Below are 57,671 nucleotides of genomic sequence, written 5' to 3'. Positions count from 1 at the left end.
GACCCGGTTGCCGCAACGCTCGGGTGAGCACCAGCGACGGCGTGGGTGGGCGGGCAGGAACAGCAGAACGCAGTCGTCGGCCTCGCAGCGCTTCAGCTTGCCGATCGCTGGATCGGCGAGCAGTTCGGCGGCGGCTTCGGCCAAGACCGCGGCCAGCTTCTCGGCCACCGTGCCAGTGCGGCGCGCGGTCGCGATCACCGCGTCGCCGCCCCACTCGAGCTGTCGGATCGCGGGCGCGGCGGCCTGCGCGGCATTGAGTCCGCGCAATGCATCGGTGGGCGGGCGACGATCGTGGAGCAGTGCGTCGAGGACGGCGCTGATGTGGTCGCGCACCGCATGAACGGCGGCGAGGTCGGCGGAAGTGGGGTGTGCAACCGCCCACTCCGGGAACCGTTCGACCTGCAGCGCAAGCCAATTCGCGAGGTCATCCGGCGTCGCCAGCAGATCGACACCGGTCGGCCGGGTATTGACCAGGTCCAATGCCAACGGCTCGCCGACCAGCGGAGCTTCACTCATGGATCTAATGCTACATCGAGCAGTTGACACATTAGAAGTGGATCCGCTAGAACTAATGCAACATCACGGATAGAAAGCATGTGGAGCCATGATCGAGCTGCCTGTCGTCCACAACCGCCACATCGATGTCGACGGCGTCGAGGTCCACTACCGCGAATCGGTCCCGAACCGCGCGGACGCGCCGGTGCTGTTGCTGCTGCACGGCTTTCCATCGGCCTCGCACCAGTTCCGCAGGCTCTTCGATGTGCTCGGCGCGCGGTACCGGCTGCTCGCCCCGGACTACCCGGGCTTCGGAAACACCACCGCACCAGCCGATTTCAACTACTCGTTCGACCGATTGGCCGATGTCGTCGAGTGTTTCGTCGAACGGCTCGAACTGCGCGAGTTCGCCATGTACGTCTTCGATTTCGGCGCTCCGGTCGGCTTCCGCATCGCGCTGCGCCACCCCGAATGGGTCAACGGCCTCATCGTCCAGAACGGCAATGCCTACGAGGCGGGACTATCGGATCTCGCTCGCGACTTCACCGCATTGCGGCCCGAGGACGAAGGAGCCGAAGACACGATTCGCGGTCTGCTCACACTGGAAGGAACCCGCGGCCAGTACGAGCAGGGCGTCCCCGACCCGACCGTGCTCAGCCCCGAATCGTGGATCCTCGATCAGTATTTCCTCGACCTGCCCGGCCGCAAGCAGGCCCAGGTAGCCCTCGCCTTCGACTACAAGTCGAATGTCGCTGCCTACCCCGAATGGCAGCAGTGGCTGCGCAAGTACACCCCGCCGACCCTCGTCGTCTGGGGTTCGAACGACCCCTTCTTCCCCGAGCCCGGCGCGCACGCCTACCTCGCCGATCTCCCGGACGCCGAGCTGCACGTCTTCGATACGGGCCACTTCGCGTTGGAGACGCACCTGGCCGAGATCGCGCCGCGCATCGCCGACTTCCTGGACCGCCTCCCCAGCTGAACGAAAAGCAAAGGCGCCGCCCGCAACTCGCGGACGGCGCCTCGCAAAATCAGCGTCAGCTGTAGATCTTCTCCACCTCGGACGCGTACTGCTTCATCACCACGGCCCGCTTCAGCGACATCTTCGGCGTCAGCTCACCGGTCTCCTGGGTCCAGTCGACAGGCAGGATGCGGATCTTCTTGACCGCCTCGGCATGCGAGACCTTCTTATTGGTCTCCGCGACCGCCGCATTGATCTCCGCGACCAGCGCCGGATTCTCGATGATCTGCTCGATCGGGGTCTCGACGGGCAGGTTGTTGCGTTCCTTCCAGCCCGGCAGCGCCTCCGGATCGAGGGTGATCAGCGCGCCGACGAAGGGCTGTCCGTCGCCGACCACCATGACCTGGCTGATCAGCGGGTGGGCCCGCAGCGAATCCTCCATCAGACCGGGGGAGACGTTCTTACCGCCCGCGGTGACGATGATTTCCTTCTTGCGGCCGGTAATGGTGACGTATCCGTCGCCATCGACCGCGCCCAGGTCGCCGGTCTTGAACCAGCCGTCCGTGAACGCCTCCTCGGTGGCCTCGGCATTGCCCCAATAACCGTTGAAGACAACCGATCCGCGCAGCAGCAGTTCGCCGTCTTCGGCGATCTTCACCGCATGGCCCTCGATCGGCTTGCCGACGGTGCCGACGCGAATATTGCCGGGGGTGTTCACGGTGATGGCCGCGGTGGTCTCGGTGAGGCCGTAGCCCTCGTAGATGGTGACGCCGACGCCGCGGAAGAAGTGGCCCAGGCGCGCACCGAGCGGTCCGCCGCCGGAGACCGCGGCCTCGCACTGACCGCCGAGCGCGACCCGCAGCTTGCTGTAGACGAGCTTGTCGAAAACCGTGTGCTTGAGCTTGAGCACCAGGCCGGGCCCACCGTTGTCGAGGGACTGGCTGTAGGCGATGGCGGTCTCGGCGGCCGCGTCGAAGATCTTGCCCTTACCGCCGTCGTGCGCCTTCTGCTTGGCGCTGTTGAACACCTTCTCGAAGACGCGCGGCACCGCGAGGATGAAGTGCGGGCGGTAGCTGCCGAACTGTTCGACCAGGGTGGACCAGTCGGCAGTGAACGCCACGATCACCTTGGCGTCGAATGCGGCCAGCGTGACGGCACGCGCGAACACGTGCGCCAGCGGCAGGAACATCAGCGTCTTCTTGCCCTCGGTGACGTATCTTTTCAGCGCGATCCGGTCGGACTTCGACTCCGCGTACAGATTCGAATGCGAGAGCATGACGCCCTTGGGGCGACCGGTGGTGCCCGAGGTGTAGATCAGGGTCGCCGGGGACTTGGCATTGACCTCGGCGCGGCGCGCGTGCACGGTCGCGTCGTCGAGGTCGGCGCCGCGCGCGATCAGATCGTCGACGGCGCCCTTGTCGATCTGCAGGGTCTCCTTCAGATCCGGCAGCGCGCCCGCTTCGATCTCATCGATGACCTTGCGGTGCTTATCGCTGTCGATCACCAGCAGCTTGGTGGCGGAGTCCTGCAGGATCCACTTGGCCTGTTCGGCGGCCGAGCTGTCGTAGATGGCGACGGTGCATCCACCGGCGGCCCAGATGGCGAAGTCGAGCAGCACCCACTCGTAGCGGGTCGGGGCCATGATGGCGACGCGATCGCCGAGCTCGAGACCGGAGGCGATGAGGCCCTTGGCGACATCGGTGACCGTCTTGGCGAATTCCGCGGCCTTGATTTCCCGCCAGCCGCCACCGTCGGTGACGTTGAACAGCACCGCGCCGGGCGACTGTTCGGCATGCCGGAAGACGTTATCGGAATTGTTCGCATCTTCCGGGACGGTGTAGGAAGCCGGGACTTCGAACTCTCGCATCAGTGCCCTTCCACGTGGGTTTACTCGCCAGTAATCTACGACACCTGTGACCGGGACGTCATTCCGGCCACCGGAAAACTGGTCCGGGTCAGTTTCGGCGGCCCGTCTGCACTCTCGTCGGGCCCCGATGTGTGGTCGTCGGACGGAGTCGGTCTCGAGTTTCGTGCGTTCGAACTAGCGCAGGTGAGCCACTATCTATCCTAGGTCGCGCAGCGAGATCGGTTGGACCGCTTCCCGCAGGAAATCGGCAAGTTCGGTCAGTGCCGCCGCGGCGGCCCCGACGAGCGCGGCCTGCAGTTGTGCGACGTGCCATAGCCCCTCGCTCTCGGTGAACCTGGTATGGACGCCCGCAACCCGCAGTGCCGTCACGAATTCGACACATTGCGAATGCAGCAGCTCGCTGACATCGACCTGTACATACGTCGGCGGCAAACCCCGCAGTTCACCGTGCAGCGGTGCGTAGCCGGTGTCCTTGCCGTCCCCGTCGCCGAGATAGGCCGCGGCGCATGCGCGCGACCACGGCCGGTTGATCACCAGATCGCGGAACTTGTCCGGGACCTGATTCGGATCCACCCACGGTGCGATCAGGCCGAGCGCCGCCGGGGTGTAGCCGTGTTCGGCGATGAGCCGCTGTGCGGTGGCCAGTGACAGCCCGCCGCCCGCCGAATCGCCCGACAGCGCAATCTGTTCGGGGCGGTAGCCGATATTGCCGACCAGCTCCAGGAAGGCCGATTCGGCGTCCTCGAGCCCGGCGGGGAACGGGTGCTCCGGCGCCAATCGGTAGTCGAGGACATAAACGGTGCAACCAGTTTCGTGCGCCAGCCGGGCTGCCAGTGAACGGTGCGTCGTCGGCGATCCAATCGCATAGCCGCCGCCGTGCAGGTAGAGCACCGCGCCTGCGTTCAGGTTCGGCCTGGCCGAACCCGCGGTGATTCGTTCCGCGGGTCGTCCGCCGAGGCGGAGCCGGTGCACGGTCGTGTCCGGTGGCAAAAACTGTGCGTGCGAACCGATATCGAGCAGCAGCCGCTGCAGCTGCCAGGGCAGTCGCGCGTTCAGCGAGACCCGGAAAATCGGACTCAGCAGCGCTCGCGCGACGGGTAGCGGAATGTTGATGTCACGCATGGGTTTTCCTCGATTCCCCGGGCTGGTTCAGGGTAGGAAGGGACGGTTCACAGCGGCGGCGATGCGCTGGTAGCCGGAGGCGGTGACCCGGACGAACAGGTCGAGCACCTTGGCCTCCCAGCCGATCAGCACGCGGCCGTGTCCCTTGCGGACGCCCTCGGTAATGGTCTGCGCGGCCATTTCCGGTGTGTGAATGGCCAGCTTCTTGTCGAACAGCGATGCGGCACTCTGGCTGTCGATGCCCTCGGCATAGGTGGCATTGCGGGCGACGGCGGTCTTGATGCCGCCGGGATGCACACAGGTCACCTTGACCGGATGCTTGCCGGCAAGCATCTCCTGGCGCAGCGACTCGGTGAACCCGCGCACCGCGAATTTGGCTGCGTTATAAGCGCTCTGGCCCGGGACGGCGATGAGGCCGAACAGGCTGGAGACATTGACGACGTGGCCATCGCCGGATTCGATCAGCAGCGGCAGGAAGGCCTTGGTGCCGTTGACGACGCCCCAGAAGTCGACGTCCATGATGCGCTCGATGTCCTTGAACTCCGAGCGGATCACCTCGCCGTGGTAGGCGATGCCCGCGTTGTTGTAGATCTGGTGCACCTTGCCGAAATGCGCCTGCACAGCGTCGGCATACAGCAGTACCGCTTCGCGCTCGGTCACATTCAGCCGATCGGATTTGATTTCGGCTCCGTACGCCTCGCAGCGGCGCACCGTCTCGGCCAGGCCGTCGGTATCGATATCGGAGAGCGCGAGTTTGGCGCCGCGCCTGGCCAGGTTCTCCGCGAGGGCGCGGCCGATGCCGGAACCCGCCCCGGTGATCACACAGACCTTGCCCTTGAAGTAAGCATCATTGCTCACTGTGCTGCCACCACTTTCAGATCGTCTCGGGAGCTTTCGACGCTAGTCGTCTCATAGGCGGAGACGTCGAAATTCTTTGTAATCCTGCGGAATTCGAAGGTGAAATCCGGCCAGAGCGTGGTGTTGTTGCCGTGCTTGTCCAGGTACCAGCTGGCGCAGCCACCGGTACTCCACACGCTTTTCACCAGTTTGCCCTGCAGGTTCTTGTTGTAGGTGTCCTGCACCGCGCGCTTCACCTCGACCGTGCGCAGGCCGAGGCGATCGACGGTGGCGAGAGCATCGGCGATGTAGTTGATCTGGGATTCGATCATGTACACCATCGAGGTGTGGCCGAGGCCGACGTTCGGGCCGAGCAGGAAGAACATATTCGGGAAGTTGGCGACGGCCGAACCCTTGTAACCCTGCTGGCCGATCTCGTCGAATACCTCCGCCAGCGTGCGACCGTCCTTGCCCGAGATGGCGTTGTAGGTCGGCGAATCCGTGACGTGGAAGCCGGTCGCGACGATGAGTGCGTCGATTTCGCGCTCGGTGCCGTCCTTGGTGACGATGGAATTCGCGCGCACCTCGGCGATGCCGTCGGTGACCACGTCCACATTCGGGCGGCTCAGCGCCGGGTAGTAGTCGTTGGAGATCAGCATGCGCTTGCAGCCGATCCGGAAGTTCGGGGTGACCTTCTTGCGCAGCTCCGGATCGCGGATCTCCAGCTGCAGCTTGGCCTTGGCGATCAGCTCGAAGGCCTGCATCAGTGCCGGAACCTTGGCCAGGCCGACGACCTGGGTTTCGCGCGCGGCGTAGATGGCGGCGCGGGATAGTCGCTGGAAACCCGGGATGCGCCGGAAGGCGAGACGTTCCGGCAGGGTGTACGGGCGGTCCATGCGGGGAAGCAGCCACGGCGCGGTGCGCTGGTAGACGTCCAGGTGCGCGACCTTCGGGGCGATGGACGGCACGATCTGGATGGCCGAGGCGCCGGTGCCGATGATGGCGACGCGCTTGCCGGTCAGATCGGCGTCGTGGTTCCAGCGCGCGGAGTGGAAGATCTCGCCCTCGAAACCGTTGATGCCCTTGATATCCGGGAGCGCGGGCTCGCACAGTGCGCCGACGGCGGATACGACGGTGTCGGCGGTGAAGCTGCCCCGGGTCGATTCGATATGCCACAGGTTGGTGGCGTTGTTCCAGCGGGCCGCGGTCACGTCGCAGTTGAACAGGTGCTTGTCGAGCACGTTGTACTCACGCGCGACGCCCTGGATGTACTGCTGGATCTCGCCCTGCTTGGAGAACGAGCGCGACCAGTTCGGGTTCAGCGCGAACGAGTACGAGTACAGGTGCGACGGCACATCGCAGGCCGCGCCCGGGTAGGTGTTGTCGCGCCAGGTGCCGCCGACATCGCTGCCGCGTTCCAGCACGAGGTAATCGTTGCGGCCCTGCTTGCTCAACCGGATTGCCAGGCCCAGACCAGCGAAACCGCTGCCGATGATGATGGTCTTGACGTGGCGGTTGCTGACAGCTTTGTCTGTAACCTTGCGACTCATATAATGCAGACTACGGCTCTATTGAGCACGAGTCAACAGTATTGAGCAGCGTTCAGTAAGATGGGCCCGTGAGTAGTCGAGGCACCGGAGAAACTGTCAAGCGCACCCGGCTCAGCCCGGACGAGCGCCGTCTGCAACTGATCACCCTGGGCGCCAAGATGCTCGGGGACCGCGCCATCGAAGACATCTCGATCACCGAAATCGCCGGGGAAGCCGGGATCTCGCGTGGCCTGCTCTTCCACTACTTCCCGACCAAACAGGACTTCCAGCTGGCGGTAGTCCGCCATGCCAATGCCGAGTTGCTGGAGCGCGTCGCGCCAGACCGCACCCTCGGGGTCTTCGAGATGCTGCGCGATTCGATCGAGCGCTACATCGAGTACGTCGGCGAGAATCGCAATTCGTACGTATCGCTGCTGCGCGGCCCGGCGAGTGTGAGCGCCGAGGTGCTCCCACTCGTCGACCAGACCCGCAACGCCATCATCGACATCATCCTGACCGAAGTGCCCGTCGACATTCCGGACACCGACCGCCCCCGCCTCACCCTCGCCATGCGTGGCTGGATCGCCTTCGTAGAGGAAACCACCCTCACCTGGCTCCGCCACGAAACCATCACCCGCGAACAACTGGTCGACCTCTTGGTCGAATCCCTACTGGCCCTGGCCCTTTCGCTGAACCCCGCACTGGCCGCCGCGCTTCGTGGGTGACGAGCACTTCGAGTGGCGGATATCCTGACGTATGGGTCTGTCTCGTCGGCAGCTGTTGAGGGTGGGTACGGCTGGATCGGTTGCGGTGTTGGTGGGGGTATCGGCGGCGAGCAGTGGGCGGTTTCGGGCGCCGCGGTGGTTGGGAGATCCGTTCACGTTGGGGGTGGCCTCGGGGGATCCGCTGCCGGATGGGGTGGTGTTGTGGACGCGGTTGGCGCCGGATCCGTTGGCGCCGGACGGGCTCGGGGGCATGGCGCAGCATCCGGTAACCGTTGATTACGAGGTTGCGCGCGACGAGCTGTTCCGGGAGGTGGTGGCGCGGGGGAGTGCGGTCGCCACGCGCGAACTCGCACATACTGTGCATCCGGAGGTCGGGGGACTGGAGCCGAATCGCTGGTACTTCTATCGATTCCGCGCGGGCTCGGCGATTTCGCCGATCGGTCGCACCCGAACGGCTCCATCGACCGGACAGCTCACTGCGCGAATGCGATTCGCGTTCGCGTCCTGTCAATCGTGGACTTCCGGCTACTACACCGCCTATGAGCATATGAGCGCCGAAGACCTCGATCTCGTTGTGCACCTCGGGGATTACATCTACGAACGCGGCTGGAACCGCGGCCGTGCGGGGATGTCGGTGGAGCCCTATCTGGCCGCCGAAGCCGTCGATCTACCCGGCTACCGGCTGCGCTACGCCCAGGCCAAGGCCGAGCAACCGCTGCGTGCCGCGCACGCGGCCTTCCCGTGGCTGGTCACCATGGACGACCACGAGATCGACAACAACTGGTTCGCCGACCACCCCGGCCTCGGCCTCGACATCTACCGCATCCCCGCCCTGTTCCGCCGCCGCAAAGCCGCCGCCTTCCAAGCGATGTACGAACACCAGCCACTGCGCATCGCCGCCCTGCCGTCCGGCCCGGCCATGCGCATCCACCGCCGCTACACCTTCGGCGACCTCGCCGACATCACCATGCTCGACACCCGCCAATACCGCACCGGCGGAGCATGCGGCAACGGCAATATCGGCGACGACTGCCCGGGCCGACTTTCGCCCGATCGCTCGATTCTGGGTGTGCCACAACGCGATTGGCTGCTCGACGGCCTCACCCGCTCCACCGCCCGCTGGCAGATCCTCGGCAACCAGGTGGCGATGGCCAAATCCGACTACGACCCCGGCCCCGGGACCAATTTCGGCACCGATGCCTGGGACGCCTACGTATCCGACCGCAACACCGTCCTCGCCACCGCCGCCGCCCGCGATATCCACAACCTCGTCGTCATCACCGGCGACCGCCACCACAACTACGCCGCCGACCTCCGCCCCGACTACACCACCGCCGAATCTCCGGTCGTAGCAGCCGAATTCACCGGCACCTCGATTACAACCGGCGGCGACGGCACCGACATGAACCCCACTGGCCGCAACCTCCTGGCCGCCAACCCCGACATGAAATTCTTCAACTCCCAACGCGGATACGTCCGAGTCCACCTCGACCACACCCTGTGGCACGCCGATTTCCGCATCGTCCCCTACATCCGCCGCCCCGGCGCCCCCATCCGAACTCGCGCGAGTTTCGTGGTACAAGACCGAGTCCCAGGCGTCACCCCAGCTTCGCGCCCCGACCCTGCCCCCGCCGCCGGCAGCGCTGGGGCGCCACCGCCCCCACGGTAATAACTGGCTACCACGAGCAACGCCGGGCCGAATCACTCTGGGGGAGAGTGGATTCGGCCCGGCGTCGGGTCAGCGGGAAACTACGCGGTCGGCTCGAAGGCCTCGGCGACGATTTCGGCTTGCTCCACGGCGTGCACCTTCGACGAACCCGAGGAGGGGGCCGACATGGCGCGGCGGGAGATGCGGCGGAGTTTGGTGAAGCGCTCCGGGAGGAGTTCCGGGAGGTTCAGGCCGAAGAAGGGCCAAGCGCCCTGGTTGGCCGGTTCCTCTTGGACCCAGGCGATATCCGTCGCGTTCGGGTAACCAGCAAGCGCCTCGTTGAGGCGGAACTTGGGCAGCGGGTAGAGCTGCTCGATGCGCACGATCGCGACGTCTTCGCGCTTCTGCTTGGCCTTTTCGGCGACCAGCTCGTAGTAGAGCTTGCCGCTGGTGAGCAGGACGCGCTTGACCTTGCTGCGGTCGCCGACGCCCTGTTCGTAGGTGGGCTCATCGAAGACCGAGCGGAACTTCGATTCGGTGAAGTCCTTCAGGTCCGAGACGACAGCCTTGTTGCGCAGCATCGACTTCGGGGTGAAGACGATCAGCGGGCGGCGGATGCCGTCCAGTGCGTGGCGGCGCAGCAGGTGGAAGTAGTTCGCCGGGGTGGACGGCACGGCGACCGTCATCGAGCCCTCGGCGCACAACTGCAGGAAGCGCTCGATGCGACCGGAGGTGTGGTCCGGGCCCTGACCCTCGTGACCGTGCGGCAGCAGCAGCACGACCTCCGACAGCTGACCCCACTTGGCCTCACCGGAGGAGATGAACTCGTCGATGATGGACTGCGCGCCGTTGACGAAGTCACCGAACTGCGCTTCCCACAACACGAGTGCGTCCGGGTTGCCCAGCGAGTAGCCGTATTCGAAGCCGACGGCGGCGTATTCGCTCAGCGCCGAGTCGTGCACCGCGAACCACCCCGGGTTGGAGCTGCCGATGTTGTGCAGCGGGGTGTATTCCTCGGCCGTCTTGCGGTCGATGATCACCGAGTGGCGCTGGGTGAAGGTGCCGCGACGCGAGTCCTGACCGGTCAGGCGCACCGCACGACCCTCGTCGATCAGCGTGCCGAAGGCGAGCAACTCGGCGAAGGCCCAGTCGACCTTGCCCTCGTACGCCATTTCGCGCCGCTTCTCCAGCACCGGTTTGACGCGCGGGTGCACATTGAAGCCCTCGGGGACACCGACGAAGGCGTCGCCGATGCGCTGCAGCACGGTCTTGTCCACGGCAGTCACGACGGTCGCAGGCACCTGCTGGTCGTCCTCGACCGATTCGCTCGGCTCCGGGACGTACTTCTCCAGCTCGCGAACCTCGTTGAAGACCCGCTCCAGCTGACCCTGGTAGTCACGCAGCGCGTCCTCGGCCTCTTTGAGCGAGATGTCGCCACGGCCGATCAGGCTCTCGGTGTAGGCCTTGCGCACCGAGCGCTTGGTGTCGATGACGTCGTACATGTACGGCTGGGTCATCGACGGGTCGTCGCCCTCGTTGTGACCGCGACGCCGGTAGCAGATCATGTCGATCACGACGTCCTTGCGGAACTTCTGGCGGAAGTCGACCGCCAGACGCGCCACCCAGTCGCAGGCCTCCGGGTCGTCACCGTTCACATGGAAGATCGGCGCGCCGATGAACTTCGCGATGTCGGTGGAGTATTCGGTGGAGCGGCTGTTGTCCGGTGCGGTGGTGAAGCCGATCTGGTTGTTCACCACGATGTGGATGGTGCCGCCGACGCGGTAACCGCGCAGCCCCGACAGGTTCAGCGTTTCCGCGACCACACCCTGACCCGCGAACGCGGCGTCACCGTGCAGCATCAGCGGCATGACGGAGAAGCCTTCCGGCCCATCGCCCTTGTTGAACAGGTCCTGCTTGGCGCGGACCAGACCCTCGAGCACCGGGTCGACCGCCTCGAGGTGCGAGGGGTTGGCGGTCAGCGAGACCTCGATCTCGTTGTCGCCGAACATCTGCAGGTAGGTGCCGCGCGCGCCGAGGTGGTACTTCACGTCGCCGGAGCCGTGGGTGGCGGCCGGGTTCATGTTGCCCTCGAACTCGGTGAAGATCTTCGAGTACGGCTTGCCGACGATATTGGCGAGCACATTCAGGCGGCCGCGGTGCGGCATACCGATGACGACCTCATCGAGCGAATGCTCGGCGCACTGGTCGATGGTGGCGTCCATCATCGGGATGACGGCTTCGGCGCCCTCGAGTGAGAAGCGCTTCTGGCCGACGTATTTGGTCTGCAGGAAGGTTTCGAAGGCCTCGGCCGCGTTCAACCGGTTCAGGATGTACTTCTGCTGTGCGACAGTCGGCTTGACGTGCTTCTGCTCGACCCGCTCCTGAATCCACTGCAGCTGCTCGGTTTCCAGGATGTGGGTGTACTCCACACCGACGTGGCGGCAGTACGCATCGCGCAGCACCGAGAGCACATCGCGCAGCTTCATCCGCTCCTGGCCGTGGAAGCCCGCGACATCGAAGGTGCGGTCCAGGTCCCACAGGGTGAGGCCGTGCTGGGTGACATCGAGGTCCGGGTGGCTGCGGAACTTGTCCTTGACCAGCCGCAGCGGATCGGTGTCTGCCATCAGGTGGCCGCGGTTGCGGTAGGCCGCGATCATCTCGAGTACGCGGGTGCTCTTGTCGACGCCGCGTTCCTTGACGTCCTTGCGCCAGCGCACCGGCTCGTAGGGCACGCCGAGGCCGTGGAAGATCTCGTCGTAGAACTCGTCGCTGATAAGCAGGTTGTGGATGGTGCGCAGGAAGTCGCCGGACTCCGCGCCCTGAATGATGCGGTGGTCGTAGGTCGAGGTCAGGGTCATCAGCTTGCCGATGCCGAGCTCGTTGATGCGCTCGTCGCTCATGCCCTGGAATTCGGCGGGGTACTCCATTGCGCCTGCGCCGATGATCGCGCCCTGGCCCGGCATCAGCCGCGGCACCGAGTGCACGGTGCCGATGGTGCCCGGGTTGGTCAGCGAGATGGTGACGCCGGTGAAGTCGTCGATGCCGAGTTTGCCGTCGCGGGCGCGGCGCACGATGTCCTCATAGGCGGTGTGGAACTGCCCGAAGGTCATGGCCTCGCAGCCCTTGATGGCCGCGACGACCAGCGAGCGGCTGCCGTCCTTGCCCGCCAGGTCGATGGCGAGACCGAGGTTGGTGTGTGCCGGAGTGACCGAGTTCGGCTTGCCGTCGATTTCGGCGAAGTGCCGGTTCAGGTTCGGGAACGACTTGACCGCCTGCACGATCGCGTAGCCGAGCAGGTGGGTGAAGGAGATCTTGCCGCCGCGGGTGCGGGCCAGGTGGTTGTTGATGACCAAGCGGTTGTCGATCATCAGTTTCGCTGGAATGGCGCGCACGCTGGTCGCGGTCGGGATGGCCAGCGACGCGGACATGTTCTTGACCACGGCGGCGGCCGGGCCGCGCAGGACCTTCGCCTCGTCGGTCGCGGTGTCGGCGGCCTTCGGCGCGCCGGAAGTGGGCGCGGCGTTCGAGGTCGGTGCGGGAGTCGTCTGCGGTGCGCGGGTGGTGGGCTTCGCGGGCGCGGGAGGCTTCGGCGCGGCGGGCGCGGGCGCTGCCGGAGCGGGGGCCGCAGCGGCGGGGGCGGCAGCGGCAGGGGCCGCAGCGGCGGGGGCCGCGTTCACCGGCGCGGGGGCCGGTGCCGGGGTGGCCACCTGCGCGGGCGCGGCCGCGGGCGCGGCGCTGTTGTTACCGGAATCACCCGGGACTTCGGGCGTGTAATCGGCGAGGAACTCGTGCCAACTTTCATCGACGGAAGATGGATCCTGTTTGTACTTTTGATACATCTCATCGACTAGCCACTGGTTCTGTCCGAACTGGGAAGTTGAGCTGCTCACAGCAGGTGTTCGCCTCATTTCGTTCTTCGCGCTGCGACGTTTGTGACGTGCCCGGCACGGGGATCAGCGGATGCGCGCCGATGCGCCCTCTCTGAGGATAGGCCCAGCAGCAAATCAGTGGATCGACTGACCACCGGACAACTCCGATCCCAAAGATGACGACCCGTCCTCACCCGAGAATATTCCCCCCGTTTCGGTGGCCGCCGCCCAGAGCTGGGCATAGCGGCCGCCAGCCGCAACCAATGTGTCGTGCGGCCCGATTTCGGCGATTCGTCCGCGTTCCACGACGGCGATCCGATCGGCTCGCGCGGCGGTGCCCAGCCGGTGCGCCACGACGACGGTGGTCCGGCCGCGCGTCAGCGATCGGCTCGCTACCAGCACCGATGCCTCGGTCTCCGGATCGAGGGTGGCGGTGGCCTCGTCGAGCAGCAGCAGATCCGGACGGACCAGTTCGGCCCTGGCGAGTGCGATCAGCTGGCGTTGGCCCGCCGAGAGGCCGCGGCCGCGCTCGCCGATCGGATGACGCATGCCCTGCGGTAGCGCGGCGATCATGTCGGCCGCACCGACCGCGGTGGCGGCCGCCGCGATTTCCGCTTCGGTCGCGGAAGGTTTCCCGAATGCAATGTTGCTGGCGACGTCGCCGGTGAAGAGGTGAGCTTCCTGGGGGACGATGCCGAGCCGGGCGCGGTAGTCGGAGAGGCGGTAGTCGCGGATGTCGATGTCGTCGACCGCGATCGCACCCGGGTTGTCGCTGGGCAGATCGTAGAGGCGGGCCAGCAACTTGACGATGGTCGATTTGCCCGCGCCGGTCGGTCCGACCAAAGCCAGCGTCGATCCGGCCGGAATCCGCAGTGACACTCCGTCGAGGGCGGGCTTCTCGGTGCTCGGATAGTGGAATCGGATTTCGTCGAGGAAGACCTCGCCGCGCAATCCGTGGTCGATCGCGATCGCGTCCGGTGGATCGGCGGCGATCGAGGACGGGGTGCGCAGCAGGTCGCCGATGCGGCGCAGGCCGACGCGCGCCTGCTGGTAGCCGTCGAAAACCTGGGACAACTGCAGGATCGGGCCGAAGAGCAGCTGCAGGTAGAGCACGAAGGCGATGAGTGTGCCCGCGGTCGTGGTGTTCTCGGCGACTTCGCGCGCGCCGAAGTACACGACCGCGGCCAGCGCCAGATCCGCCCAGGCGATGACGAAGGCGAAGTACATGGCGATCGCGCGCTGGGCGCGCATCCGGCTGGCGCGATAGCGATCGGAGTATTCGGCGAAGCGGCGGGCGGCGACCGGCTCGTGCCGGTTGGCCTGGATGGCGCGCAGCCCGGCGACATTTTCCTGGAAATCGGCATTGACGGTCGAGACGTGTTCGCGCGAGACGGTGTAGGCGGTGGAGGAGACGCGGCGGAACAGTGCCGTCGCCACCAGCAGCGGCGGCAGTGCGATCAGCACCACCGCGGCCAGCGAGGCATCGATGACCAATAGCGCCACTGCGATACCGACCAGGGTGAGCGCGCCGATCAGCGTGGTCGCGACGCCGGTTTGCAGGAAGGTCGAGAGTGCGTCCACATCGGTGGTCATCCGGGTCATGATGCGACCGGACAGCTCGCGCTCGTAGTAGTCCAATCCCAGCCGTTGCAGATGGGCGTAGCTGCGCACACGGAGCCCGTAGAGGACGCGTTCGCCGCTGCGGGCGGTGAGGACGGTGGTCGCCGCGCCGACCGCGAGACCGAGCACCACCAACACCGCGCCGAGCACTCCGGCTCGGGCGAGTGCACCTGAATCATGGCCGCTCACACCGGAATCGATGGCATAGCGGACGATCGGCGGGAAGGCGACGCCGATGAGGGTGTCCAGTGCGAGCAGGGTGATTACGGTTAGAACCAGCCAGCGCACCGGACGCAACAGGCGAGCGAGTCGGAATCCGGGATCGGGTTGGCGCAACTGCTCGTCGTCGAGGTCGGGTTGTTCGGTGGCCGGTGGCAGACGTTCGATGGTGCGGCGTAATTCGGGGGTTTCGCTGAGATCGGCTGCTGCGCCGGAGAATCCGCCTGGGCCGCTGGTCGGTGTGGTGGTGCGGGCGAAACTGGTAGTAGTGCGTCCGGGGCCGCTAGCGGTGGTCCGTCCGGGATTGGTAGCTGTGGTGCCCCTGGAATCGGTGGCCGTGGTGCCCCTGGAATCGGTGGCCGTGGTGCGCCTGGAATCGGTGGCTGGGGCGTGTCCGGCATCGGTGGTGGCGCTTCCGGAATCGCTGGTGCGCCCGGAACCGGCTGCCGCTGGAATGTCGGCGATTGTGGCTTCCTCGGTGGCGTACGAGATCGGACCGGGGAGCCGGATCACCCGATCCGCATGAGCCAGTGTGGATTCCCTATGCGCCAGGATCAATGTGGTGCGTCCGCCCGCATCGGGCAGTTTCTCGAAGATGGCGGCCTCGGTCACCGCGTCGACCGCGGAGGTCGCGTCGTCGAGCACCAGAATCCGTGGCCGCGCCAGTAGTGCTCTGGCCAACGCGATTCGCTGCCGCTGTCCGCCGGAGAGCGTCAATCCGCGTTCGCCGACCACGGTGTCGTAGCCGTCGGTGAGTTCGGTGATGAACTCGTCGGCCGCGGCAAGCTTTGCGGCATAGCGGATTTCGGCGTCGGTGGCCTCCGGTCGGCCGAGGGCGATATTCGCGGCGATGGTGTCGCTGAACAGGAACGGGTCGTCGAACACCACCCCGACCGCGCCGCGCAAATCGGACGCGCGCAGGTCGGCGATATCCACCTGCTCAGTGGTTTCCGCGGATCCGAATAGGCGGATGGTGCCGGACTCCGGGGCGTAGAAGCGGGGGAGAAGCAGTGAGAGCGTTGACTTTCCGGAGCCTGCGGGCCCGATGATGGCAACCGTTTCGCCGGGCTGCACGGTCAGATCGAGGTCACGCAGGATGGGCTGCGAGGTCTCGAACCCGAACGTCAGCGCATCGATTTCGATACCCAAGGGCCCATCGGGGAGTTCGGCGGGTGCGGGCGGGTCGGCGATTTCGGGCGCGGCGTCGATGACCTGGTAGACCCGCTCGGCGGCGGCCCTGGTCAGCTGGGCCATGATCACCACCGACGACATGGTGCGGGTGGTGACGGTCATGGTGGTGACGTATGCGGAGAAGGCGAGAAAGGTGCCGATGCCGATGACGCCGTGCAGGGCGAGCAGCCCACCGACGACGATCACCGCGACCAGTCCGGCTTGCGGAATCGTGGTCACCACGGGGGCGAAGCGCGCATTGATCTTGGCGGCGCGCATGCGCTCGGCGTAGAGAACGCGCCCGTGCTCCTCCAGCACCCGCACCATCCGGGCTTCCTGCCCGAAGCCCTTGACCACCCGGACGCCGGTGACGGTCTCTTCGACATGTTGCGCGACCTCGGCTGCTCGCTGCTGCGCCGACCACGTTGCCGCGTACAGGCGGGGCCGCATCCGATACACCAGCACCGCGATTGCCGGAACCACCAGCAATGCGACGGCGGCCAGCGGCGGCGACAGCCACACCATCACTGCGGCGGCCAGCAGGAACTCCAGCAATGCCAACCCGGACAGCGGCGTCATCGCCAAAAGGCCCTGTACCAACTGCAGATCCGTAATCGAACGCGACACCACCTGTCCGGTGCGCAGCGCGTCCTGCCCGACGCCGTCCAGTCGCTGTAGCGAGGCGAGCAGGCTGACACGCAGCGAGTGCTGCACATCGAGGGAAAGCCGTCCGGCCAGCATGCGGCGTCCGAAGGCCGCCGTGAAGCGGCCGAATGCGACCAGGGCGAGCAGGGCCGCGATGGTCCCGATGACGGAGGTGTCACCCACTCCGGCCGCATCGACCGCGCGCTTGGTCAGCAGTGGCGCGGAGATCTCGACCAGTGCTCCGGCCGCCAATGCGATCGCGATGCCCGTGACCGTTCCCCGGTGGCTCCGGCACTCGGTCCACAATCTGCGCATCCAACCCATATCGCGCTCGGTCACTCCGCTGCTCATCCCGTCTTGTCGTGCTGGTACCGACGGTAATGACACGTCTCGCCCTTGTGTTGTTCCCTGCCGGTGGGGCATGTTGTCCCGCACCGACTTCTCGGGGTCTGCTGGTCCGGGGATGGTTTGGCGGAGAGTTCGCCGAGCGTAGTCAAATGGTGGTTGGTGGTGGGGTTTTGGGCCGCCATTCGACTGCGCTCGGCGGTCGAGTAATCAGATGTCGCGGGTGCGGAGTAGCCACCAGGCACCGCCCGCGGTGGCGATGGTCCAGAGGATAAGGACCACCAGGGCGGCGGGGGTGGGGGCCAGGAAGTCGCTGTCTTTGAAGGAACCGACGGCGACGGTGCTGACGGTGGCGGAGCCGGGCAGGACGGTGACCACTCCGGCGAAACCGATCGCCTTGGCGACGACCCAGATCAACGGTTCGATGATCACCAGCCAGCCGAGCATCGCCAGGACCGCGGTGGTGGAGGTGCGCAGCAGCAGGCCAAGGCCGGCGCCGATCAGTGACCAGCAGACCGCGGCGAGTAGCCCGCCGCCGAGGACGGCGAGTAAGCGCACCCCGAAGTCGAATTTGCCGCGGCCGAAACCGAGCAGGCAGGCGAAGGCGATGAGTTCGACGACGAAGGTCGCTGCCAGGGCGAAGCCCGCGGTGACGAGGAACTTCGCGGCGACGAGCCGGTCCCGGTCGGAGGTGAACAGGGCGGTGGTCGGCATTGTCGCGTAACGGTATTCGGCTCCCGCACCGGCCGCGCCGAAGGCACCGGCCAGCACGATCGCGACCGCGAGACCGATATAGAGCCCGATGGTCGCCGCGCCTGTGGCCGGATTGGATTTCGGATCGGCGGGGCCGGCGAGCAATACGGTCACCGTGCTCGCGACGAGGGCGACCGCGGGAATCAGCGCGGCCAGGATTCGGCCGGCGCGCAGTGTGCTGACCTTGCGGACCTCGGAGTTGACGGCCGGAACGAGGTCCGGTGGCAGAACGGCGATCATCGTGTAATCCCGTAGGGGGTCGGTTGCTGCGGTGCGATCCCGGCATAGGGGGCGGGCTGGGGTGGGCGGGCCGGTTTGACCAATGAGGCGAGCACTCGGTCGGGATGGATCTGGTCGGCGGCGATATTGTCCACGCGCACACCGGCTGCCGCCGCCGCCGCGCGGATCTGCGCTTCGGTCGCTTCGGCGACGGCGAGGCGTCCGTCGGGGCGGATCACCGCATCGGTGAAGCCCTGTGCGGCCAACATGGTCGCGAGTGCGATCGGGGTCGATGCGGCGACGACCAGCCGATCGGGGTGGCCGCGCCGAATCCGGGCCGGAGTGCCCTGATAGACCACCGAGCCCTCGCTCACGACAATGATGTTGTCCGCCATCGGAATCACGTTCGCGAGGCTCTCGCTGGACAACAGGGCCGAGCCACCGCGACGGGTGTGCCGCCGCAGGAATTCCGCCAGCCAGGCGCGTTCCGCCGCGTCGAGACCGGCCAAGGGCTCGTCGAGAATCAGCAGCTGCGGATCACCGAGCAGCGCGGTCGCCAAGGCCAGCCGGGTCTGCGATCCGTCCGACAGCTCGCCCGCCCGTGTCCTCGCCAACTCGCCGAGGCCGACCAGCTGGATCACCTCGTCGACCCGCGCGTCCTCTACTCCCGCGGCTGCCGCATACACCAGCAGATGATCACGTGCGCTTCGAGCCGGATGCAGCCCACGTGGCTGCAACATGCCGCCGACGACAACCGCGGATCCGTCTCGCCGCCGCGAGCCCGGCCCGCCGACCGCGGCGGTTCCGGAGGTCGGCTGGTGCAGGCCGAGCAGGATCCGCAGAATCGTCGACTTACCCGCGCCCGCCGGACCCACCAGGGCGGCGGTGGTACCGGACGGCACGGTGAAGCTCACGTTTTCGACCGCGGTGACCAGGTCGTAGCGCTTGGTCAGGCCGCGAACGGAGAAGGCGAGCGGTCGGCCCGCGCTCATCGTGGCGTGGTCGGGGGTTGCGGCTTGGCCGGATCCAGGGCGGGCAGCGGATCGGCGTCGATGACGAGCTGCCGATCGGCGGGCCAGGTCACCGGCGCGGGCCCGAATGCCTTGCGCGCGTTGCCGATCGTGGTCTTACCGAGCGCCCGATTGCCGACGCTGCCGATCACCGCTCCGATACCGGCTGGCACCACCTTGCCCGCCATCAATGCGGCCCGCTTGGTGATGAAGCGGATGATGAATCGCTTGAGCAGCGAATCGTTCATGCTCGACAGGCCGGGAATCCTATTGGCGAACAGCGTGCCCCAGTTCTTCGCCGAATGACCGACCGTCTTCTCGACGATCTCCATCCCGCTCTCACCGAGCACGACCGCGAGCACCAGCGCCCGCCGCGTCTCTTGGTCTTCGGGGGAGATGCCGTGCACGGCCGCGACGGCCAGCGTGAACACCGCGGACGCCTCCATGAAGAAGGTCGTCTCGGCACTGACCGCCGCGAGTGCCGCGATGGTGCCGACTCCCGGCACGGCGGCCGTCGCACCGACCGCACCGCCACTGCCGGTGACCGCGAGCAGGTACTGGTGCTCCAGTCGCTCGATGATCTGCGCGGGGTTCTCCGACGGATGCGAACGCCGCAGCCGGTCCACGTACTTGGCGACCGCGGGCGCCTGCAGGCGGGACCCGGTATCGAGTAGCTGGACCACCGTCTTCTCGAACGTGCCTTTGAACACGGCGATATCCTCCTCTTCCGCCCGTACGGAACGACCTTATTGCACCGGCCGCCATCAACTCGTCATGACAACGATGTACCCGGTCGGCCGGGTTCCCAGCGTGTCGGTTCGATCACGCCGGTTCGCGCAGGGCTGGGACCCTTTCCGTGAGCGGTGGCGGTGGCGGCGGGTTGCCGTCGCCGAATGGCCTGCCGCCCAGCGCTTCTCGGCCGTGCGGGGTCAGCCAGTTGGTCAGCTCCGGACCCTTGGGCACGATCTGGGTCGGGTTCACATCGGTGTGCACCACGTAGTAGTGCGCCTTGATCTGCCCGAAATCGATGGTGTCGCCGAATCCGGGCGTCTGGTAGAGATCGCGCACATAGGCCCAGAGCACCGGCATTTCGCTCAGTTTGGAGCGGTTGGTCTTGAAATGGCCGTGATAGACCGGATCGAAGCGGACCAGCGTGGTGAACAACCGGATATCGGCCTCGGTGATGGTGTCGCCCACCAGGTAACGCTGGGTGGCGAGCCGTTCGGACAGCCAGTCCAACCGAGCGAAGAGCCGATCGTAGGCCACCTCGTACGCCTCCTGCGTACCAGCGAATCCGCACCGATAGACCCCGTTGTTGACATCACGGAAGACGGCCAGGTTCACCTCGTCGATCTCGGCCCGTAGCTCCTGCGGATACAGCTGCGGCGCGCCGGGGCGATGGAGTTCGGTCCATTCGGTGGAGAAGTCGAGGGTGATCTGCGCGTAGTCATTGGTCACCACCTGCCCGGTGGGGACGTCCACGATCGCGGGCACCGTGATGCCGCGCGGATACTCCGGGAACCGCGCGAGGTACGCGTCCCGCAACTTGGGGATGCCGAGTACCGGATCCACCCCACCGGGATCCAGATCGAAGGTCCAGCTGAGCTTGTCGTGCGTCGGCCCGCACAGCCCGAGCGATATGACGTCTTCCAACCCCAGCAACCTGCGCACGATCAGCGTGCGGTTGGCCCATGGACAGGCCCGCGCCGCGATCAGCCGATAGCGGCCCGACTCGACCGGATACCCGTCGCGTCCGTCGGCAGTAATGCGTGTGGTGATGTAGTTCGTGTCCCGGTTGAACTCACCGGGCTCGACGTAGGAGCCGTTTTCCGATACCGACTTGGTCACTCGCCTAGTCTGGCAGATGGACGCCTTACTCTTGCCGGATGAGTGATACGAAGGCCACCAGGCTGACCCGGGAAACCACCGACGCCGGCGCCGAGGTCGCGACCCTCACCCTGGCCAATCCGCCGCTGAACCTATTCGACCAGTCGATGCTCGACGCGCTCGTCGAGGATCTCGCCGAGCTGTCGGCCAACCCGCCGCGCGCGGTGCTGCTGCGGGCCGAGGGCAAGCTGGTCTCCGGTGGCGTCGACGTGCACGTCTTCGACGGGCTGACAGTTGACCAGGGCGCCGCGCTGTGGCGCACCCTGTTCGCGCAGATCATCCATCCGCTGGAGGCGCTGCCGTGTCCGGTGGTCTTCGCCGCGCACGGCCTGACCCTGACCGCCGCCTTCGAAATGGCCCTGGCTTGCGACATCATCCTGGCCGCGCCGAAGGCGAAATTCGGGCTGGTGGAGACGGTCGTCGGTCTTACGCCGTCGATGGGCGGGCCACAGCGACTGGCCGAGCGCGCCGGTTCGGGCCGCGCCCGCGAATTCGTGATGACCGGTGATCTCTACGACGCCGCGACCATGGCCGAATGGGGCGTGGTCAACGCCATCCACGACGATGTCGATGCCGCCGCGAAGGAGTTGACGAATCGCCTGGCCCAGGGCCCGACCCGGGCGCATGCCGCGACCAAGCAGATCATCGAGGCGTGGCGATCCGGCGGTGTGGCGCACGCGGATTCGGTGACGCCGGAGGTGTCCGGTGCGCTGTTCGACACCGCGGATCTGCGCGGTGCGGTGCGCAGCTTCCTGGAGGTCGGACCGGGAAAGGCGATCTACACCGGTCGGTGACAGCCGGGACACGTTCGTCGCATAATCGGGCGCTGCCGGACGAAGTCCGCCATTAGCCCCGCGCTTGAACGAGCGTCGGCGAGTTCACCGCCTATGCCAGCGAAAATGTGACTCGCGTCATATAGTCGCAAGAGCCTGCAGGCTCCAGGCGTGTGCGGAGGACCCATGTCGCAGTTTCTGGTCGAATATCCACTCAACCGTCCGCATTCTTGCGACGCCCCGCTGGCCCGCGGCGCCGATGGGGTGCTGCGCTACGGCAATCTCACCCCTGCGCTGACCGAACTATTGGATCTGCAGGTACACGCCTTCTCGACCAGGGAGGCGGTCGTGGAGATCGGCGGCCCCCGGCTGAGTTATCGGGAACTGTGGCACTGCGCCTCCCGCATCGCTGGCGGTCTGCAGGAACACGGCATCGGTTACGGCGACCGGGTCGCCATCCACATGCCGACGGGCGCGCGCTGGGTACAGGCCTTCCTCGGGGCGCTGCTCAGCGGCGCGGTCCCGGTGCTGGTGCACGACGGACTGCCCGATGCGGTGGCCGAGCGGGTGATGGCCGACAGCAGTACCGATTTCGTACTCGGCGGCGGCAGCGACGAACTGCCCGACGGCGCCGCCTTCATCGATGACGGTGCGGCCCTGAACGATCTGGCACTGCTCTGCTACACCAGCGGCACCGGGCTGTGTCCGGTCAATGCCACCGTCGCGCCCAAGGGCGTCGAGCTGACCAACGAAAATCTGCTCTCGGCGATCCGCTCCGTCGTCGCGGCGCTGGATCTGCCGACCGACGGACTGCGCAATCTGGTGCTGTTGCCGCTGGCGCATGCGAGCGGCTGTGTGGACCAGCTGCTGCCGACTTTCGCGGTCGGCGGCACCGTCGTCCTCGCGCCGGATAGTCGCAGTCTCGCGGAAACCATTGTCTCCGAACGGATCGATATGGTTTCCGCGACACCGCGCATCTTCGCCCGCCTGCTGCCCGAACTCGCGGCGTTGCGCACCGATGGACTGTGTACCGAGGGCATCGTCCGGGTCAGCAATGCGGGCCATCGTGGCGAACGCGCCGCCGCTCCCACCGATCCCGCGGATCTGGCCGCCCCCCTGCGGGATATGTTCCCGGCCGCGCGGCGGTGGTCGGTCTGGGGCGCGACCGAAACCAGCGGCATCGGCCTGGTCGTCGACGACGACACCGATACCGCGCCCGGCGCCGATCCGGTGCTCGGATTCGCCTTCGGCGGTACCGAATTGGCGCTGTGGGGACCGCAGGCGCAGACCGGACGCGGCGAATTGCTGTGTCGCGGACCGAATGTCACCCACCGCTACTGGAACGATCCGGAGACCACCGCGGACCGCTTCACCGGAAGCTGGTTCCACACCGGCGATCAGGTCAGCATCGACGCCGACGGTCTGGTCCGACGCGAGCGGGCGCAGACGGGGTGACTCACTCGAGCATGCGGTCGCGCAATCGCGCGCGCAGGTCGGCGGTGAATCCGATGGCGGCCAGGTAGGTGTCGAAATCGCCGTGGCTTTCGTGCACCGTATCCGTCGCGATGCGCAGGTAGTCCTCGCGCACGCCGAGGATATCTATGGAAAGTTCCACGCCCGCAGTGAGTTTCGGCGCCATCATGGCGCGCAGGGCGGGGACGGCGTCATTGCTGGCCATGAAGTCGGCGAGCACATCGGCTTCGCCGACGGCGACCGCGCGCAGCAGGGTCGCGATCGCCCACCCGGTGCGGTCCTTACCCGCCGCGCAATGCACCAGCACCGCGCCGTCGCCGTGGGCGATCGTCTCGGCGATGGCGATGATCGCGGCGTTGGCCTCGGGCCGGGACGGGAAGTCGCGGTAGACCTCGAGCATATGCGGGAAGGCGGCGTCGGTCTGCGCATCGTGCGGCGGCGCCTCGGCCATCCGGGAGTCGAACGGTGTGACATTCAGTCGCACGCCCTCGGGCAGATTGTCGTGGCCGATGTGCTCGATCTCGCGCGGCCCGCGCAGGTCGAAGACATCGGTGACGCCGAGTTCGCGCAGGATCCCGTGTCCGGGCAGGTCGAGGCCGCTCAGCTGGGCCGAGCGCAACAGCACGCCGGGGCGGAGCCGCGCGCCGTCGACGGTGCGCAGACCGCCGAGATCGCGGAAGTTGAAGGTGCCGGTCAGATAGAACTGGTCGGCCGAGGGCGAGAGAGTCACCGGTCCAGGCTAGCTACCTCGCGGTGTCGGCACGGTGTCGATCGCGGAACCGTCGGCCGTCCAGTTTGCGAGGTATTGGTGTGGGATCCGCCACAGGATGCCGGAGCGGTACCTTTATGTACCGTAGTCTGGTCGATGGTCTATCTTGCGTGGGGCAGACGCGAGAGTGACGCCCTGGGAGGCGATTCCGGTGAGCACCGCTCGATCGCAGTGCGATTCCGGTTGGGTAACAAAACATTCTTCCAGTCTGGAAATACCCAACGAACCCGTTCTTAAACCTTGGAAAGCCTCTACCATTGATGAATGTTGGACTGGGCATCCAGGAAATTCCCTGACGGGGGATTCGTGAGAGCTGCCTGTCATGTTCAGCGAGTCGCGCCGACGAGGGTGCGCGAGTTCTTTCCTCGAGGGAGTCGTCGTTGAGCGTACGTGGAGAAATAGCGGCGGTCAGGCTGCGGCCGACCATCTGCGAGGCCGTCGAGAAGGCGGCCGCCTCGCTCGATTTCACCGGAGTGCGAGCACTTCGGGTGCTGCTGCATGCCGGCGTGAGCGCGTACTGGCCGTTGGTCAAGGCGGCTCCGGCCAAGCAGGCCCGCAGGTACGAGGCGACCGCGCATCAGTTGGCCGAACGGTGGGAGGCGCAGACCGATTGTGTCGCCGACCCGCAGGCCACGGCTCTGTTCCAAGAAATGGACTCCGAGGTCGCGAGCTTCCTGGATCTCTGCGCCGACCGTTCGGGCGCGCAGTGGTTGGAGCCGACGGATGCCATCGCGGCCTACGTGGTCTCGATGCTGCAGGGCACGGTGCTGCGCTGGCTCGCGGATTGCAATGACGAAACGATGCTGGTCGTGCTCGACGACCTGGTCAGCAGCCTGGCCACCCGGGCAACCGAAGTCTGATTCTCGCAATACTGGACGTTTGACCAGTTTGGTGGTTGAGTGGGCCTGGTGACAGACACGTCGCCGATTGTCGCACTGCATGCGGCCACGGCCGAGCTGGACCCGCCGCTGGCTGCCCTCGACCTGACCGCGCTGCGCGCCAACGCCGCTGACCTGGTCCGTCGCGCGGGTGGAGTGCCTATCCGAGTCGCGAGTAAATCGGTGCGCTGCCGCGCGGTGCTCGAAGAGGTGCTCGGCGCCGAGCTCACCTCGTCCGGCGGCTTCGCGGGAATCATGTCCTACTCATTGGCGGAGGCCATCTGGCTGGTCCGCCTCGGCGCGCGCGATGTGCTGCTCGGCTATCCGACCGTCGACCGCGCGGCGCTCGCCGAACTCGGCACCGATGACATGCTGCGCCAATCCATTACGTTGATGGTCGATGATGTCGCGCAGTTGGACCTGATCCGCGCCGCGGTCGGCACCGATCTGTCGCGGCCCCGTATCTGCCTCGATGTGGACGCCTCACTGCGAATCGGCCCGCTGCACTTGGGTGTTCGGCGCTCGCCGGTGCGTACTCCCGAACAGGCCGCCGCGCTCGCGCGCGAGGCCGTGAACCGTGGATTCGACGTGGTCGGCGTAATGACATACGAGGCGCAGATCGCCGGGCTGCCCGACTCCAATATCGCTGTGCGCCTGGTGAAGCGGGCCTCGGCGGCCGAAATCGGCAAGCGGCGCAGACAAGTTCTGGACGCGGTGCGCTCGGTGGTCGGCAAGCTGGAGATCGTCAATAGCGGTGGCTCCGGATCCATCGAGGTCAGCGTCACCGATCCGGATGTCACCGAGGTGACCGCGGGCTCCGGGCTGTATGTGCCGACGCTGTTCGATCACTACCGCGCCTTCACCCCGCGCCCAGCGCTGTTCTTCGCCACATCGGTGCTGCGCAAGCCGACCCCGTCCATCGCAACGGTTTTCGCGGGCGGGTACATCGCCTCCGGTCCGACCGGGGCGTCGCGGGTGCCTAAGCCGGCGTGGCCCACCGGCTTGAAGCTGCTCAGCACCGAGGGTGCGGGCGAGGTGCAGACGCCGCTCTCGGGAGCCGCCGAACTGCGGATCGGCGATCGAGTGTGGTTCCGGCATGCCAAGGCCGGGGAGTTGTGCGAGCGGTTCAACCACGTCCACTTGGTCCATGCGGATGGCACGCGGACAACGGTGCCCACTTATCGCGGTGAGGGCAACTGCTTCGGCTGAGCCGGCTGCTAATTGCGAATTGCGCGCGACCGCAATTTCAAGATCGAATTCCACTAAAAGAACCAACCGGTTCGAACTGAATATTTCGGTCACAAACCGAGCAAATGCTGAAAGAAATATTCAGCTGAGTCGTAGGAATGTCGCCAGATCCGATAGATCATCCGGCGTGCTCGGCAGATATTCGGTGAGCAATGGTGACCGGATGATGACGGCCTTCCACATGGCCCGACACAGCGTCGCCTGAACCAGACTGCGCGACAGCAGGAAGCGCATACCGTAGGGCGCGTCGGCGGGGCTGGAGGTGGTCATCGACATGAGCACCACCGCCGCCTCCCGACCGCGGAATCGCTCGGCGGTGCCGACCAGCACATCCTCGATCTTGGCCCGGGCCAGCAGCGTTCGGATCAGTCCGACCTGGGCGCTGTAGGGCGCGACCACGAGGATGTCGTGCGGATGCAGCCGTCGCGTCATCGCACCGGTCATCCAGGAGACCCCGAGCAGGGCGCGCACCCGGCGGACCACCTCGCGGGCCTCGGCCACCGATTCGGTCGAATCGCCGCTGTGTGCCACCAGCACCGTCTCGATGCCGGGTTCGATGCCCTCCAATTGCCGCGCGAGCGTGACGGTTTCGTTGGAGCGCAGCCGGTTGTCGTAGTACAGCCGGGAGATCGGATCGCAGACGCGCGGGTGCATCCGCCAGGTGCGGTCCAGGAAGTAGCCGCGGTCGGCGGGCAGGGTGTCGCGACCCTCGGTGAGCCAGCCGAGCACCGATTCGTCGACCGGTTCCGGATGCGCGCTGCGCGCCGCGGACGGCGCCGGATCGCCGACCAGCAGCAGCTTGCGCGCACTCACCGCGACGGCGACGGTATCGGCGAGTGGGAAGCGGCCCGCATCGGCGATCACCAGCAGGTCGAGACTGTCGCCGGGCACCACCTCGTCATCGGCGAAATCGGCCGGTACGCCACCGACTACGCAGCCGTTGACCGCATTGTCCAGGAACCGCGGATAGCGCGTGCCGTCGATCACCGACCACTCCGGCGCCACCGCCTCGACATCCTTCTTGGCCAGCAGTTCCGGTAGCACGCCCATCGCGACGATCATGTCGAGCAGGCTCTCCACCGTCGAATGCGTCTGCGCGACAATGCCGACGCGCCACTTGTGCCGCGTGACCAGACGTTCGATCGCCCTGGCGACGGTGGATGTCTTGCCGGTGCCCGACGGTCCCTGCACCGCGAGGTAGGAATCGTCGAGATCGCGCAGCGCGGCCGTGATGGCCGCCGCGTGGTCACCGTGCACATCCGGTAGCCGCTCGGCACGCCGCAGGCGCGGGGGTCGGCGGGCGAGGATGTCGAAGACCGCGCCCGCCGGGATCTCCGGTAGCGCCATCAGCAGTTGCTGGGCGGCGAATTCGACCGCGGTCTCGATATTCTCGTCCCAGGCGGGCAGGCCGGGGGAGATCGCGATCGGCAGCTCGTCGTAGGGTTCGCAGCCGTGCGGCAGCAGTTCCTCCAGCCGCACGGTGTCGTCGAAGTTCGCGTCCACCGAGCAGCCGAGCACGGTCGCGGTGGCGGTCGCGCGCCGGCCGACGGCGGTGATCATCCCGGCGGCGACCGGCTGATCGTAGAAGGTGTAAACGGTGGCGCCCGGTGTCAGCACGGTGCCGGTCGCGGCGCCGCCCGCGGTATCGCTGCCGCCCCAGCCGATGCCGATCCGTCCGGTCAGCGTGAGGTATCTGCGCATGGTCGGCTGGTGTGGGCTGCGATGCCATTTGGTGTCGACCGTCCCCCAATCGGCCACCAATACCCCTGGCGCATCGGCCCATTCGTCGACCGGATGACTGAGCCGGTCGGCATGTGCCCACCACAGCGGCTGCCGCTCGCGCCGGTGATAGCCGAGCGCCGCCGCCATCAATGCCGCGGGATGGCGTGGCTCGCGCTGTGCCGCCGCGAATTCCGCGAGTGCGGCCTCGATCGATGACGGCCGCGACGGCGGCAGCGGATCGGGCTCCTCCGGGCTCGGCACCAGGCACCACGAACTCGCCTGATCCAGGAGCACCGCATCCGAGTCCACGCGCCGTTCGGTCACCCGATCCAGCAGCCAGTCACGTAGCCGCAGCACGGTGACGCAATCGCGTTCCTGGCCCGCGGCATTCGGCAGCAGCCGCCGCAGTCGACTCAGCCGATAGGAGCGTTCCCCGATCAGCAGGGCATTGCGCACGATCGGATACAGATCGACGAGCACACCGGCATGCAGCAGATCCTCGACGGTCTCCTCGCCGACCCCGTACCGACCGGTCCACCGCAGCAGCGCCGAGCGCACGCCGGAGGTGTAGTGGTACACACGCATATCCGGATACATCCGCAGCCTCTGCGCGACGTAGTCGAGCACCTCGTCCAAAGCGCGCCGCTGCCCGGCCTCCTCGTCGGCGATATCGGTCATCGCCCGATACGGTGCGCGCGCCGCGCCGAAAGGGGCGCGGAAGGCCAGATGGACCGTGCCGTTGCGGCCCACCTCGATACCGAGCAGCCGACCCGATGAGTCCTCCTCGATGGTCAGTGCGAGATCCTCCGGCGAGGGTGGCGGCAACGCGCCCAGCGCGATCGCGTCGACCAGCGTGTGGGTCGGCCGACCGGAATCTTCTCGGGCCAGCTGGATTTCGGCTTGTCGATGCAATGCGCTGAAGGTGCGCGGAGGGAGGCCGGGCACGGTCGCGGTGCTGGCCGCCAGCCGATCGATGGTGCTCACCCCGGCCTCGCGCAATCTGGCCCGCGCGGTGCGCGGCATACCGGCGACCAGCAGCAGGTCGCGTGCCGCCGAGATCGCGCTGGTGCAGGTCGGGCAGTGGCCGCAGGCGAGATAGCGCGGATCGCCCCACTGCACCGGGAGCAACTCGCTCAGTTTGTCTTCCAGGATCCGTTCCACCCGACCACGCCGAGCCAGATACACCGGCAGCAGATCGGTGAGCGCGAGGGTCTCGCTATTCTCGTCCAGGTACAACCGGACCAGGGGAGCGGTGAGCGCGCCGCTGCGGTCCAAAGCGTCGGCGCAGGCGGCGAGTTCGAGTGCCGCGTCGATCCGATCCGGTGGTCCCGCCGCGGTGCCGTGCACGGTATAGCGCACCCGATGACCGGCCCGAATCAGAAAATCGCTGGTACAGACGAATTTTCCGTCGAAAAAGGTGGCGCCGTGGATCACGTGTGCACCGGCCCGCAGTGCCGCGACCGTCTCGGCATTGGCGGCCCGCAGCGCGGCGATATAACTTTCGGGATCGCCCGCCGGATCGTGCGCGGCGCAACGGATCTCCACCATCCGACCGCCGAACCGATCACGGAAGTCCGCGAGCCTGCGTGCGCGCGCATCGTCGAATGCGCTGCGCTGGGTATGATCCGGCGCCACATCCGCCGTGTCCGCGATGGTGCCCAGTTCGGTATCGAGGGCACGCAGCAACTCGAATTCACACTGCGCCGCGCGCACCAAGTCGACGGCGGAGCAGACGACACGATCACCGAACACGATCAAACGCGGCCTCCTGTGTCTTCGCCGGACACGGACGGCAACACTGTAGCTAGCCGCGTTGACCTTGGTTTACCCCTCCCCGGTTCAGGAGCGTGGCTTGCGCCGTTCCGGTCGCTTGCCGCCGTCGCGATCGCGACGCGGTCCGGCGCGGAACGGACGTGCGCCGGGCGGACCGGAATCCAGCTGCAACTGGATCAGCTGGCCGCTGATCCTGGTGCGCCGCAACGCATCCAGCGTCTCCGAGGATAGGTCCGCGGGCAATTCGACCAGGCTGTGGTCCGGACGGATGCTGATATGGCCGAAATCGCTGCGGCGCAGTCCGCCCTCATTGGCGATGGCGCCGACGATCGCGCCGGGCACCACCCGGTGCCGCTTGCCGACGCTGATCCGGTAGGTCGCCAATTCGGCTCCCGTCCCGCGGTGATGCGAAGGGCCGCGATCCTCACCCTCGAACCGGCGGGCGGGCCGATCCCCGCGCGGCATGCGTTCGCGCTGCGGGCGTTCGACCGGCTCCGGCTCGGGCTCCATGAAGAAGTTGTCGCCGTCGTAGCCGCTGACCGCCAGCGCCGCCGCGATATCCACCAGCGGAATGTTGTGCTCGCGTTCGTAGTCCTCGACGAGCTTGCGGAACAGCGCCAGGTTCGTCGAGCTGAGGTTCTCGGTGATCGAATCGCCGAATTTGGCGACGCGCTGGGTGTTCACATCATCGACGCTGGGCAGCTGCATTTCGGTCAGCGGATGCCGGGTGGCGCGCTCGATCGACTTGAGCAGATGACGTTCCCGCGGCGCGACGAACAGCAGTGCCTGACCGCTGCGCCCGGCCCGGCCCGTGCGGCCGATGCGGTGCACATAGGACTCGGTGTCGTGCGGAATGTCGTAGTTGACCACATGCGAGATGCGGTCCACATCGAGTCCGCGAGCGGCGACATCGGTGGCGACCAGGATGTCGAGTGCACCGGACTTCAGCTGGCCGATGGTGCGTTCACGCTGGTTCTGCGCGATATCGCCATTGATCGCCGCGGCGGAGAAACCACGCGAGCGCAGCTTTTCGGCCAGTTCTTCGGTGGCCTGCTTGGTGCGCACGAAGAGGATCATCGCCTCGAACGACTCGACCTCGAGAATCCGGGTGAGTGCGTCGAGCTTGCGCTGATGGGAAACCTGCACCCAGCGCTGGGTGATGTTGGTAGCGGTCGAGGTCTTCGACTTGACGGTGATTTCGACCGGTTCGCGCAGATACTTCTTGGAGATACTGCGGATCGCCGAGGGCATGGTCGCGGAGAACAGCGCGACCTGCTTCTCGCGCGGGGTGTCGGCGAGGATGCGCTCGACATCCTCCTGGAACCCCATCTTCAGCATCTCGTCGGCCTCGTCGAGCACCAGATACTGCAGCTGCGACAGGTCGAGCGTGCCCTTCTCCAGATGATCGATCACCCGGCCCGGCGTGCCGACCACGACGTGCGCGCCGCGGCGCAGGCCGGAGAGCTGGACGCCGTAGGCCTGGCCGCCGTAGATCGGCAGCACATGCAGTCCGGGGATGTGGGTGGCGTAGCGGCCGAATGCCTCGGCGACCTGGATCGCGAGTTCGCGCGTCGGGGCCAGCACGAGGGCGCGCGGAAGTTTGCCGGTCGCCTCGATACCCATGAGGATCGGGATGGCGAATGCCGCGGTTTTGCCGGTGCCGGTCTGGGCCAGCCCGACCACATCGGCGCCGTCGAGCAGCGGTGGGATGGTTGCCGCCTGGATGGGAGACGGCGACTCATAGCCCACATCGGCGATGGCCGCGAGGACGCGGTCATCGATGCCGAGATCGGCGAAGGTCGGGCCGTCGTTGTCCCTGTCGTTGTCGCCAGGAACGCTGTCGACCTGATTGGTACTCATTGACCAGCAGTTTACTGCCTCGCGGTGGTCGTCCCGGCCACCGGGCCAATACGGTGAGACGTATGCAACCCGAAAACGCGTCCGTGCATCACGATCCGGAGTCTTCGGCGGTCGCTGTGGCGGTGGTCCAATTCGCAGCGGGAACCGATCCGTCTGCCAATCTCGAAGCCCTGCGCGAGCACGTTCGCGCCGCCTCCGAACGGGGTGCGAAGGTGGTGGTCGCGCCCGAATACTCGATGTTTGCCGTGACCCGGCTCGACGAGCGGGTCGTGGCCGTCGCCGAGCCGCTGACCGGGCCGTTCGTCACCGGTCTCGGTGAAATCGCGCGCGAATTCGGGGTGTATCTGGTCGCCGGAACGGTCGAGCAGGTGGCGGCGGCCGGGCGGATCCGCAATACCCTCGTCGTGCTCGGACCCGACGCGAACCTGGTGACGAAGTACCGCAAGGTGCATCTCTACGACGCGTTCGGATATGTCGAATCCGATGTCGTCGAGGCGGGTGCGATCGAGGCCCCGGCGACCTTCACGGTCGGTGCTGTGACATTCGGCATGCAGACCTGTTTCGATCTTCGCTTCCCGGAAGGCTGCCGTCGCGTCGCGGCCGCCGGAGCCCAGGTGCTGGTACTGCCCGCGCAGTGGATTCCCGGTCCGGCGAAGGTGGATCAGTGGACGACGCTGCTGCGCGCGCGTGCCATCGAGAACACCGTCTATGTGGCCGCCGCCGATCAATGCGCACCACGGGGTGCGGGCGCCTCGATGATCATCGATCCGACCGGTGTCGTCCTCGCCGAACTGGGCGACGAACCCGGTGTGCTCACCGCGGATATCGACCTCGAACAGCTGGCTACGGTCCGCCGGACCAACCCCAGCCTGGCATTGCGGCGATTCGCGATTACCGAGCGCGCACCGGAGTAGCGTTAATTCGGATGATCTACTCCGATCGGACAGCGGCCGGTCGCGCGCTGGGTTTGGAACTCGGCCACCTGCGTGCGATGCAACCGCTGGTGCTCGGACTGCCCCGCGGTGGGGTTCCGGTGGCGGCCGCGGTGTGCGGAGTCATCGGCGGCGATCTCGACATCATGCTGGTCCGCAAGCTCGGTGTGCCATGGCAGCCGGAGCTGGCGATGGGCGCGATCGGTGAGGAAGGGATCCGGGTGCTCAATCAGGATGTGTTGTCGCACACCGGGATAACGACGCGGCAGCTCGCCGAGATCGAGGATGTGGAACGCGCCGAACTCGAGCGCCGACGCGAGATGTGGCGCGGTGATGCCAAGCCGATCCCGATCTCCGGCCGCACGACGGTGATCGTGGACGACGGCATGGCGACCGGGGCGACGGTGGCCGTCGCCTGCCGGGTCGCCCAACTGCACCAGCCGACGCGGATCGTGGTCGCGGTGCCGGTGTCGTCCACCGAGGCGTTGCGCCGGGCGGCCACCGAGGCGGATGAGGTGGTCTGCCCTTGGGTGCCGCGCTCGCTCGGCGGTGTGGGGATGGCGTACCGCGACTTCCATCAACTGGACGATGACGAGGTCACTGCGCTCCTCGTATGAGATGCCTCGTCGTCTGGGTCAGGACTGGACTTCGGTGATGCCCTTGCGGTGGCGCTGGCCGAGTTCGGTGTAGAAGCCCGGATCGAGTTTGACCCAGCCTTCGGCCTGGGTGCCTTCGATGGACTTCTTGACCTCGGCGGGGGAACCCGCGGCGAGTACGCCCGCGGGGATCTTGGCGTGTGGCGGGACCAGGGAGTGCGCGGCGATCATTGTGCCCGCGCCGATTTCGGCCAGGTCAAGGACAGTGCTGCCATTGCCGACAATGGCCTCCGCGCCGACCGACGCGCCGTGGAAGACCACGCTGTGTGCGATGGTCGCGCCGGGGCCGATTTCCATCGGCACATCCGGCGGCACGTGCAGAACCGCATTGTCCTGGACATTGGCACGCTCCCGAATGGTGATCGGCGCCAGGTCCGCGCGCAGCACCGCGCCGTACCAGATGGACGCACCCGCCTCGACGCGCACATCGCCGATCAGGATCGCGGTCGGCGCGATGAACGCGGTCGGATCGACCGTGGGCTCCCCCGCCTCCCCGGGCCTTTTGCCGGTCGTCGTGTGGGTAGACGGTTTCGTCGCGGGCTGGCGGTCTAATTGTCGCAGGGTTTTGGGCGTACCCGACGAGTTACCCATGTGCTTGCGAAATCAGTTGTCACGTAGGCGAACTTCACCAGCGTTCGGCCAAGGCGAGGGTGCGTTCGGCCGCGTTGACCATCGGCCGCAACTGTGCGGTGAACCGCTGCGCGGTGACCGGCATGATATCGACATCGACCCCGGTGCGCACCGAGTATCTGCCGTCGTCGATCACGTCGATCCAGCACAGCACGCCGAATGGACGCAGCTCGCCGTCGGCTCGGCGCACCGACACCACGATCTGGCCGATGCCGTCGCGAGATTGCCTGAGCAGCTTGCGAATCCGGGTCGGCGCGGTGGGTCCGGCCACCGGCACGGTCACCAGATCCCGGCTGTCCTCGGTGACTCGGGCCAGCGGTGCGGTCAGTTGCGTTGCGGTGCCGGGCGAATTCTCCGGTAGCACCGAAATAATCCGTGCGGAAAGGTTTTTCACGCGATCGACGAACAGCCGGATATCGCCGCCGCGATCGGTGGTCGCACCCGCACGTTGCGCCGCGACCACCGCGATATCCCCGGCGATCGCACCGAGTACGCGCACCGGACGCGATTCGGCCGCGATGCCCGGCTGCGCGACTACGGGACCGGTCTGTTCGACCAAACCCGCCGTCGCCTCGACCGTTCCGTTCGGCCCGCCATCGACCGCCGACGGCTCTGCCGAACCGCGCTCCCCGAAGACCTCGATGCGCACGGTGGGGCGTGCGAGCACCCGCAGTGCCCCCTCCAGATCGGCGTCGAGAGTCTCGTCGCACCAACGGTTCAGGGCGGGGAGTTGCGCGGCGCGCTCGGCGGTATCGCGAGCCGAGAGGCGCACGGCGAGCGGGTAGGGGATGCGGTCGCCATCGGTGCGGGCCCAGGCCATGGCGAACTGGTCCGGGGTCAGCGTCCAGTTCACTCCAGTTCGGTCCATTCGCCGACGACCGGTGGCGTCGTCGGATCCATATCGCCGATCAGCTCACCGCCGTCATCGGCCGGTTCCAGGAAGGTCAGATCGTCGTCGAAGAAGTGGTAATCGTCGTCGTACTCGTCCTCTTCCCTGGCCTGCGCGCGGGCGGCGGCCGCGCTGGTGCTCATGCCGGAGCGCGGGCTGTCACCCGCGACCATGGCGCCGCCCATGAGTCCGCCGACCGCGCCCGCGCCGACGCCGTTGATGGCATCGCCACTCGCATCGCGTTTGCGCTCATCGCGTTTGCGTTCGTCGTCGGTGTTCGAGGTGCCGGGAACGGTCGGGGCGACCACCGAGGTGGACGCGGCGGTGGTCACCGGTGCGGCGGTACCCGGTCGCACCGGGCGATCCGGTGTGGTCGTCGGTGTGGTGGCTGCGGCGGATGTGGTCGATGCGGGGGAATCTGCCGTCGGCACAGCGGGTTTGGCGGCGGCGGGAGTGGTGTCGGTGGCGGTGCTCACCGGAGTGACGGTGGTCGGCGTACTAGCCGGTTGAGTCGCCGCGGCCGGCTCGACGGTGGTGTGCGGTGTGGTCGGCACCGGCGCGGTCGTCGGAATCGTTGGGGTGGTGAGGGTTTGCGTACCGGTGTCGAGCACGGGCATCGTGGCCACCTGCGCGGCCGGTGTGGTGTCGGACGGCTGCGGCACATCGGCGGTCACCGCATCCGGGAAGGCGGGCACGCCGGAGCCGGTCGAGATGAACACATTCGTGTAGATGCTGTCCATCGCCTGCACCACATCCTGGCGGGTGCCGTCCGCGGATTTCTGGGTGGCGGTGTTCTCGGTCGCTTTGGCCGGATCCAGCAGTGCGCCGGCCAGATCCGTTGTCTGGCTGGATGGTTCGACAACGGCCGCGCGCAGTGCCTCGGCGGCATCGCCCGCTTGGCCGAGCCGCTGGCCGACCGCGGCCATGACATCCGCGAGTTGCTGTCCCTGCCGCTCGAATTCGCGCACCGCGTCGGCCGCGGAATCCGCCGCGGCACCGCGCCAACCCTCGGCCATCGCGGCCCGAATCTCACTGTGCGCCTGCTCGACTGCGGTGGCGAGCCCGGTCGAACTGCCCTGCCACGCCTGCTGCCCGGCCGCGAGGACAACTGGATTCATCAGCTGGACACCGTCGTGGATTTCCCGATGCGGCAGGTTGTCGAAGATTTCGACGGTCTGCGCGTAGTTGGGGTCCGTATAGCTGGGGTCGGCATACCGAATGGGCGTTTTCTCACCGGAGTGCGGCATCTTACGCATGCGCGGCTCCCGCCACCTCGACCCGACCGACCGCGGCTGCCAGCTCCGTATCGGCCCGGGTGTACGCCGCTCCGGCCGCGCGGAAGGTCTGCGCGAGCGCCCGCGCGGCGTCGGCGTATGCGCGCAATCGGGTGATCGCGCCGTCGGCCTTGTCCTCGAAGCCGCGCCGCAGCGCCGCACCCGAATCGAAGCCGCCGAAGCCGGGAAGTGAAGTGGCCCCGCTCAATACGGCGATCTGCGCATCGACCTCATCGGCGAGTTGTTCATAGCGCTTGGCGCACCGTTCGTGCGCACCCTCGGCGACCAGTACCCCATCGATCCAGAGCTGGCCATCGTCGATCGCTTGATTCAGAGTTGTCACGTCCGACATCTCGCCGCCCCCTTCCTCGTCGTGCTGCCCGCGCAGCCGTGATCAACTCACCGGTGCGCCAACCCCACGACGACACCCTGCATCCAGTCCGCGATGTCGGCAGCGACCCGCGCGTGCACCGGCTCGTGCAACAGGTCGTGCCCGGCGTCGGTGTACTCACGCAAACTTACCCAATCGTGGCGGCGAGTCCAGACCCTCATCGCATCGATCGGCGCCCGTCGGTCCTCGATGCCGTGCACCGCGAGGATGGGCAGGGTGCTCGGCAACGGCGTGCCGGGTGCACCGGGTGCGCCGCCACCGAGTGCTCGCTTCGGCACTCCGGACAGCACCAACCCGATCAGCTCGCTCGGCGGCAGGCTCGGCTGCAGCGGGTACTTGGCCTCGAGTCCGTGCAAGTCGTCGGCCGCACTCGTCTGATCCGGCACCGCCGCGCCGAGGATGCCCAGGGCGGTGACGGCCCCGAGTGAGTGGCCCATCAGGATCAGCGGCGTACCCGGTAGTTCCGCGCGGACCAGCTCGATCAGCTGCATCGCATCGACCACCAGTTCCACCAGCGTGCCGGGATTATTCGGATCGCCCTCGCTCAACCCGTGCCCCGCGGTGTCCAGCGCCCACACTTCGATCCCGACGGCTTTCGGGATGCGGGCGAAGCGGTGGTAGTGGCCGCTGTGCTGGCCCATTCCGGGCAAGAGCACCGCAGCTGCCGTCGGGTTGCCGACCGGCCACCGCCGATAATGCATCCGGCCCCGCGCGCCGTCGAAGAAAGGCATCCGTAAATACTGGCAACTCGGTGAGATGCAGTCGAGCTCCTGACATAACTACTGGTGAGTTCATAACTGACAAAGTGGATAGACTCCCGGCCGAGGGTCGGGCAAGAGAGTCGAGGTTTCGCTTTGAGGAAGCTCTATCGTCCGAACGTGCGAGTGTGGCTCGTCGCATTCGCGCTGAGTTGTGCCGGTGTGGATGCGTCGGCCGCCATGGCCGAGCCTCAGCTGGGTGCGGTCGCCGCATGCGCGCCGGCCCAGGCGGCGACGGCCGTGCCCGCCGGTCTGCCGGTGCTCGACTGGTCGGAGAACGTGGGGTACGACGCGCAGGGCAATCTGTGGGTATCGCGGCTGTACCGCAATGAGGTGCAGCGCTACGACAGCGCGGGCCGGTTGACCGCGACGGTGCCGGTCGAATTCCCGGGCGCGATTCGGCTCGGCCCGGACGGACTGCTCTATGTCGTCTTCGGCAATTCGCCGACGAGTGTGGTGCGTCCAGGTGGTGTGGTGCGCTTCGATCCCAACGATCCCAGGCCCTCGGTATTCGCCTCCGGATTCACCATGCCCAACGGTGCCGCCTTCGATACGCAGGGCAATCTGTACGTCGCCTCCAGCCTCGGCGTGATCCGGGTCCGTCCGGACGGCGGCGTCGATGCGGAATGGACCGCGCGGGCGAAGTACACCGGCGCCAATGGGATTGTGGTGCGGGATAGTTCGATCTACCTGAGCATGAACGGCAATCCGCTCGGTCGGATCGCGCGCTTCCCGATCGATGACCCGGACCGCGTCGTAGTGATCGCCGACTTGACGGTGGCACCCGGAATTCCGGATTTCGCAGACGACTTCGTCATCGATGACGCGGGTGTGCTCTACGTGACCACCTTGACCGGCCGGTTGGTTCGGGTCGATCCGAGCGCGAATACCGCATGCGCGGTGCTGACCGGCGAACCGATGACATCGGTAGTCGCCGTGCCCGGCCGTTCCGACGAACTCCTCGCCGGTACCGAGAGCGGCACGATCCTGCGGATTCGCTTGCCGCACTGAGCGAATCCGTCAGTTCTCGACGAGTTCGGGGGGCGCGGCCTGGCGCCAGGAATCCAGCAGGATGTCGTACAGTTCGTCGATATCTTCCACGGCGGACAGCCGGGCCCGGACCCAGGAGGAGGACGCCTCGTGCGACGGGACCCAGAACTTGTCCGGCTCGGCGGCGATGAGTTCTGCGCGATCGTGTCTGGGGCAGCGGATGGCGAACGAGGTCTGATCGTCGGGGATGGTGACGAACATTTTGCCCGCCACATCGAAGGTGGGATGGTTCCAGCGTTCCTTCTCCACGGTCTTGGGAAAGGACAACGCGATACGGCGCACGTCGTCGGCGTCGAGCACGGTTCAGCCTCCGGTTCGGAAATCGGACTCCTATCGTGCACATCGCTTCGTCGGCCATCAAGTGAGGGCGTCGGTTATGCGGGACGCGATCGTGCGCAACCGCTCCACCAGGACGGGCGGCTCGTGGACTCGGAAGTCCGCGCCGAGTTCGATCAGGCGGAATGCCAACCAGGTCGGGTCGTCATCGCGGGTGGCGTCCAGTCGGCAGGAATCGTCGTCGATGGGTGCGATATCGCCGGGGGAGTCGCCGAGACGGCCCGCGACCCTGCCGATCGGGGCCTGGATCGTCACGCGGACGCGGAAGGACGGCGTGCCCCAATCGGTTCGGCGACCCGCCACATAGGCGGCCGCATCCGCCGCGGGTAGCGCTCGCCGGCTGTAGCGAGCGCCGGTGGGCTGCGGTCGGTCGATGCGATCGACTCGGAAGATGCGCCAGTCGTCGCGGTCCACATCGTGGCCGACGAGGTACCAGCGGCGCCGTGACGGCACCAGCCCGACCGGTTCGATATGGCGACGGGTTTCGGCACCGGATTCGCCCCGATACGCGAAACGTACCCGCTCCCTGTTGGTTACGGCCGCGGCCAGCGCGGTCAGCACCTCGGGATCGACCGCAGGGGCGTCGTCGGTGTGCGGCACCAGGGCGGTGCCGAGCACCCGCACCCTGCGGCGCAATTTGGCGGGCAACACCTGTTCCAGCTTGGCGAGCGCGCGGACCGAGGCCTCCTCGATACCGACGATGGCCGATCCGGCGGCGGCGCGCAGCCCCACCGCGATGGCGACCGCCTCTTCGTCATCGACCAGGAGCGGCGGCATCGCGGTACCGGCGACGAGCCGGTAACCGCCCGTCGCGCCCATCGTCGCCTCGACCGGATAACCGAGTTCGCGCAGCCGATCGATATCGCGGCGTACGGTGCGGTCGGTGACGCCGAGTCGATCGGCGAGTTCGCTGCCCGGCCATTCCCGTGGTGTCTGCAACAGGGAGAGCAGGCGCAGCAGGCGGGCGGGGGTGTCGTTCATGATTTTCAGGATTCCAGATAACTAGGACTTGAATTGTCCTAGTTGGCTCCTAACGTAGTTGCCGTACCCAAGAGCTAGGAGCAACCCGATGAACGAGATTCGCCCCTTCCGCATCGACATTCCGCAGGCCGATATCGACGATCTGATCGACCGGCTGGCCCGCACCCGCTGGTCGGCGCAACTGCCGGGCAAGGGCTGGGAGCGCGGTGTCCCGGTCGACTATCTGCGGGAGCTGGCGGAGTACTGGCGCACCGGATTCGACTGGCGGGCACAGGAGGCGGCGTTGAACGAGTTCGCCCAGTTCGTCACCGAAATCGACGGCCTGGACGTGCATTTCCTGCATGTGCGTTCGCCCGAACCGGATGCGCTGCCGCTGATCCTGACCCACGGCTGGCCCAATTCGTTCGTCGAATTCACCAAAACCATCGGCCTGCTGGCCGATCCGCGCGCCCACGGACTCGATCCGGAGCAGGCATTCCATGTCGTGGTCCCGTCGGTGCCCGGTTTCGCATTCTCCGAAGGGCCGAAGGAAACCGGGATGACGGTGCGTCGGGTGGCGCAGATGTGGGTCGAGTTGATGGACCGGCTCGGCTACCAGCGCTATGGCACCCAGGGCGGCGATCTCGGGGCCTACGTGGCGCCCGAAATCGCCCGTATCGCACCGGATCGCGTGGTTGGTGTGCATATCGATGGCGGTATCGGCATGCCGACCGAGGCCGATGTGCCGACCATGACGCCGGAGGAACGCGCGGAATGGGATCAGATGCAGGGCTGGATGTCCGGCGGCGTGAACCACCACGTGCTATTGCGTGCCGCGCCACAGACTTTCGCGCATGCCTGGACCGATTCGCCGGTGGGCCTGCTCGCCTGGCTGATGCAGAAATTCAACGAGTTCACCCCGTTGGCCGAACTGGCCGAGGACGTCATGGACCGCGATCATCTGCTGACCAATATCAGCCTGTACTGGTTCACCAACACCGCGGGGACGTCGTCCTGGCCGATGTACAACGGACTCGGCGACGGCGGATTCGTCTGGCCCACCGGCCAAAAGGCGGTACCGACGGGCGTCTATGCGGGCGGTTCCGCACTCATGCTGCGACTCGCCGAGCGCGACAACACCATTGCGCACTGGCCCGAGGGCAATACCGGAAATCACTTCGTGCCGATGGAACTGCCCGATATGCACGTCGCCGATATCCGGGCGTTCTTCGGCAAGGTGGCTTGAGCGCTCAGTTGTTCTGGTGCGCGATTTCGTCCCGTGATATGGAGTCCGCGTGGTTCGGGGCGGCCGGCGCCACGGGGTCCTGAGTCGAGGCGGGTTGTGCCGGTGCCGGTGCGGCGCCCTCGGGCGCGGGCGCCGGCGCCGGCGGCAGCACCGGACGATCCGGAACGTAGAACATCCCGACCGTCGGCGTCATCACGCAGTGCGCGAACGGGTAATCGATCATGCCCCACATCGAGGCGATGACCGTGCCGGGACCACTGGCCACGGTCTTCGACAGCGTCGGCATGTTGTATTCGGTCCGGTCGTCGAGCGTGGTGAGGCCGCTCGCGCCGGTATTGACGTTCAGCCAGGCCACGACGAGCCCGGAGGACAGCGGTGCGCCCGAATGCGCGGGCGTCGCGCTGAACCGCAGGGTGCCGGGCAGCGGGTCCGCGGCGCCATTGGGGTTGGAGCCGTCGGTGGAGGCCGCCGCGATGATCGTGGTGACCGGGCCGACGCTGCCGCAGCCGAAGGTCGGCGCGGCATAGGCGAACGGGGTGAAGGCGGCCGAGACATTGCGCAGCTCGGCGATATCCACCAGCTTCGTGAACTGGCTGAGCGCGCCGACGCCCGCCTGCGCGGCCGGATCGGAGCCGGCATCGGTGGTGAGCTGTTCGAGTCCGGTATCGACGGTGGATGGCTCGGCGGCCGCCGTACCGGTGAGGGCGAGGACCGCACCGATGCCGAGAGAGGTCACTGCCGCGGCGGCGCGTGCGATGGATCTGCCGTTCACTCGTTCTCCTCGATACCGAACACCGGGATAGCCCCGCCCCACGTGCAGCAACGTACCAGTTCGTCGCTTACGCCGCCCAGGGACTCACAACCAACCGCACCGGCCGCTGAGGGCCGGCGCGCGACATATACCCGATCCGCCCTTGTGACCCACTCGACAGTGAGAGATTACCGGGGGGTAGGTTTGACGCGGACGTACGAGACACACCGGGAGATGTGTATGAAACTAAGTCTGACGCCCGACGAGGTGGGCTTCCGCGACGAGCTGCGGAACTTCTACCGGACCGAGATCCCCGCAGACATCCGTGACCGCGTCAAATACGGCCACGAACTGTCCCGCGAGGACATCGTCACTTCGCACAAAATCCTCAACGACCACGGTCTGGCCGTGCCGAACTGGCCGGTCGCGTGGGGCGGCAAGGACTGGAAGCCGATTCAGCGCCATATCTGGCAGGACGAAATGCAGCTGGCCTCGGTGCCCGAGCCGCTGACGTTCAACGCCCAGATGGTCGGCCCGGTGATCGCGCAATTCGGCTCGCAGGAGATCAAGGAGCGCTTCCTGCCGCCGACGGCCGCGCTGGATATCTGGTGGTGCCAGGGCTTCTCCGAGCCCGACGCCGGATCCGACCTGGCCTCGCTGCGCACCACCGCGGTGCGCGACGGTGACTCCTACATCGTCAACGGCCAGAAGATCTGGACCACGCTCGGCCAGTACGCGGACTGGATCTTCTGCTTGGTCCGCACCGATCCGAACGCACCGAAGAAGCAGGCGGGCATCTCCTTCCTGCTGTTCGATGTGAAGTCTCCCGGCGTCACCATTCGCCCGATCAAGCTGATCGACGGTGGCTACGAGGTCAACGAGGTCTTCTTCGAGAATGTGCGGGTGCCCGCCGATCAGCTGGTCGGCGAGGAGAACCAGGGCTGGAGCTACGCGAAATTCCTGCTCGGCAACGAGCGCACCGGCATCACCGGTGTCGGTCGTACCAAGGTCAAGCTCGGTGTCGCGAAGGAATACGCGCGCCAGACCAAGTCGGGTTCGGGCACCCTGCTCGAGGATCCGGTCTTCGCCGCGCGCATCGCCGAACTGGAGAACGAACTGCTCGCACTGGAACTGACCCAGTTGCGCGTGGTCTCGAACTCCTCGGACGGTAAGCCGAATCCGGCCTCGTCGGTGCTCAAGCTGCGCGGTTCCGAACTGCAGCAGGCCACGACCGAGCTGCTGCTCGATATCGCGGGCCAGGACGCACTCCCGGTCGATGCCGCCGATATCGCCTCGCCCGGCTGGGCACAGCGCAGTGGCCCCGGCTATCTGAACTACCGCAAGACCACCATCTACGGAGGCTCCAGCGAGGTGCAGCGCACCATCATCGCCTCCACGATCCTCGGATTGTGAGGCGCCGCCATGGATTTCGAACTCACCGATGAACAGGTCATGCTGCGCGACACGGTTCGCGACCTGCTCGCCCGCAACTACGATTCCGAGACCCGCCTGAAGGTCACCGACACCGAGCTCGGCTGGAGCCGCGATGTCTGGAACCAGCTGGCCGAACTCGGCGTGCTCGGCCTGAGCTTCACCGAGGAGGACGGCGGCGTCGGCGCCGGTCCGGTGGAGACCATGGTCGTGCTCGAGGAGATCGGGCGCAGACTCGCACCCGAACCGCTGCTGGATGCGGTGCTGGTGCCGGGCGGTCTGGTCGCGCGGGTCGGCAGTGCCGAACAGCGGCAGCGGATTCTGCCCGAGGTGACCGGCGGCACTAAACTGCTGGCGTTCGCGCATGCCGAGCCCGGTGTGCGCTGGCCGTCCACCGAACTCGCGACCACCGCTGTGCAGCAGGGGGATTCGTGGGTGCTGACGGGTCTGAAGAATCCGGTTCCGCACGGCGACAGCGCCGATGAGCTGGTGGTCAGCGCGGTGCTGCCGACTGGCGGCATCGGACTGTTCCTGGTGGATGCCGCCGGGGTGCAGCGCAAGGCGTACCGGACGCTCGACGGCCAGCGCGGCGCGCAGATCGAATTCGAGAACGTCCCAGGCGAATTGCTCGGTGACAATATCGACGCCGCCGAGGCGGTGCAGGTCACGATCGGTCACGCCCAGGCCGCGCTGTGCGCGGAGTCCATCGGTGCGATGGAAGAGGCGCTGCGGCTGACGACGGATTATCTGAAGACCCGCAAGCAGTTCGGCGTCACGCTGTCGAAGTTCCAGACGCTGACCCAGCGGGCGGCGAATATGTACGTTTCGCTGGAACTGGCGCGCAGCATGAGCCTCTACGCGAATGCGTCGCTGGCCGATGGTGCCGACACTGAGTCCGATGGCCACTCCGCAAGCTCCGTGGACGTGGTCGTCGCGTCGCGGGCGCGGCTGCAGGTCGGCCGGTCGGCTCGGCATATCGGCCAGGAGGCGATCCAGATGCACGGCGGCATCGGCGTCACCGCGGAGTACCCGGTGAGCCATTACGTCGCTCGGCTCACCGCGATCGAGCGCACGCTCGGCGGCGGGCTGGAGCATCTGCGGGTGCTCAGTGCGCAGGTCGGTGATTACGACCTGCCGGAGCTGTAGGGTCCGGTAGTTCCGAACGGCGGCGCGTGCGAGTCATGCGCCGCCGTTTCGCTATTCGTCGTCGCTCTGACTCGGCGAGCTGGCCGTCGGCACGCGGCGCGTCGTCGGTGGCTCTTCGATGGTCGGGTCGACGGCAGGACGCGGCTGCGTGGTCGGCGGCAGCTCGATCTCGGTGGTGAAAGCGGGTGACGGTACGGCTGTCGGGGCGGCGTAGGACGGGGAGGTCTGTGGCCCTCGGGTCGTGGATTCCGGCAGGGCCGACGGTGGAACGGTGAAATCGACCGACTTGCGCGGCGGTCCCGGGCGCGCGACCTGCCAGCTCGGCGACGGCGGGATGAACACCTTCGGCGCCGCCGAGGTGCTGGTGCCGTAGCGCACGGCCGGGACGGCGTCGTCATTGGCGGATTTGATCGGCGGCGGTGCGACGTAGGTGTCGTGCTTGCCGATTCCGCAGGCGCCGATGAGAACGAGTCCGAGAGAGACCGCGCCCGCGGCGATTACCGGACCGGCGATCTTGGCCCTGCTGCTCTCCATCGGTAACACTCCTCGTCCGTTCGAGTGGAGCTCACAATAATCGAGGCCGGTCGACCCGGCCAGACGAGCACCCGCTGGGCACGTGCGGTGCCAGCGTGAATTAAACAGTGGCGACTCAGATATCGAATTGATCTCTTCGGCGTGTCGCGGGCACGTGTCGTGGTCGAACCACGTTCCGGGGCCGTAGCGTGTGTGATCAAAGTTACGCGTGAGACGCCAGTACCTAGATGAGAGACGCGCGGTGGAAATCGGGCGACGGCAATACTCTGACCGGCGTCATCGAGGAGTTGATGATGGGAGCTTACTCGACAACTCCGTTGCGAGCCTCCGCCGCGGCCGACGAATCGGCCGCCCCGGAAACTTCGCAGCAAGTCGTGTCGAACCCGCCAGTGCGCACCCTGTCCACGATTTTGTCGCGGATAACGGCCTGGCTGATTTTCATCGGCGGCATCGTCGGAGCCGTGCTCGGCATCGCCGGACTGCACGTCGAAATCACTGTCGCCGGACTGATTCTGGCGTGCACGGCTGGTCTGGTGCTGTTGAAGCTACGCGCGGATCGAACCAGCTGAGCTGTGCCGCGGCGGCGCGGAAAATCGCGAGCGTGCAGGGCTTTCGGGCTCTAGCGTAATCCGGTATGAGGATCGAGATCACCGCCGATGCCGCACGGTTCCGGGCGCTGACCGAGCCGTTTCTGCTGCGCGATCCGTTGCGGCACACGGTGATCACCACCGGGATCGCCAACCACCTGACCGGCATGCAGGTCGATGCCGACCGCTCGCGGTTCCTGTCCGTCCACGACGACGACGCGACGGTGATCGGCGTTGCCATGCGCGCGGCCGGACGCGGGGTGTATCTCGGTGAGCTGCCCGCGGGAAGTGTTGTGCCCGTTGCCGATGCGATGGCCGAGGCCGCCGCGGACGCGGGCGGGGTCGAGGGCGCGACCCAGGATGCCGCCGAATTCGCCGAGCGCTGGGGCGAGCGGCACGGTGTCGGCTATCGGGAGGTGTACTCGACCCGCCTCTACCGGCTCGCCGACCTGAACTTTCCGAAGGCCGCCGGATCGGCCCGTCGCGCAACCGATTCCGATGTCGGGCTGTGCGTCGAATGGGCCGAAGCCATGCGCCTCGAATCCGGTATGCCGCCGCCGACCCTGACCGCCATCGCCATCCGGAACCGCATCGCAACCGGACGCTGGTGGCTGTGGGAACGCGAAGGCGAGCCCGTCTGCCTTGCCGCACACCAGGTCCCGGTCTTCGGCTGGTCCCGAATCGGCCCCGTCTACACCCCACCCGCCCATCGCGGCAACGGCTACGCCGGCGTCCTCACCGCCCACCTATCCCGCACCCTGCGCTGGAACAACCTGAACGTCTGCCTCTTCGCCGACATCGCCAACCGCACCGCGAACCACATCTACCGCACCATCGGCTTCGAACCCGTCCGTGATTTCGTGCACTACCAATTCACCTCGGCCACAACCGCTCCCTGATCGGATCCCGCCAAACTTTGTGCGTTTCTTTAGATTTCGACAAGATCCGCGCTGAAGGCTGTTGGTCATGACATTCTTCGTTGCACGGTCCACCACACTGCTCGTTCGCGGCGGGGTCATTGCCGCTGCGGTTGCGGCCGCCCTTACCGTTCCACAGGTTTCGGCGTCGGCGGACAGCACGCAATACGCCGCGATCGCACTGTCGACGTCGACCGGCGCCACCGGACGAGCCTGGAACTACCCGTCGCCCGGCGAAGCCCGAGATGCCGCCATCAGCTCCTGCAACGAGGCTGCTCCCGCGGTGCAACACCCCGGCACCGGCTCTGCCGGTCCCTACACAACCGGCGGTGACTGCGACTGGAAGGTCTGGATCGAGAGCGGCGAATGCGCCGCGGTAGTCCAATCGACCGAATACGACCCGGAAACCAAATCCGAAGGCACAACCCGGTACACCTCCGGCCGAGGTCGCACCCGCGATGAAGCCGACTACAACGCCATCCAAAAAGGCACCGGCCACCGCTCCCAAATCCTCAACTCCGTCTGCCAGGACTGAGCAAGTAGCTGGTGTCGCATAGGCATTGGTGACCTCGCAGGGGCTGTGGCTATTGCGAGGTACGCACTGCTTGGGCGGCGGTCAGGAGGCGGGGGTGACCCATTCGAAGGCGGCGGCTTTGGAGCGGGTGCCTTCGGCGGTGCGGGAGCGGTTGGGTTCGTTCAGGTCGGTGAGCAGGGATTCGGTGAGGGTTACCAGGGTGGCCAGGACCGGTGGGGTGAACCAGGTGGGGCGGGTGGCGAAGAGGACGTCTTCGGTGGAGGTGTTGCCGCTGGCGCCGGGGGCGAAGGGGCAGCCGCCGAGGCCGCCGAGGGAGCCGTCGACCATCGTTGCTCCGGCCTGCAGGGCGGCGAGGGTATTGGCGACGCCCATGCCCCAGGTGTCGTGACCGTGGAAGACGATGCGGCGGTGCGGGGTTCGGTCGCGCACGGCCGAGATCAGCTCCGATACCTGGGTCGGGTGGGCCTGGCCGAGGGTGTCGGCGATGACGATGTCGGAAGCGCCCTCGGTGCGCGGGTCGTTGGCAATGGCCAGAACTCGCTCGGGATCGACGGGACCGTCGAAGGGGCAGGTGAAGCTGGTGGCGAGGCAGAGCTGGATTTCGCCGCCCGCCTCCCGCGCCAGCCGAACGGCGTCCGGCATCGCGGCGACACTGTCTTCGGTGCTGCGGCCGATATTGGCCTTGTTGTGTGCGTCCGATGCGGAGAAGCAGTACTGGAAGTTGCGCACGCCCGCGGCGGCGGCCTTCTCCACATGGCGCGGCGTGGCCACCCAGACCCAACAGTGTTGCAGCTCTTCGGGACTCAGCGCGGCAATGAGTTCCATGGTGTTGGCCATCGGCGGCACCAGATCGGGACGCGCCATCGACCCGATCTCCAGTGCGGGCACGCCCACGGCGAGCAGTTGGCGCACAATATCCACCTTGCGCTCGACCGGCAGCGCCTTTCCGGTCAACTGCAATCCGTCCCGGAGCGTCACATCGCGCAGGATGGCTTCGGAGCTACCTGCACGCCCACTCGTCGAATCGCTTTCCGATGCCGTGTGCATCACTCCTCCTCGAGCGCATCCCGGACCGGCGGCGCCTGACGCACATGCGGCGGCACGCACATCACGCCACCGCACGGCTTTTCATTCGAAGCGGGGGTCGGATGCACTGTCGGACGCGCGTGACCGGGCGCACTCATTTCGCGCGCACCACGCCCCGGCGGTCGACGCCTGCCGTATACCCGTCGCGTCATACCGCCTCCACTCCATTGATACCGGCGCGCATCACGCCTCCAATCCGGCGATATCGGCATCGCTCATTCCGAGCAGTTCCGACAGCACCTCTCGCGTGTGCTCACCCAGGTCCGGCCCGACATTGCGGATCGGCAGGGACTTTTCACCGATCACCGGCACGATGCCGGGAAAGCCGACCGTCTTCGGTTGCGGCGCACCGACATCCACCGGGAACGGCTGAATCATATTGCGCGCCTTGTATTGCTCGTCGTCGACGATATCGGCGGCGGTGTAGATGGGGCCACACGGAATGGCCGCCGCCTCCAACAGTTTCAGCGCCTCGTCGCGAGTGTGCCGCACGGTCCATTCGGCAATGGACGCGTCGAGCCGTTCGCGATTGCGCCAGCGTCCGGCATTGTCCTGCAGTTCCGGATCGGCGGCCAGATCGGGACGGCCGATCACCTCCATATAGCGCTGGAAGATGGCATCGCCGTTGCCGCCGATGATGATGCTCGCACCGTCGCTGGTCGGGTAGGCATTGCTCGGCGCGATGCCTTCCATCCGCCCGCCGACCCGCTCGCGATTGATGCCGTAGGCAAGATAGTCGGGCACCAGCGATTCCATCACCGACAGGATCGCCTCGTTCAGCGCCACATCGATGACGCGTTCCCCCAGCGGGATCGACTCGTTGGTGCGTTGCCGCTGGAACAGCGCCATCACCGTGCCGAACGCCGCATAGATCCCCGCGATCGAATCACCGATGGACACGCCGACCCGCACCGGCGGCCGATCCGGATCACCGACGAGTTCGCGCAGCCCGCCGACCGCCTCGGCGACCGCGGCGAAACCGGGCCGCGCGGCCAGCGGCCCGGTCTGCCCATAAGCGGAAATCCGGGTGATCACCAGATCCGGATTGACCTCGTTCAGCACCTCCGGGCCCAGGCCCCACTTCTCGAGCATGCCCGGCCGGAAATTCTCCAACAGCACATCGCAGTGCCGGAGCAGATCCAGGACGATGCCCCGACCCGCCTCGGTGCGCAGATCCAGCGTGATCGACTTCTTGTTCCGGTTGATGGTGCGGTACAGCATCGAGGTATCGCCGCCGTAGAGTCGCCAGTTGCGCAGCTCGTCCCCGGCCTTCGGGCGCTCCACTTTGATCACCTCGGCACCGAAATCGCCCAGGATGCGACCAGCGGTCGGCGCGGCGATGTAATTGCCGAGTTCCAGGACGCGAACCCCGTCCAGCGGGCTGATACTCATGGCATCAGTCTGTACTATCGTGCCGCCCGGCAGCGGCCCGACCTCGTACCTCGGCGTATGCCGGTACCGCAACCGCACGGCCCCTCAACTGCCGCAGCACAATCGGCGTACTGCGGCAGCCGTGCGATCGTCGTCACACTTCGAGCGGGGAAACTTCCTCGATGATCGAGTAGTGCTCGGCATTGCCGTGGTGCGAGGTGCTCTCGACGCCGTCGACACCGACCGGGATATCGCCGGCGAGGGTGATCCGGGTCAGCTTGCGCGGCTGGTTGTCGTAGTCGTCAACGGCGTAGTGCTGGGTGGCGCGGTTATCCCAAATGGCGACGTCACCGGGCTGCCAGTTCCAGCGGGTGGTGTTCTCCAGCCGGGTCACCCGGTCCTGGAACAGGCGGAACAGGGCCTGGGACTCGCTGGTGGAGACCCCGACGAAGCGCTTGACGAAGTGCCCGACCAGCAGGGCGCGCTCACCTGTCTCCGGGTGCACCCGCACCACCGGGTGCTCGGTCTCGTAGTAGTCGGACTGGAACTCGGCGCGATAGGCGTCGGTATTCGGGTTGCTCCGGTCGACGTCGGTGGCGGCGTAGTCGTAGAGGTTGGTGTGCACCGCCCGCAGGCTCTCGGCCAGGCGCTTGAGCGGCTCCGGCAGCGAATCGTAGGCGGCGACGGTGGAGGCCCAGGTGGTGGAGCCGCCGTAGGTCGGCAGGGTGACCGCGCGCAGGATGGAGGCCTTCGGGATCCGGTCGACGAAGGTGACGTCGGTGTGCCAGCTATTGGCGCGGCCGTACTCCGAGTCGATGGCCAGGCTCTTGACCCCGTGTGAGGTGACCGTCGGATGCGGGGTGGTCGGGGTGCCGAGCAGTTGCGCGAACTCGTACTGTCCGTCCTCGGTCAAGTGGTCCTGGCCGCGGAAGAAGATGACCTTGTGCTCGAGCAGCGCGCGCCGGATCACCGCGACGGTTGCCGCGTCCACATCGCCGCCGAGCCGGACATTGTCGACCTGGGCGCCGATGCGAGCGCCGATTTTGGTCACGGTGGCGGTTGTCTGGGCGTAGTCGACCGTCATGAGATCACCTTCGCTGGGTTGAATCGGTTGATGCTCCTGGAGCACATCACCGAAACACCCACCCCAACCAGTGTTTTCGTCGCCCTGATCCCAACCCCACACCCTCGAGCGTTTGCCGAGAGTAGTCAAATGGCGGTTGTCGGTGGCGTTTCGGGCCACCATTTGACTACCCTCGGTGAGCTGTCCGGTTGGGTCTGCTGACACCTGGGCGAAGGCGGCGGGGGGTCAGCCGAGGTGCTCGCGGAGGTATGCCAGATCCTCGGCAACACCCTCGCCGGGTGTCTCCAGAACCACCGGGGCATTCGCCGTCCGGCACACCTCGGCCAGCAACTCCGGATCGATCGTCCCGTCCGCGAAGTTGGCATGACGGTCCGCGCCCGAATTGAATTCGTCGCGGGAGGAGTTCAGGTGCACCAGGTCGATGCGGCCGGTGATGGCCTTGATCCGCTCGACGACGCCGACCAGATCCTCACCGCCCGCCCAGGCGTGGCAGGTGTCCAGGCAGAAGCCCGCGCCGAAATCGCCGACCGCGTCCCAGAGCCGGGCGATCGAATCGAAATGCCGGGCCATGGCATGGTTACCGCCCGCGGTGTTCTCGATCAGGATCGGCACCGCGAAGCCGCCCTTGTCCTGCTGACGCTCGAACAGCTTGCGCCAGTTATCGATTCCGGTCTCCAGTTCGCCGTCGGAGCGGACATGTCCGCCGTGCACCACCAGACCGAACGCGCCGATATCGGCAGCGGCCTCGGCCTGCTGCGCGACCGCATTGCGCGACGGCATGCGCAGGCGATTGTTCAGGCTGGCCACATTGATCTGATAGGACGAGTGCACCACCACATCGATCGGACTGGCGAGGATCTCCTCGGTCCGCGGATGCGGGGTCGGTTTGTCCCAACTCTGCGGGTCGACGACGAAAAGCTGGATGACATCGGCGCCGAGTTTTTCACCGAAGCCGATCGGATCGCTGTCGAGCCGGACGTGTGCTCCAATGCGCATGGGGCCGAGCCTAACGAGTGCCACCGACAACGTCTTCGCCCACCGCAACGAACATGTTGCGTCCGGGCCGTGCGAACAGATACATCGGTAGGATCCAGGTGCTCGACCCGATACGGGGGGTGAATCCACTGTGCTGCGAACTGGCGATGTTTTCGCTGGATACACGATCAAACGTGTGCTCGGCCAAGGCGGTATGGGCACCGTCTACCTGGCCCAGCATCCGCGCCTGCCGCGCCTGACCGCGCTGAAACTGTTGAAGCGCGAGCTGTATACCGATGCCGAGATCCGGCGCCGGTTCGAGCGGGAGGCCGATCTGGTCGCTCAGCTCGACCATCCGAATATCGTCACCGTCTACGACCGCGGCGCCGAGGATCAGCAGCTGTGGATCTCGATGCAATTCGTGCCGGGCGCGGATGCGTCCTGCGCGGATGTCAATGTGCTCGCGCCGGGGCGCGCGGTGCAGATCGTCGTCGATACCGCGGCCGCGCTGGATTTCGCACACGGCAACGGCGTGCTGCACCGCGATGTGAAACCGGCCAATATCCTGCTGGCCAAGGCGCCGATCGGGCAGCCGGAACGGGTGCTGCTCACCGACTTCGGCATCGCGGGCATGCGCGATGGCGAGTCCACGCTGAGTTCGGCCGGAACCATCACCGCCACACTGGCATACGCCGCGCCGGAACAACTCACCGGTACGCCGGATTACCTGGCCGACCAGTATTCACTGGCCTGCTCGCTGTTCTGGATGCTGACCGGTGTCGGGCCGTTCCAAGGGGCGAATCCCATGGCCGTCATCAACGGGCATCTGTATGGGGCGATACCGTCGCTGCGCCGGTATCGCCCCGACGTGCCGCCCGCGCTGGACGCGGTGCTGGCGCGGGCCATGGCCAAACGGCCTGCGGACCGGTTCGGCAGCTGTACCGAATTCGCCGTGGCGGCTCGGCGGGCGCTGGTGTCGTCCGCGCCGCACCCGCCTCGAGCGAACGGTCCGTATCGCCCGGGCATGGGTCCCGAATCGCGTTCCGGCACCGAACCTTCTCGCGGTACCGATCCGGCCCGAAATCCGGTGCCGTCTGGAAACGCGGTGCCCCCCAACACTTCCGAGCGAGTCGGCAGCAGCAGAACCGCCCGGCCGAGCGAGCCGACCAGCCGCAGTGCTCCCGAGTCCCCGAGAACGTCCCAGCCGCGCCTGCCGCTGCCGCCACGCCGTTCGCCGCGACCCGGCACCATCGCCCTGCCGGATATCCCACGTCGCCCCGGCAGAACGCCGCCCGGACCCACGCCGCGCCCTCCGCCATAACCGGAAACAACGTCGATACCGATAAGTCGACGATAACCAGGGCTTAAGCGAATCCTGCTAAGGTTTCGATGTTTTCCGTGGTCAGGAGGTCCTGATCGCGCATTCTTATGCTGTACGCCCGTTCATCGGTGGGTCCCGGTGGGGGGCGGGAAGTGGAGCAGACATGCTGGCCAGCGGTGACGTATTCGCCGGTTATGTCATCGATCGGCAACTGGGTCGCGGTGGCATGGGTTCGGTGTACCTGGCAAAACATCCGCGACTGCCGCGGATGACGGCGCTGAAGCTGCTGAATCGAGAGATGTTCTTCGATAAGGAGGTGCGGGCGCGGTTCGAGCGGGAGGCGGATCTGGTTGCGCAGCTCGATCACCCGAATATCGTCACGGTCTACGACCGCGGCCTCGAGGAGGAGCAGCTGTGGATCTCGATGCAGTACATCGATGGCATCGATGCCGCATCGGTCGATCCCAAGTCGCTGCCGCCGGAGCGCGCGGTCCAGATCATCAAGGAGACCGCCGACGCGCTCGACTACGCGCACGGCATGGGTGTACTGCACCGCGATGTGAAGCCCGCGAATATCCTGCTGGCCCGGTCCGGCGGCGGGCGCGGTGAGCGGGTCTACCTGACCGACTTCGGTATCGCGCGGCTGCGCGACGACACCGGCCACCTCACTCAGACCGGCACCTTCACCGCGACTCTGGCCTATGCCTCGCCCGAACAGCTGACCGGTGCTTCGCTCGATCACCGCTCGGACCAGTATTCGCTGGCCTGCTCGCTGTTCTGGCTGTTCACCGGGTCCGGTCCGTTCGCCGCGACCAATCCGGCGGCGGTGATCCAGGGACATCTACAGGGCACGCCCCCGGCATTGAGCAGCGTCCGTCCCGGACTGCCCTTCCAATTGGACGGGGTGCTGGCGAAGGCGATGGCCAAGCGACCCGATGAGCGGTTCGCCTCGTGCTCGGAGTTCGCGCAAGCCGCCAAGCAGGCATTCGCCAATCCGAGCGTCCCGGCGATGCCGGTGGTCGGCCTGCGTCCAGGTACCGGACCGGCGATTCCGGTGACGGGTGCGCCCCGGCCGGTCACCGGCCAGCCGATACCCGTGACCGGTACGCCGCATCCGGTGACGAACGGGCCGTACCCGCAGACCGCCGGACCATATCCGCAGACCAGCGGCCCGTACCCGCAGACAAGCGCACCGCACACCGTGCAGCCGCAGCCGTTGGCGCCGACGACCGTCAATCCCGCTTCGCAGGGCACCCCACGTCCGCAGCCGGTGCAGACCGCGCCGACCCAACAGCAACCGCATCCGAGCAATCCCTACAACCAGCAGCCGCTCGGATTCGCGCCCCGGCCGCCGATGAGCGGGCCGCGACCGCCCGCACCCCCGCAGCGCAAATCGAATGTCGGGCTGATCGTCGCGCTGTGCGTCGGTCTGGTGATCCTGTTGGTGATCGTGCTCGCGATCATCGGCGTGGTATCGAACGGTGGTTCGTCGAACTCCAGCGGCGGCAGCACGACGACCTCGTCGAGTTACTCCAACGGCGGCAGCGGCTCGGTGGACGCGACCGCGGCCGCGATCAGCAAAGAGTTCCCGCGCATGGTGCCCGCCAGCGAATCCGATTCGGTCGGCTACAACGGCGCGAAATGCAATGCTCACAAGACCGGCGACCTGACCCTGCCCACGCCGGGCACGCCGGACTTCGGCGCCTGGGCCGCGCAGTGGGATTGCTACGGCGGCGGTGACAACGACGACCCGTTCTACACGATCTACGTCTACAAGAACGCCTCCGATGTGCAGAGGGCGCTGAGCAACCTGCCTTCCGACGCCACCAAGTCGACCGACACCAACGGCGGCAAAACCTACACCAACTACAAGTTCGTCAACGACGGGCCGAAGATCGTCACCGCGTTCACCGGCGACAGCAAGCGCGCCCAATTCCTCATGTACGCCGACGGTTTGGCGGGCGCTCAGGACAAGGTCCTGCGCTGGTGGCGCTCGGCCCCACTGAACTGACAGCCGAACCGGGCGCGAAAAATGGCTCGCGCCCGGTTCTGCTCGACCCGTACAGTTTTGCGCATGTTCGGCCACACCATCGCTCTGGAGTCCGCGGTCGCGGACGCGATGGCGGCTGCCCTGGCAGCGTCCGCAGCAGTGGCTGCGGCGCACTTCGACGGCGCCCGAAGCTGACCTTCCCCGGGATGTCCTGGGACCTCTGACGGGGAAGGTGGCCCGTCGCAGAGAGGTCCCACGGCGAGATCGCCGGAAATCGTTTCCAAGTCAGGGAATGTCATGTCCAAGAAGACGTATGTCCGCACCAAGCCGCATCTCAATATCGGCACCATGGGTCACGTCGATCACGGCAAGACCACGCTGACCGCCGCCATCACCAAGGTGCTCGCCGAGCGCGGTGGCGGTAGCTTCGTGCCGTTCGAGCGGATCGACCGGGCGCCGGAGGAGGCGTTGCGCGGGATAACCATCAATATCGCGCACGTCGAATACGAAACCGCCACCCGGCATTACGCGCATATCGATATGCCGGGGCACGCCGACTTCGTGAAGAACATGATCACCGGCGCGTCCCAGCTCGACGGGGCGATCCTGGTGGTCTCGGCGCAGGACGGCGTCATGCCGCAGACGGCCGAGCATGTGCTGCTCGCGCGTCAGGTCGGGGTGGAGCACATCGTGGTCGCGCTCAACAAGGCCGACGCGGGTGATCCGGAACTGCTCGACCTGATCGAGCTCGAGGTGCGCGAGCTGCTCAGCGCCCAGGGTTACCCGGGTGTGGAACTGCCGGTCGTACGGGTTTCGGGTTTGCGTGCGCTGGAAGGGGATTCGCGGTGGACCGCCGCGCTGCTCGACCTGCTCGACGCCGTGGACACCCATGTGCCCACGCCCGTGCGCTACACCGACGCGCCGTTCCTGCTGCCGGTGGAGAACGTCCTGACCATTACCGGTCGGGGCACCGTCATCACCGGTGCGGTGGAGCGCGGCCGGATTCGCCTCGGCGATCGGGTGCAGCTCTACGGCGGCGAGGAGCTGACCTGCGTTGTCACCGGGGTGGAAACCTTCGGCCGGACAATGGAGTTCGCGGAAGCGGGCGACAATGTCGCGCTGCTGCTGCGCGGCGTGCAGCGCGGTCAGGTGCGTCGCGGTCAGGTCGCGGCGGAACCGGGCAGCATCGTGGTGCACACCCGGTTCACGGCGCGCGTATACCTGCTTGGTGCGGCGGAGGGCGGTCGGCGCACACCGATCGCCACCGGCTACCGCCCGCAGTTCTACGTGCGCACCGGTGACGTCGTCGGCAACGTGACGTTGCCCGTCGCCGTCGCCCGCCCCGGCGAAACCATCGACCTCACAGTCGAATTGGGCCGTCCGGTCCCGCTGGAACCGGGCCTCGGCTTCGCCATCCGCGAGGGCGGGCGGACCGTCGGCGCGGGCACCGTCCTGGCCGTCGGCTAGCCCTGCCCGGGTTGGGCATGCGCGAGCATCACGCATGCCCAACATCCTGGTCCGTAGCTGCCGCATCGGCAGACCGCATGTCGCGCAGCTACCCCCTCGAGTGAGCGCGTCGATTCTTGTGCGGCGCTTGGGGAATCCGTGCCGTCAGCCGCCGGCGCATCCACCCGCGATCGAGTTGTCGCTGTGGTCGTAGGGGTTGCGCCCCCGAGGCCGATTATGTTCGTTATCGCGACGAATCCGCTGGAGGTCGCGAACCACCGCGGTGCGCCGAGCTGCGGTTTCCTCGCCCGCGGACCATGATGCCGAAACCTTGCGCCGACGGAGCAGAAAATTCAGAATTCTTCGAATACCCATGATCTCCAACCCCGTTCTGTGTTATGTGATTTTATCGAAGGGGTGTGACAAGTTCGGATGCCTCGACGGCCTTCGCAGTGGACGAATGAACACGGGAAGAGGGAGCGACACGACGTGATCAGCGATCGGCGCCAACGCGCACAACGGTTCGTCGAGTTGCACCGGGAAGGTTGCTTCCTGCTCCCGAATGCGTGGGATGCGGGCAGTGCCCTGATACTGGAATCGGTCGGGTTTCCCGCGGTGGCCACCACCAGCGCCGGTATCGCGTTCTCCCTCGGACGTCCGGATCACGACTTCTTCGCTGGGCACGAGGACGGGCGGGTCGATCGCGAGACCATGTTGGGGCGGGTTCGCGAGATCGTCGACGCGGTTGGGGTGCCGGTCAGCGCCGATCTCGAAGAGGGATACGGCGAGAAACCCGAGACGGTGGCGACCACGATCTCGTCGGCGCTCGACGCCGGTGCGTCGGGCGGGAATATCGAAGACTTCACCGGCGACAGCACACGGCCGCTCTACGACCTGGAGTTGTGCGCGGACCGCATCCGCGCGGCCCGCGCTGCCATAGCTGCCAGCGGGGAGCCGTTCGTTCTGGTCGGCCGCACCGATGGTCTCCTGGTCGATATCTCGCTCGACGAATGCATCCGGCGGGCCAACGCCTATCTGGCGGCGGGCGCGGACTGCGCGTTCGTTCCGGGCGCCAGCGACGCCACAACCATCGGCACACTGGTGCGCGAACTCGACGGCCCACTCAACGTGGTCATGGGTTTGACCGGCAACGCTCTGTCCCTCGACGACCTGCGCGAGCTCGGCGTACGCCGAGTCACGGTCGGCGGCAGCATCTTCCGCGCCATGTACCGGCAATTGCTCGATACCGCACACGAATTGGCCGACCACGGCACCTTCACCTACGCCGCCGACCAACTCACTCAGAACGACCTCAACAAACTCTTCCGCCGCTGATCCGGTCTCCAGGTAGCGGCGTTCGCGCGGTTCCCGCACATCGGGCGGCAAGGATTGTGTCGAGGTCACGTTCCTTGAAGGGAACTGGGTTGGGCACCGCAGGCGTGAGGCGAGGTCGATCGCCCGGTAGGACCGACGAACAAGAGGCCCGGCACTGCGAGTGCCGGGCTTTTTGTCGCGGCAGCACACTGTCCCAGGCATAGCGCGAAAGCGGGCGCTGAGCCTTGCCTGCCCCACACCGGTCGTAGTACTGTCCAGACACGTGTCCATCACGTGTGTGGACAGATATCCCAGGAGGATTTCATGACCCTGGTCAAGCCGCTGCGGGTTTCCGGAGGCGATCACGAGCATGGGCATCTCGAGGAATTCCGCGTCGATCCACTGGCTTTGATGCGGCGGGTGCGGGCGGAATGCGGGGATGTCGGGGCGTTCGATCTCGCCGGGCGGCATGTGATTCTGCTGTCCGGCGCCGAGGCCAATGAGTTCTTCTTCCGATCCGGCGACGAGGATCTCGATCAGGCCGCCGCATATCCGTTCATGAAGCCGATTTTCGGCGAGGGCGTGGTGTTCGACGCCAGTCCGGAGCGGCGCAAGGAGATGCTGCACAACCAGGCGCTGCGCGCGGA

48 protein-coding genes (2 of these 48 running past the window's edge) are annotated in these 57,671 nt (G+C 66.7%); 21 read left to right on the top strand and 27 right to left on the bottom strand.

Annotated features, from left to right (window positions below):
- Window positions 1-516 carry the 5' portion of a CGNR zinc finger domain-containing protein gene (locus tag ACZ60G_RS01460; RefSeq protein WP_465806275.1) on the bottom strand. 42 nt of this gene lie to the left of the window's left edge, so only the first 516 of its 558 coding nucleotides appear in the window; the start codon lies at window positions 514-516; its stop codon lies beyond the left edge, outside the window.
- An 88-nt stretch (window positions 517-604) separates the two neighbouring features.
- Between ACZ60G_RS01460 and ACZ60G_RS01455 the strand changes: the two genes are divergently transcribed.
- Complete coding sequence (locus ACZ60G_RS01455; RefSeq protein WP_465806274.1) at window positions 605-1,474, top strand: alpha/beta fold hydrolase; 870 nt, start codon at window positions 605-607, stop codon at window positions 1,472-1,474.
- A 55-nt stretch (window positions 1,475-1,529) separates the two neighbouring features.
- Here the strand turns inward: ACZ60G_RS01455 and ACZ60G_RS01450 are convergent, their stop codons facing one another.
- From ACZ60G_RS01450 to ACZ60G_RS01435, 4 genes are all read right to left on the bottom strand, one after another.
- Window positions 1,530-3,320, bottom strand: coding sequence for an AMP-dependent synthetase/ligase (locus ACZ60G_RS01450; RefSeq protein ID WP_465806272.1), 1,791 nt, complete (start codon window positions 3,318-3,320; stop codon window positions 1,530-1,532).
- Between the two features lie 195 nt (window positions 3,321-3,515).
- Window positions 3,516-4,442 carry an alpha/beta hydrolase gene (locus ACZ60G_RS01445; RefSeq protein ID WP_465806270.1) on the bottom strand — a complete coding sequence of 309 codons (927 nt, stop codon included), beginning with the start codon at window positions 4,440-4,442 and terminating at the stop codon, window positions 3,516-3,518.
- Between the two features lie 27 nt (window positions 4,443-4,469).
- Window positions 4,470-5,300, bottom strand: a complete 831-nt coding sequence (locus ACZ60G_RS01440) for an SDR family NAD(P)-dependent oxidoreductase (protein ID WP_465806268.1) — start codon at window positions 5,298-5,300, stop codon at window positions 4,470-4,472.
- Entirely contained in the window at window positions 5,297-6,829 is a 1,533-nt protein-coding gene (locus ACZ60G_RS01435) for a flavin-containing monooxygenase (RefSeq protein WP_465806267.1), read from the bottom strand. The genes ACZ60G_RS01440 and ACZ60G_RS01435 overlap by 4 nt, the downstream gene beginning before the upstream one ends.
- Before the next feature lie 68 nt (window positions 6,830-6,897).
- Between ACZ60G_RS01435 and ACZ60G_RS01430 the strand changes: the two genes are divergently transcribed.
- Window positions 6,898-7,533 carry a TetR/AcrR family transcriptional regulator gene (locus ACZ60G_RS01430; protein ID WP_465806265.1) on the top strand — a complete coding sequence of 212 codons (636 nt, stop codon included), beginning with the start codon at window positions 6,898-6,900 and terminating at the stop codon, window positions 7,531-7,533.
- 31 nt (window positions 7,534-7,564) lie between these two features.
- Window positions 7,565-9,202 (top strand): alkaline phosphatase D family protein, encoded by a 1,638-nt coding sequence (locus ACZ60G_RS01425; RefSeq protein WP_465806263.1) that lies wholly within the window; start codon window positions 7,565-7,567, stop codon window positions 9,200-9,202.
- 80 nt (window positions 9,203-9,282) lie between these two features.
- On the opposite strand, the gene ACZ60G_RS01420 is transcribed toward ACZ60G_RS01425, so the two are convergent.
- The 6 genes from ACZ60G_RS01420 to ACZ60G_RS01395 all read right to left on the bottom strand — a co-directional run bounded on the left by ACZ60G_RS01420 (window position 9,283) and on the right by ACZ60G_RS01395 (window position 20,879).
- Window positions 9,283-13,089 carry a multifunctional oxoglutarate decarboxylase/oxoglutarate dehydrogenase thiamine pyrophosphate-binding subunit/dihydrolipoyllysine-residue succinyltransferase subunit gene (locus ACZ60G_RS01420; RefSeq protein ID WP_465806261.1) on the bottom strand — a complete coding sequence of 1,269 codons (3,807 nt, stop codon included), beginning with the start codon at window positions 13,087-13,089 and terminating at the stop codon, window positions 9,283-9,285.
- Between the two features lie 96 nt (window positions 13,090-13,185).
- Entirely contained in the window at window positions 13,186-17,055 is a 3,870-nt protein-coding gene (locus ACZ60G_RS01415; protein ID WP_465806260.1) for an ABC transporter ATP-binding protein, read from the bottom strand.
- A 204-nt stretch (window positions 17,056-17,259) separates the two neighbouring features.
- Window positions 17,260-18,042 (bottom strand): ABC transporter permease, encoded by a 783-nt coding sequence (locus ACZ60G_RS01410; RefSeq protein ID WP_465806259.1) that lies wholly within the window; start codon window positions 18,040-18,042, stop codon window positions 17,260-17,262.
- Entirely contained in the window at window positions 18,039-19,013 is a 975-nt protein-coding gene (locus ACZ60G_RS01405; RefSeq protein WP_465806257.1) for an ABC transporter ATP-binding protein, read from the bottom strand. The genes ACZ60G_RS01410 and ACZ60G_RS01405 overlap by 4 nt, the downstream gene beginning before the upstream one ends.
- Window positions 19,010-19,741, bottom strand: coding sequence for a membrane protein (locus tag ACZ60G_RS01400; protein ID WP_040695046.1), 732 nt, complete (start codon window positions 19,739-19,741; stop codon window positions 19,010-19,012). The genes ACZ60G_RS01405 and ACZ60G_RS01400 overlap by 4 nt, the downstream gene beginning before the upstream one ends.
- 112 nt (window positions 19,742-19,853) lie before the next feature.
- Entirely contained in the window at window positions 19,854-20,879 is a 1,026-nt protein-coding gene (locus tag ACZ60G_RS01395) for a glutathione S-transferase family protein (RefSeq protein ID WP_465806255.1), read from the bottom strand.
- Between the two features lie 38 nt (window positions 20,880-20,917).
- Between ACZ60G_RS01395 and ACZ60G_RS01390 the strand changes: the two genes are divergently transcribed.
- Both ACZ60G_RS01390 and ACZ60G_RS01385 read left to right on the top strand, forming a co-directional pair.
- A complete protein-coding gene (locus tag ACZ60G_RS01390) occupies window positions 20,918-21,712 on the top strand; it encodes an enoyl-CoA hydratase/isomerase family protein (protein ID WP_465806253.1) in 795 nt (264 codons plus the stop codon).
- 165 nt (window positions 21,713-21,877) lie between these two features.
- Window positions 21,878-23,146, top strand: coding sequence for a class I adenylate-forming enzyme family protein (locus tag ACZ60G_RS01385; protein ID WP_465806251.1), 1,269 nt, complete (start codon window positions 21,878-21,880; stop codon window positions 23,144-23,146).
- A gap of 1 nt (window position 23,147) precedes the next feature.
- Here ACZ60G_RS01385 and ACZ60G_RS01380 read toward each other — a convergent pair whose 3' ends face one another.
- Window positions 23,148-23,894 (bottom strand): tyrosine-protein phosphatase, encoded by a 747-nt coding sequence (locus tag ACZ60G_RS01380; protein ID WP_465806249.1) that lies wholly within the window; start codon window positions 23,892-23,894, stop codon window positions 23,148-23,150.
- 419 nt (window positions 23,895-24,313) lie between these two features.
- Here ACZ60G_RS01380 and ACZ60G_RS01375 point away from each other — a divergent pair, with 419 nt between their 5' ends.
- Together ACZ60G_RS01375 and ACZ60G_RS01370 are read left to right on the top strand one after the other, a co-directional pair.
- The gene (locus ACZ60G_RS01375; protein WP_465806247.1) at window positions 24,314-24,793 is read left to right on the top strand and encodes a TetR family transcriptional regulator; all 480 of its coding nucleotides are present in this window, start codon (window positions 24,314-24,316) and stop codon (window positions 24,791-24,793) included.
- A 39-nt stretch (window positions 24,794-24,832) separates the two neighbouring features.
- On the top strand, window positions 24,833-26,020 hold the full coding sequence (locus tag ACZ60G_RS01370) for an amino acid deaminase/aldolase (RefSeq protein WP_465806245.1): 1,188 nt from the start codon (window positions 24,833-24,835) through the stop codon (window positions 26,018-26,020).
- Window positions 26,021-26,140: 120 nt separating this feature from the next.
- Here ACZ60G_RS01370 and ACZ60G_RS01365 read toward each other — a convergent pair whose 3' ends face one another.
- On the bottom strand, window positions 26,141-29,533 hold the full coding sequence (locus ACZ60G_RS01365) for an AAA domain-containing protein (protein ID WP_465806737.1): 3,393 nt from the start codon (window positions 29,531-29,533) through the stop codon (window positions 26,141-26,143).
- Window positions 29,534-29,620: 87 nt separating this feature from the next.
- A complete protein-coding gene (locus ACZ60G_RS01360; RefSeq protein WP_465806243.1) occupies window positions 29,621-31,414 on the bottom strand; it encodes a DEAD/DEAH box helicase in 1,794 nt (597 codons plus the stop codon).
- Window positions 31,415-31,476: 62 nt separating this feature from the next.
- On the opposite strand from ACZ60G_RS01360, the gene ACZ60G_RS01355 reads away from it, so the two are divergent.
- Window positions 31,477-32,328: a carbon-nitrogen hydrolase family protein gene (locus tag ACZ60G_RS01355; protein WP_465806241.1), complete on the top strand. Its 852-nt coding sequence runs from the start codon at window positions 31,477-31,479 to the stop codon at window positions 32,326-32,328.
- Between the two features lie 11 nt (window positions 32,329-32,339).
- Window positions 32,340-32,963, top strand: a complete 624-nt coding sequence (locus ACZ60G_RS01350; RefSeq protein ID WP_465806239.1) for a phosphoribosyltransferase — start codon at window positions 32,340-32,342, stop codon at window positions 32,961-32,963.
- Between the two features lie 18 nt (window positions 32,964-32,981).
- Here the strand turns inward: ACZ60G_RS01350 and ACZ60G_RS01345 are convergent, their stop codons facing one another.
- From ACZ60G_RS01345 to ACZ60G_RS01325, 5 genes are read right to left on the bottom strand one after another with little or no spacing between them, the layout of a single operon-like run.
- Window positions 32,982-33,593 carry a gamma carbonic anhydrase family protein gene (locus tag ACZ60G_RS01345; protein WP_465806237.1) on the bottom strand — a complete coding sequence of 204 codons (612 nt, stop codon included), beginning with the start codon at window positions 33,591-33,593 and terminating at the stop codon, window positions 32,982-32,984.
- A gap of 34 nt (window positions 33,594-33,627) precedes the next feature.
- Window positions 33,628-34,500: an ESX secretion-associated protein EspG gene (locus ACZ60G_RS01340; protein ID WP_465806235.1), complete on the bottom strand. Its 873-nt coding sequence runs from the start codon at window positions 34,498-34,500 to the stop codon at window positions 33,628-33,630.
- Window positions 34,482-35,777 carry a PPE domain-containing protein gene (locus ACZ60G_RS01335; RefSeq protein ID WP_465806233.1) on the bottom strand — a complete coding sequence of 432 codons (1,296 nt, stop codon included), beginning with the start codon at window positions 35,775-35,777 and terminating at the stop codon, window positions 34,482-34,484. Before ACZ60G_RS01335 ends, ACZ60G_RS01340 begins: the two co-directional genes overlap by 19 nt.
- Window positions 35,770-36,147 (bottom strand): hypothetical protein, encoded by a 378-nt coding sequence (locus ACZ60G_RS01330; RefSeq protein WP_465806231.1) that lies wholly within the window; start codon window positions 36,145-36,147, stop codon window positions 35,770-35,772. Before ACZ60G_RS01330 ends, ACZ60G_RS01335 begins: the two co-directional genes overlap by 8 nt.
- Before the next feature lie 47 nt (window positions 36,148-36,194).
- Window positions 36,195-36,917, bottom strand: coding sequence for an alpha/beta hydrolase (locus tag ACZ60G_RS01325; protein ID WP_465806229.1), 723 nt, complete (start codon window positions 36,915-36,917; stop codon window positions 36,195-36,197).
- A gap of 147 nt (window positions 36,918-37,064) precedes the next feature.
- Here ACZ60G_RS01325 and ACZ60G_RS01320 point away from each other — a divergent pair, with 147 nt between their 5' ends.
- A complete protein-coding gene (locus tag ACZ60G_RS01320; protein ID WP_465806227.1) occupies window positions 37,065-37,955 on the top strand; it encodes an SMP-30/gluconolactonase/LRE family protein in 891 nt (296 codons plus the stop codon).
- A gap of 9 nt (window positions 37,956-37,964) precedes the next feature.
- Here the strand turns inward: ACZ60G_RS01320 and ACZ60G_RS01315 are convergent, their stop codons facing one another.
- Window positions 37,965-38,294: an MmcQ/YjbR family DNA-binding protein gene (locus ACZ60G_RS01315; protein ID WP_465806225.1), complete on the bottom strand. Its 330-nt coding sequence runs from the start codon at window positions 38,292-38,294 to the stop codon at window positions 37,965-37,967.
- A 57-nt stretch (window positions 38,295-38,351) separates the two neighbouring features.
- On the bottom strand, window positions 38,352-39,311 hold the full coding sequence (locus ACZ60G_RS01310) for a helix-turn-helix transcriptional regulator (RefSeq protein WP_465806223.1): 960 nt from the start codon (window positions 39,309-39,311) through the stop codon (window positions 38,352-38,354).
- A gap of 88 nt (window positions 39,312-39,399) precedes the next feature.
- On the opposite strand from ACZ60G_RS01310, the gene ACZ60G_RS01305 reads away from it, so the two are divergent.
- Window positions 39,400-40,536 carry an epoxide hydrolase family protein gene (locus ACZ60G_RS01305; RefSeq protein WP_465806221.1) on the top strand — a complete coding sequence of 379 codons (1,137 nt, stop codon included), beginning with the start codon at window positions 39,400-39,402 and terminating at the stop codon, window positions 40,534-40,536.
- Between the two features lie 4 nt (window positions 40,537-40,540).
- On the opposite strand, the gene ACZ60G_RS01300 is transcribed toward ACZ60G_RS01305, so the two are convergent.
- Entirely contained in the window at window positions 40,541-41,308 is a 768-nt protein-coding gene (locus tag ACZ60G_RS01300) for a hypothetical protein (protein WP_465806219.1), read from the bottom strand.
- Window positions 41,309-41,527: 219 nt separating this feature from the next.
- Between ACZ60G_RS01300 and ACZ60G_RS01295 the strand changes: the two genes are divergently transcribed.
- A complete protein-coding gene (locus ACZ60G_RS01295) occupies window positions 41,528-42,700 on the top strand; it encodes an acyl-CoA dehydrogenase family protein (protein ID WP_465806217.1) in 1,173 nt (390 codons plus the stop codon).
- Window positions 42,701-42,709: 9 nt separating this feature from the next.
- Window positions 42,710-43,864 (top strand): acyl-CoA dehydrogenase family protein, encoded by a 1,155-nt coding sequence (locus ACZ60G_RS01290; protein WP_465806215.1) that lies wholly within the window; start codon window positions 42,710-42,712, stop codon window positions 43,862-43,864.
- Window positions 43,865-43,915: 51 nt separating this feature from the next.
- Here ACZ60G_RS01290 and ACZ60G_RS01285 read toward each other — a convergent pair whose 3' ends face one another.
- Window positions 43,916-44,398: a hypothetical protein gene (locus tag ACZ60G_RS01285; RefSeq protein ID WP_465806213.1), complete on the bottom strand. Its 483-nt coding sequence runs from the start codon at window positions 44,396-44,398 to the stop codon at window positions 43,916-43,918.
- A 227-nt stretch (window positions 44,399-44,625) separates the two neighbouring features.
- Between ACZ60G_RS01285 and ACZ60G_RS01280 the strand changes: the two genes are divergently transcribed.
- The 3 genes from ACZ60G_RS01280 (at window position 44,626) to ACZ60G_RS01270 (ending at window position 46,437) form a co-directional block, all read left to right on the top strand.
- On the top strand, window positions 44,626-44,967 hold the full coding sequence (locus tag ACZ60G_RS01280) for a hypothetical protein (RefSeq protein WP_465806211.1): 342 nt from the start codon (window positions 44,626-44,628) through the stop codon (window positions 44,965-44,967).
- A gap of 65 nt (window positions 44,968-45,032) precedes the next feature.
- Entirely contained in the window at window positions 45,033-45,884 is an 852-nt protein-coding gene (locus tag ACZ60G_RS01275) for a GNAT family N-acetyltransferase (RefSeq protein WP_465806209.1), read from the top strand.
- A gap of 67 nt (window positions 45,885-45,951) precedes the next feature.
- Window positions 45,952-46,437 (top strand): DUF4189 domain-containing protein, encoded by a 486-nt coding sequence (locus ACZ60G_RS01270; RefSeq protein ID WP_465806207.1) that lies wholly within the window; start codon window positions 45,952-45,954, stop codon window positions 46,435-46,437.
- A gap of 81 nt (window positions 46,438-46,518) precedes the next feature.
- Here the strand turns inward: ACZ60G_RS01270 and ACZ60G_RS01265 are convergent, their stop codons facing one another.
- From ACZ60G_RS01265 to ACZ60G_RS01250, 4 genes are all read right to left on the bottom strand, one after another.
- Window positions 46,519-47,484, bottom strand: coding sequence for a hydroxymethylglutaryl-CoA lyase (locus ACZ60G_RS01265; RefSeq protein WP_465806205.1), 966 nt, complete (start codon window positions 47,482-47,484; stop codon window positions 46,519-46,521).
- 222 nt (window positions 47,485-47,706) lie between these two features.
- On the bottom strand, window positions 47,707-48,915 hold the full coding sequence (locus tag ACZ60G_RS01260) for a CaiB/BaiF CoA transferase family protein (RefSeq protein WP_465806203.1): 1,209 nt from the start codon (window positions 48,913-48,915) through the stop codon (window positions 47,707-47,709).
- Between the two features lie 133 nt (window positions 48,916-49,048).
- Window positions 49,049-49,978, bottom strand: coding sequence for a TauD/TfdA dioxygenase family protein (locus ACZ60G_RS01255; RefSeq protein WP_465806202.1), 930 nt, complete (start codon window positions 49,976-49,978; stop codon window positions 49,049-49,051).
- A 225-nt stretch (window positions 49,979-50,203) separates the two neighbouring features.
- Window positions 50,204-50,974: a deoxyribonuclease IV gene (locus tag ACZ60G_RS01250; RefSeq protein WP_465806201.1), complete on the bottom strand. Its 771-nt coding sequence runs from the start codon at window positions 50,972-50,974 to the stop codon at window positions 50,204-50,206.
- A gap of 175 nt (window positions 50,975-51,149) precedes the next feature.
- On the opposite strand from ACZ60G_RS01250, the gene ACZ60G_RS01245 reads away from it, so the two are divergent.
- The 5 genes from ACZ60G_RS01245 to ACZ60G_RS01225 all read left to right on the top strand — a co-directional run.
- Window positions 51,150-52,274 (top strand): serine/threonine-protein kinase, encoded by a 1,125-nt coding sequence (locus tag ACZ60G_RS01245; protein ID WP_465806199.1) that lies wholly within the window; start codon window positions 51,150-51,152, stop codon window positions 52,272-52,274.
- 163 nt (window positions 52,275-52,437) lie between these two features.
- On the top strand, window positions 52,438-54,285 hold the full coding sequence (locus ACZ60G_RS01240; RefSeq protein WP_465806197.1) for a serine/threonine-protein kinase: 1,848 nt from the start codon (window positions 52,438-52,440) through the stop codon (window positions 54,283-54,285).
- Window positions 54,286-54,561: 276 nt separating this feature from the next.
- Window positions 54,562-55,731, top strand: a complete 1,170-nt coding sequence (gene tuf / locus ACZ60G_RS01235) for an elongation factor Tu (RefSeq protein ID WP_465806195.1) — start codon at window positions 54,562-54,564, stop codon at window positions 55,729-55,731.
- 468 nt (window positions 55,732-56,199) lie between these two features.
- Window positions 56,200-57,045, top strand: a complete 846-nt coding sequence (locus tag ACZ60G_RS01230) for an isocitrate lyase/PEP mutase family protein (RefSeq protein ID WP_465806193.1) — start codon at window positions 56,200-56,202, stop codon at window positions 57,043-57,045.
- Between the two features lie 303 nt (window positions 57,046-57,348).
- A protein-coding gene (locus ACZ60G_RS01225; RefSeq protein WP_465806192.1) for a cytochrome P450 crosses the window boundary here: on the top strand, window positions 57,349-57,671 show its 5' portion. Its footprint extends 1,033 nt past the window's final position; the window shows 323 of its 1,356 coding nt (coding positions 1-323); its start codon is at window positions 57,349-57,351; its stop codon lies off the right edge, out of view.

It is taken from the genome of Nocardia sp. NPDC102475 (assembly GCF_055584605.1).
This window is presented reverse-complemented; position numbering and strand designations above follow the sequence as displayed.

Coding starts and splice junctions, on each gene's coding strand:
- ACZ60G_RS01455 (WP_465806274.1), top strand. CDS start 605: ATGATCGAGCTGCCTGTCGTCCACAACCGCCACATCGATGTCGACGGC.
- ACZ60G_RS01450 (WP_465806272.1), bottom strand. CDS start 3,320: ATGCGAGAGTTCGAAGTCCCGGCTTCCTACACCGTCCCGGAAGATGCG.
- ACZ60G_RS01445 (WP_465806270.1), bottom strand. CDS start 4,442: ATGCGTGACATCAACATTCCGCTACCCGTCGCGCGAGCGCTGCTGAGT.
- ACZ60G_RS01435 (WP_465806267.1), bottom strand. CDS start 6,829: ATGAGTCGCAAGGTTACAGACAAAGCTGTCAGCAACCGCCACGTCAAG.
- ACZ60G_RS01425 (WP_465806263.1), top strand. CDS start 7,565: ATGGGTCTGTCTCGTCGGCAGCTGTTGAGGGTGGGTACGGCTGGATCG.
- ACZ60G_RS01420 (WP_465806261.1), bottom strand. CDS start 13,089: ATGAGGCGAACACCTGCTGTGAGCAGCTCAACTTCCCAGTTCGGACAG.
- ACZ60G_RS01415 (WP_465806260.1), bottom strand. CDS start 17,055: ATGAGCAGCGGAGTGACCGAGCGCGATATGGGTTGGATGCGCAGATTG.
- ACZ60G_RS01410 (WP_465806259.1), bottom strand. CDS start 18,042: ATGATCGCCGTTCTGCCACCGGACCTCGTTCCGGCCGTCAACTCCGAG.
- ACZ60G_RS01405 (WP_465806257.1), bottom strand. CDS start 19,013: ATGAGCGCGGGCCGACCGCTCGCCTTCTCCGTTCGCGGCCTGACCAAG.
- ACZ60G_RS01390 (WP_465806253.1), top strand. CDS start 20,918: ATGAGTGATACGAAGGCCACCAGGCTGACCCGGGAAACCACCGACGCC.
- ACZ60G_RS01385 (WP_465806251.1), top strand. CDS start 21,878: ATGTCGCAGTTTCTGGTCGAATATCCACTCAACCGTCCGCATTCTTGC.
- ACZ60G_RS01360 (WP_465806243.1), bottom strand. CDS start 31,414: ATGAGTACCAATCAGGTCGACAGCGTTCCTGGCGACAACGACAGGGAC.
- ACZ60G_RS01355 (WP_465806241.1), top strand. CDS start 31,477: ATGCAACCCGAAAACGCGTCCGTGCATCACGATCCGGAGTCTTCGGCG.
- ACZ60G_RS01350 (WP_465806239.1), top strand. CDS start 32,340: ATGATCTACTCCGATCGGACAGCGGCCGGTCGCGCGCTGGGTTTGGAA.
- ACZ60G_RS01345 (WP_465806237.1), bottom strand. CDS start 33,593: ATGGGTAACTCGTCGGGTACGCCCAAAACCCTGCGACAATTAGACCGC.
- ACZ60G_RS01340 (WP_465806235.1), bottom strand. CDS start 34,500: ATGGACCGAACTGGAGTGAACTGGACGCTGACCCCGGACCAGTTCGCC.
- ACZ60G_RS01335 (WP_465806233.1), bottom strand. CDS start 35,777: ATGCGTAAGATGCCGCACTCCGGTGAGAAAACGCCCATTCGGTATGCC.
- ACZ60G_RS01330 (WP_465806231.1), bottom strand. CDS start 36,147: ATGTCGGACGTGACAACTCTGAATCAAGCGATCGACGATGGCCAGCTC.
- ACZ60G_RS01325 (WP_465806229.1), bottom strand. CDS start 36,917: ATGCCTTTCTTCGACGGCGCGCGGGGCCGGATGCATTATCGGCGGTGG.
- ACZ60G_RS01310 (WP_465806223.1), bottom strand. CDS start 39,311: ATGAACGACACCCCCGCCCGCCTGCTGCGCCTGCTCTCCCTGTTGCAG.
- ACZ60G_RS01305 (WP_465806221.1), top strand. CDS start 39,400: ATGAACGAGATTCGCCCCTTCCGCATCGACATTCCGCAGGCCGATATC.
- ACZ60G_RS01295 (WP_465806217.1), top strand. CDS start 41,528: ATGAAACTAAGTCTGACGCCCGACGAGGTGGGCTTCCGCGACGAGCTG.
- ACZ60G_RS01290 (WP_465806215.1), top strand. CDS start 42,710: ATGGATTTCGAACTCACCGATGAACAGGTCATGCTGCGCGACACGGTT.
- ACZ60G_RS01285 (WP_465806213.1), bottom strand. CDS start 44,398: ATGGAGAGCAGCAGGGCCAAGATCGCCGGTCCGGTAATCGCCGCGGGC.
- ACZ60G_RS01280 (WP_465806211.1), top strand. CDS start 44,626: ATGAGAGACGCGCGGTGGAAATCGGGCGACGGCAATACTCTGACCGGC.
- ACZ60G_RS01275 (WP_465806209.1), top strand. CDS start 45,033: ATGAGGATCGAGATCACCGCCGATGCCGCACGGTTCCGGGCGCTGACC.
- ACZ60G_RS01270 (WP_465806207.1), top strand. CDS start 45,952: ATGACATTCTTCGTTGCACGGTCCACCACACTGCTCGTTCGCGGCGGG.
- ACZ60G_RS01265 (WP_465806205.1), bottom strand. CDS start 47,484: ATGCACACGGCATCGGAAAGCGATTCGACGAGTGGGCGTGCAGGTAGC.
- ACZ60G_RS01260 (WP_465806203.1), bottom strand. CDS start 48,915: ATGAGTATCAGCCCGCTGGACGGGGTTCGCGTCCTGGAACTCGGCAAT.
- ACZ60G_RS01255 (WP_465806202.1), bottom strand. CDS start 49,978: ATGACGGTCGACTACGCCCAGACAACCGCCACCGTGACCAAAATCGGC.
- ACZ60G_RS01250 (WP_465806201.1), bottom strand. CDS start 50,974: ATGCGCATTGGAGCACACGTCCGGCTCGACAGCGATCCGATCGGCTTC.
- ACZ60G_RS01240 (WP_465806197.1), top strand. CDS start 52,438: ATGCTGGCCAGCGGTGACGTATTCGCCGGTTATGTCATCGATCGGCAA.
- tuf (WP_465806195.1), top strand. CDS start 54,562: ATGTCCAAGAAGACGTATGTCCGCACCAAGCCGCATCTCAATATCGGC.